The sequence below is a fragment of the Brevibacterium sp. 'Marine' genome (assembly GCF_012844365.1).
GTDB lineage: Bacteria > Actinomycetota > Actinomycetes > Actinomycetales > Brevibacteriaceae > Brevibacterium.
In genome coordinates this window covers 1,896,857-1,953,368 of record NZ_CP051626.1, presented here as the reverse complement: position 1 = coordinate 1,953,368, position 56,512 = coordinate 1,896,857, and the positions used below count along the sequence as shown (strand labels likewise).

The following is a 56,512-nucleotide window of genomic DNA, read 5'->3' as shown; positions in this document are numbered from 1 at the left end:
GGCGATATCGGTGACGTAGACGATTCCGGCGTCGGCCTGGCCGGCGCTGACCTTGCCGAGCACATCGGTGACCGAGTTCTCTTCGCTGACCGGATCGAGTGCGACGTCGTTGAGGTCGGCCCACTTCTGAGTTGCGGCCCCGCAGGGCACTTGAGGCGCGCAGACGACGAGGTCGGTCCCGGAGAAGTCCTTGGAGCTCGTGATCGCCTGCGGATTTCCCGCGGCCACGGCCAGGGTGAGCGTGTTCGAAGCGAACATTTCGGGCTCGCCGGCAAGCAGATCGTCGGAGGCGAGCGTGTCCATCGTCGTCTCATCGGCGGTGGCGATGACGTCGGCGGGGGCGCCTTCGGAGATCTGCGAGACGAGGTCGGAGGAACCGGCGAAAGAGAACTTCACGTCTGGTGCATTCGGATCGGTGGCGGTGTACTCATCGGCGATGTCGTCGAAGACTTCGGTGAGCGAAGCGGCGGCGAAGACGGTGATCTCCTCCGGTTCGTCCGCCTCGGCGTGCGGATCCGATCCCGATGAACAGGCGGTCAGGGTCAGGGCTGCGACGGTGCAGAGCCCCAGCAGGGTTTTCTTCATACCCCCATTGAACCCGCAAATACGACTCCGTGTCGACTTCAGCTCCGATTATGAGACTCTACGGTCGCGTGTGGCCACGCAAGGCCGGTCCTCACGAACTCGGAACGGTGTCGATCGACACCATCGTCGCCTTCACCGAGGCGGTCGCGAGACGGCCCGGCTCGAGCCCGAGTTCGCGGCAGGCTTCGGCCGACATCAGCGACACCACGCGGAAGGGACCGCACTGCATGCTGACCTGGGCCATCACTCCGTCGATGCTGACGTCCGTGACGAGACCGGCGAAGCGGTTGCGTGAGGAGCTGACGACTCCGCTGGGGTCCGGCAGAGCCTCGGAGGACGATTGAGCGAGAGCGGCGAGCTCACTGCCGTCGACGACCGCCCGATTCGAGGCGTCCTTGTGCTGGGACAGTCGACCGTCGGCGACCCACCGGCGCACGGTGTCATCGCTGACGCCGAGGAACCGTGCCGCTTCGCTGATCCGCAGTCGGGTCATTCGTGGGCTCCTACCCATTCGTCACTGCCATCGCTGAAGTGCTGATGCTTCCAGATCGCCACTCGAGCCTTGACCTCGTCGATGAGTTCGCAGCAGGCGAGGAAGGAGTCCTTCCGATGGGCTGAGGCGACGACTGCGGCCAGTGCCACATCGCCGATCTCGAGGTCGCCGACGCGGTGGACGACGGAGAGCCTGACCGCAGGGTGCCGGGCGGCGATGTCCGCAGCCACCTCGGCGATCTGGGTGGAGGCCAGGGGGTGGGATTCGTAGTGCAGACGAGCGACTCCCCGACCCTCGTCGTGGTCGCGGATGACTCCGGAGAAGCTGACGACGGCACCGCAGGTGTCCGTGAGGACCTGGGGTTCGAGTTCCTGGATCGAAATCGGGGACTCGATGACTCCCGTGGTCACGACTGTGCCGGTGCTCATGACTCTCGCGTCCAATCTCCGCTCTTTCCGCCGGTCTTCTCGACGACCTTGATGTCGCTGATGACGGCCTGGTTGTCGACGGCCTTGATCATGTCGAAGATCGCCAGCGCGGCCGTGGTCACAGCCGTCAGGGCTTCCATTTCGACGCCTGTCTTCGACACGGTCTTCACCGCGGCGGTGATGGCCACCGCGTCCTCGCGGAGTTCGAACTCCACGTCGATTCCCGTCAGGGGCAGCGGATGGCACAGCGGGATGAGGTCGCTGGTGCGCTTGGCGCCCATGACGGCGGCGATGCGGGCCACGGGCAGAGCATCGCCCTTGGGAAGCCCCGCCTCGGCGATGAGGTCGATGACCTCGGCACGAGTGGTGATGAGGCCGGAGGCAACGGCTCGGCGCTTCGTGACGTCCTTGTCGCCGACATCGACCATCTGGGCGGTTCCGGATGCGTCGACGTGGCTGAGTTTCATGCGATCTTCCACGTCAACAGCCTATCTCCCACAGCTGAGAACGGATCGTCTGCTCCCGCGTCCTCGGGTGAGACGAAGACGAGGTGCGTGGCTTCGGCATAGCTGTGGAGCAGGTGGGACCGGGAGTCGCCGACGAATTCGAGACCGGCGTCGGTGAGTCTGGCGCGGCGCACCTGCAGCTTTCCGGCCGGAGGGTCTTCGTCGAATCCGTGGGCCAGTCGGTGGCGGTCGGCCTCGCGGGGAGGTTCGTGCCCGGCCAGACCGAGCAGGGCGGGGCGGATGAAGAGTTCGAAGCTGATGAGTGTGCTCACCGGGTTGCCCGGCAGCGCCACCCACGCATGGTCAGCCAGGCTTCCGCAGCCCTGCGGTCCTCCGGGCTGCATGGCGATCGGTTCGAAGGTCATCGCGGAGTCCGCATCGAGGTCGGCCGCGAGTTTGACGACTTCGTGCGCTCCCTTCGAGATGCCCCCGGTGGAGATGACGAGCTCCGCATCGCTGTGGCGGACTCGGTCGAGCAGCTGCTGTGGGTCGTCGGGGACGAACGCCACCTCGGTATCGACGCCGAGGCGACGCAGCCCGGCCTTCAGCGTCACGGAATTCGCGTCGTTGATCCCGGCGGCCGCCTCGGCGGCGATCTCATCGCCCGTGCTCACGACGAGGACGCGCGGGAGACCGAGCACCGGAAGTTCATGCACTCCGCAGGCAGCGGCCACGCCGAGGTGGGCCGGTGTCAGCATGGTGCCCGCGCTCAGCACGGTCTGACCGGTGCGGACGTCGGATCCGCGGCGCCGGACGAAGGTTCCCGGGCGTGGTTCGACCGAAGGAACCAGCGTGATGGCCTCGGCTCCGAAGCGTCCCGGGGAGGTGTCCTCGATCTTGACGACCATATCGGTGCCCGCAGGCAGCGGCGCCCCGGTCATGATCTCCACTGCGGTGCCCGGCTGCACCGGCTGTCCGTGTGCACCGGCGGCGACACGCCCGTGCACGGGAATCGGGTATTCGCGCATCTCCTCCACCGTGGCGGCGGCCAGGGCGTAGCCGTCCATGCTCGAGTTGTCGAAGCCGGGCACATCGATCGGCGATTCCACATCGGCGGTCAGCCGCCTCGGCGTCTCCAGCAGGGAGCTCAGCGGCAGGCTCACGGGACCGGTCAGGGGCGCAATCATCTCGGATATCCGCTCACGGTGCATCTTCGCAGTAGTCATGGGACGATGATATCGACACGCTTTTCAAGGAGGATGACGCCATGGAGAAGATCGGCCTGCCCATGCCGGTGCTCAGAACTCCGACGGTCGACCCGGGCGAGCAGTTCACCGCCCACACCGAGGACGCGCTGCTCGACACCTTCGATCGCCGCGCTCGCGACCTCCGCATCTCCCTCACGGACTTCTGCAACCTGCGCTGCACCTATTGCATGCCGGAGGAAGGCGTCGAGTTCATGTCCCGCGATTCCGCGATGACCGGTGACGAGATCGTCCGCTTCGTCCGCATCGCGGTGGAGAAGTTCGGCGTCGACCAGGTTCGGTTCACCGGCGGCGAACCCCTGACGCGCAAGGACATCAACGAGATCATCGCCGGTGTCGCGGCCTTGGAGCCGCGACCGAACATCGCGTTGACGACGAACGCGATCGGTCTGGACAAACGTGCCGCACGGCTGAAGGACGCGGGACTCGACCGCATCAACGTCTCGCTCGACACGATCGATCCGGAGACCTTCGAGTCCATGACCCGACGTCCGTTCCTCAAACGGGTGCTCGAGGGCATCGACGGGGCGAAGGCCGCCGGACTCGAGCCCGTGAAGATCAATGCCGTGCTGCTGCCCGGTGTCAACGATGCACAGGCGCCGGATCTCCTGCAGTGGTGCCTCGAGCAGGATCTGAGTCTGCGGTTCATCGAACAGATGCCCCTGGATGCCGGACATTCCTGGGATCGGACGTCGATGATCACCGCCGCTGACATCTTCGCCCTCCTCGAGCCCCGCTTCGTCCTCACCCCGGATTCGGCGCCTCGCGGCGGTGCTCCGGCCGAGAAGTTCCTCGTCGCCGATCGACGTCGGCCCGATACGATCCTCGGCACCGTCGGAATCATCGCTTCTGTCACGCGTCCGTTCTGTGCGGACTGCACCCGCACGCGGCTGACCGCAGAGGGTCGTGTGCGCACCTGCCTGTTCTCCCGCACCGAGGTCGATCTGCTCACCGCGATGCGCGAGGGGGCCTCGGACGATTCGATTGCGAACCTGTGGAAGGGTGCGCATTGGAAGAAGCTCGCCGGTCACGGGATGGACACGGATTCGTTCGAGCAGCCACAGCGTCCCATGAGCGCCATCGGAGGATAAGTGCCCACCATCACCGTTCGGTTCTTCGCCGCAGCCCGCGAGGCCTTCGGCGCCCGCGAATCACAGATGAATGCCGAGACCGTCGATGAGCTCGTCACGACCCTCGCCGAGGCGGCCGCCCCCCAAGCCGCGACCGTGCTGTCGCGCTCGAGCTTCCTCGTCAATTCCGTGGCCGCGACCGATAAGTCGGTGCCTTTGGCCGATGGTGACACCGTCGATGTCCTCCCGCCGTTCGCCGGCGGGTGAGGTCAACCGCCTTGCTGCGAAGCCGGTTGAGAGAGATAGGCGAGGTATCCGCCGTTGACCGAGGTCACCGCGGTGCCCTGTGAACGCAGCTGTGCTGCGGTCTTCGCCGAGCGCACCCCCGACCGGCAGTACAGTGCGATCCCTGACTGCTGCATGGGATCCGACCCGACGGGCAGCCTGCCGGGGTCGGCGAGGAGCTCGTCCATCGGAATGTGAATGGCGCCGGGGACCATCCCCGAGGCGACCTCGTCGTCCTCGCGGATGTCGACGAGGACGGAGGTCTCGTCGAGCTCCGACCAGGTGACGGCGGCCGGCCCCAGAGGACTCTCTCCGGTGTTCGTGCCGGCTGCGCCATCGGTGCCGTCGTCGAGGCCGAGCGAGTCGAACGTGTGCTGGGTGTAATCGCTGCGATGCATCTCGAGGTCGGTGACCGGAGTTCGACCGGGGATCGGCTGCACCGGGACGGTCTCCCAGCCGGCATCGAGACTGCTGTGGATCGCCACGCTGTTGTACAGCGGTGTGCCGATTCCGGTGAGCACCTTGATGGCTTCCATCGCCATGGCGGAGCCGATGCTTCCGCACAGAGGTCCGAGGACTCCGGCGACCGAGCAGTCGGGCACGCTGCCGGGGGCGGGGACCTCGGGATAGAGGTCGCGCAGGGTAGCGCCGTGTTCGACGTCGAAGACGGCGACCTGTCCGTCGAAGCCGAGGATCGTCCCCCACACGAGTGGGAGTCTGAGAATCTCACAGGCATCGTTGGCAAGGTAGCGCGTGGCGAAGTTGTCGCTGCCGTCGACGACGATGTCGACGCCGTCGAAGAGGTCGAGAGCGTTGTCCACAGTGAGCAGCTGGGCAATCGTGCGGACCTCGATCGACGAGTTGATCCCGTTCATCCGCTGCCGGGCGGAATCGATCTTACGAGAGCCGACGGCCGCCTCGGTGTGGATGACCTGTCGGTGCAGATTGCTCAGCTCGACGATATCGGGATCGACCACGGTGATCGTGCCGATGCCGACGGCCGCGAGGTAGCTGAGGATCGGAGCGCCGAGCCCCCCGGCGCCGATGACGAGGACATGCGAGTCGAGCAGCGCCGCCTGCGCGCTCTCACCGAACCCGGACAGTCGAAGCTGCCGAGCATACCGGGCCCGGTCGGCGGGTGCGAGGCGTGACGTGGACATGCTTCCATCCTAATCGGCTGTGCTGTTCGCGGACTGTCTGCACCGGTGTCGGGCATCAGCACTCGAGGTAGTCGATGACCGTACCCGCGCTCAGCTGCTCAGGGCTGTGCGGGGAATCGGTGCGGCGCGGGATTCTGATGATCACATCGGCGGCGGCGAAATTCGGGAGTCTCGCCCGTTCGGCGGCACGGATCTCCCCCGATTCCGTGAAACTGCCGGGGCGGACGGTGACGGCGTCTGCGTGTGGCCTCAGGCCGGGTCCGGCGAGAATGCCCTTCCGCCATCTCTGCCGCAGGCTCTTCCTTGTCAGCACCGAGCCGACGAAGAGGTGGAACGCGACGAAGGCGCCCTGAGGTGTGCCGGGCAGATGGATGAGCGGCAGTGTGCCGAATCGCCCGCAGCCCTGCGGGGATCCGGGTCGCATGTCCAAGCGGCGGAAGGTCGAGTGGTCGGGTTCCAGAGTCTGGCGAACGACCTCGAAGGCACCTGCGCTGATCCCGCCGGTCGTCACGACGAGGTCGGCCTCAGTCCGCATCGACATAAGTCTGCGGCGCAGCTCGTCGACATCATCGCTGCTCGTGGCTTCGATGGGTTCGGCGCCGAAACCGCGGACGGCAGAGGCGAGCATCGGCAGGTTCGAGTTGAACACCGAGGCGGCGGCCGCCTCGGTGAGGGTCCCATCCGACCGATCAGCACCCTGGATTTCGTCACCAGTGACGATCAGGCCGATGCGGGGCCTGCGGACGACGCCGATCTCGGTGATGCCGAGCATCGCGAGCGTGCCGACCCCGGCCGAGGTGATCCGCTCCCCCGCGGTCAGGACGATGTCACCCCGGCTCATGTCCTCGCCGATTGCACGGATGTTCCAGCCAGGAGGCACTGACTCGGGAAGAGAATCGATCCGGATGGCCTCGGGGGCCGGACCGGCCTGCTGAGCGTCGGTGAGCTCGACGGGAACGACCGCCTCGGTGTCGGTGGGCACGGGAGCTCCCGTCATCACCCGCACCGCGCATCCCGGTTGCAAGGCGACGGCGCCGTGACCGGCGGGAATGTCGCCGACGACTCGAATGGACGTACCGTCGCGGGCGGCGTTCAGGGCAGCGCCGTCGAGGGCGAACCCATCCATCGCCGAGGCGGCGAAGCCGGGCACCGATCGCGGGGCTGTGATGTCCGTCACCGTGGTGCGTCCGGCGGCAGCCTGCACGGGCACCACCTCGGTGCGTTGCAATGGTGCCAGTTCGGCGACGAGCTCGGAGCAGATGAGCTCGGAGTAGTCCTCTGGGTCCAATGATGTCCTTCCCTCGCTCCGATCCTACTTGCGATTCGGAACGGCCAGGCCTGATGGTCCGGTGCGAGTCGACCCAGGTCATCCAGTGCGGGGCGGGCCGGGTTCGTCTACAGTGTGGAGCGTGGACACTGACCGAGCAGTAACCGTCGAGTCCTCACAGCTGAAATTGGTCAGCTGGGAGGCTGCCGCGGCTGCCCTGTTGGCAGTCTCGGCAGTTGTGCTCTTCGGTGTGGGAACGACGTTTCCGCAGGTCCGCGCCTTCGGGTACGTTCCGATGCTCGCTGCTCTGGTCACCGCGTGGAGTGTCAATCGGCGCTTCGCCAGAGACCTCAGCATCATCGCCGCCTGTCTCGCACTCATCTCGGCGATTTCGGTCGAGGCCGATATCTCCTGGACGAACATCGCCCGCATGGGTGTGGTGCTCTCCGCCGTCGTCATCGGCCCGTGGCTGGTGACCCGGTACGTCTTCCAGGACCGGACGATCCAATTCCCGCTGCGGCGCGGCCAACCCTGGTCGCGGCTGGAGTGGGCATGGCTGGTCTTCGTCGTCGTGGTCGCGTGGGCGGTGCTGCCGCAGTACTTCATGCGCACCGGGGTCTACCTCAACTGGCCGCCGCTGACGAACTGGTCGGAGATCGTCCGACTGTTCTTCGGGGTCAATGCCGTGGGCATCTGGGATGAGCTGTTCTTCATCTGCACGGTCTTCGCCCTGCTGCGCACGCACTTCTCGTTCTGGACGGCGAACGTGTTCACCACGATCATCTTCGTCTCGTTCCTCTGGGAGCTCGGCTACCGGTCGATCGGGCCGCTGCTGACGATCCCCTTCGCGCTCGTGCAGGCCTTCATCTTCACCCGCACGAAGTCACTGCCCTATACGGTCACGGTGCATCTGCTCTTCGACGCGCTCGTGTTCCTCACGATCGTCCACGCCCACCATCCCGACGCGCTGCCCATCTTCATCGGCGTCTGACATCGTCATCAGAGTCTGAGGCGAGGCGGGCAGCCACTCGATACCCGGCGTCCCTCGCCGGAACTCGCATATCCGACAGCTGGCCCCGCGCCCTCCTGCGGCAACGCGCTGAAGAGACACTTTCGGTCAGCGATGGTCGCCCGGGATGACGCAGGTCCCTCCGAGTCGGTGACTCGGAGGGACCTGCGTACGGTGGTGACTGTTCGCGCCGCAGCTGAACTCAGCGGATTCCGCGCATCAGCTTGAGCATCGGCTTCGTCAGCGTCAGCGCGAGCAGGCCGAGCACGACCGACGAGCCGCCGACTGAGAGCCAGTACGGTGCCTGGTTGGCGGTGTCGAAGTAGCCGCCGAGCACACCGGACAGTGCCGTGCCCACGCCCGAGGCGAGGAAGAACACGGCGATCATCTGCGACTGGAAGACCTTCGGCGCGACCTTCGTCGAGAACGACAGTCCCACCGGCGAGATGAGCAGCTCACCGAAGACGAACACTGCGAGGGTCAGTGCCACCCACAGCAGCGGAGTCTGGTTGGGGCCAGCCTCTGCGAAGGGCAGGAACATGAGGAAGCCGATGCCGATGAGCACGAGCGACAGGCCGGCCTTGACCGGCGTCGAGATCTGCTTCGGCCCGAGCTTCATCCACATCGTGGCGAACAGCGGGGCGAAGACGATGACGAAGAACGCGGGGATCAGCTGGATCCAGTTGATCGGCATCTCCCACCCGAAGATCGAGCGGTTGAGCTGCGTATCCGAGTAAACGGTCAGAACACCGAAGATCTGCTGGTACATCGACCAGAACACCACGACCGTGATGAAGAACGGGATATAGGCGAGGACGCGTGAGCGTTCGTCGCCATTCGTCTGCGACGAGGTGTACATGACGATGAAGTAGCAGGCGGCCGCGCCGGCAGAGATTCCGGCGATCCACCAGTCGAGGTTCTCGGGGTTGACGATCTTCGTCATCCACAGGATGACGGCGAGGAGAACGACGACCACGATGGCCACGATGAAGAGGTAGAGCTTGTTCTTCGGCAGCGGGTTGACGGCGATACGGGACTCCGGCGGCAGATTCTTTCGGCCGGTGAGGTAGATGATGAGACCGAGGGCCATGCCGACAGCGGCTGCCCCGAATCCGTAGTGGAAGCCGATTTTCGACTGCAGCAGACCGGTGATGAGCGGACCGAACAGGGCACCGATGTTCACACCCATGTAGAAGATAGTGAAGCCGGCGTCACGGCGCGGGTCCTTCTCTTCGTAGAGTTCGCCGACCAGTGCCGAGGCGTTCGCCTTGAGACCGCCGGAGCCGAGCGCGACGAGGATGAGGCCGGCCGCCACTCCCCCGAACCCGGGGATGAGCGCCAGGCAGATGTGTCCGACCATGATGATGATCGCAGAGTAGAAGAGGACTTTCTCCGCACCGGCGAGGCGATCGGCGATCCATGCGCCGAGGATGGTGGCGAGGAAGACAGCACCGCCGTAGGCGCCGACGATTCCGACGGCCGTGCCCTGCTCCATCCCCATGCCGCCATCGGTGACGCTGAAGTAGAGGTAGAGGGCGAGGATGCCGTTCATCCCGTAGTAGGAGAAGCGCTCCCACAATTCGAGGCTGAAGAGCTGCATGAGCGGCAGAGGGTGTCCGAAGAAGCGGGTATCGCTGCGGACGGCCTCGGTCGTCGAGGTGCTTGTAGACATTGTGTGCTTTCCGTAGTGGTGTGAAGGGCCACGATCGGTGGCGCAGTTCACGATGGACCAGCGGACATCCTACTCCTCGGTTTTGCCGTGGTCACACCTGGGAACGCCTGGGACACACAGTCCCAAAAAGCGGAAAGTCGGAGTGATTCAGGTCTCGTCTTCGGCGTCGGTCACGCGCTGCCGTGACGGCTTGACTGCCTTTCGGTCGCTGCGTCGTCCGATGAGCAGATTGAGCAGGCCGGCGCACAGGACGATCGCCGAGGCGGCCACGGGAACTGCCATCGCCACGGCCGTTCCCTGATCCTCGGCGAGGATGCCGTTGATCGCCGAGGACACCGATTGGCCGACGATGATCGCCGATCCCGCCATCGACATCACCGTCGCCGATCGCCCGAGCGGTGCGCGTTCGGCGGCGAGGCTGAACAGGGTGACGAGGCTCGGTCCGATTCCCGTGCCCATGAGCAGCAGCGCAAGGACGATGACCGGCATCGATTCCGTCGATGCGAGGATGACCGATCCCGTGACCAGGATGGGCGCAAAGCACAGCAGGCGTGCCCACAGCGCGAACGCCGCGGGGAAGAGCGCCACCGAGATCGCGAGCACCGCGGAGCCGATGCCCATCACCCCGTAGATGAGACCGGCTTCCTCCGGCCGCCCGATGTCGTTGGTCAGCGCGGTCAGGGCGGTCAGCGTAGAGCCGAACACCATTCCGACGCCGAATACGCCGAGGATGATGACGAAGACACCTGGGGTGAACATGTCCTTGGCCGGGGCACGCTCGCCGAGGCTGCTCGACGTCCCGGTCGGCCGCGCCCGCCCCGTCGGGTGCAGTGCGAAGGCGGAGACGAAGATCAGGGTCATCACGATCGCGCCGATGATGGGGGCGACCGGGGTGAAGAAGGTCGCCAAGAGTCCGACGAGGAAGGGCCCGAAGACGAAGATGACCTCATCGGCGGCGGATTCGTAGGCCATCGTGGCATTGAGCACTTTCGGCCGCCTCGGCGACGGCAGCACCGACATGACGATGTCGACGATGCGTGACCGCGACATCGGGGCAACCTGGGGCGAGGTGGCGCCGATCGCGAAGGCGGCGATGAAGACGACGACATCCGGCAGCGGGCTGAAGACGACCCACGCCATGAAGGTCAGTGCCGCACAGTTGAGGATGCCGGCGATGAGCAGCACGTAGCGCTGCCCCCAACGATCGGCGGCCGCCCCGATGAAGGAACCGAACAGAGCCGTGCCGAGTCCGACCATGGCGGAGTTGATTCCGCCCAGGCTCAGGGATCCGCGGCCGGCCACAACGAGGGTGAGGACACCGACGACGATCATGGCGAACGGCATGCGGGCGACGAAGGCGATCGGGAAATAGCTGCGTCCGACGGCCGAGAACAGAGTCGGAGAGGACTGCTGCACGGTCGTGTCCCGAGTCGAGGCGGGTATGTCGCTGTCTGTCATATCAATCCAGTTTCTGCTCCCGCTCGTCCGGGAGATCGTGCCGCCGTGGTGACCTGGATCAAATCACTCGGTAGGTGCACGCAGTTGGTCTGAGAAAGTCGAACCGGAAGGTTCGTCTTCAGGCTACTGCGTTTGTCCGCGCGATTCGAGCGGCAGCGGACCCCGCGGCGTTGAGTTTCATCACCATGGCACAGACCCCATTCCCATCGGCGACTCAGAAAGAACGCAGATCGGTCTGCGAGGATGACGACTATGAACTTCTTGTCTCGCGTCATCGTCAACGCATGCGCGATCTGGGTGGCCGCCTGGATTCTGCCGGGTGTGACGATCACAGGGAACCGGGTCGTCGAGGAGCAGGCCGGGGCCATTCCGGCGATGATCATCTCCTACCTTGTCATCGGCCTCATCTTCGGGTTGGCGAACGCCTTCATCAAACCGATCCTCAGCTTTGTCTCCGCCCCCATCACCTGTCTGACGCTGGGGCTGTTCTCCATCGTCATCAATGCGATCATGTTGGCGCTGACGAGTTGGCTCAGTGGGTTCACTCCTTTCGTCTTCACCATCGATTCGTTCTTCTTCTCCGCCATCCTCGCCGCGATCATCGTCTCGATCGTCTCGGCTCTGCTCGGTTGGCTGGTCCCGGAGCGAAGCGCCGAACACGACCGGAGATGAGCAAAGTCCTCTACGCGATGTAGACTGTTGCTGAGAGTCAGCTGACCACCAGAAACATCGCCGGAGGAGACCATGTCCGATATCGCCGCCCCGAAGAGAACCCGCAATTCAGCATCGTTCGCCGATGTCGTCGTCTTCGTCTTCGCCTTCGCTCTGTTCGTGTTCGGGCTCTACCTCTTCGGAGCCTCATTCTCCTCACCTGAGGGAACCGAGTTCTGGGTGTTCTGGGGTGGTCTGCTCGCGTCGTGCTTCGCATTCCTCGTGCCGATCCTCTACCGCTGGGCACGCGACTCCCGCCGCTGATCTCCAACACGGCTTGAGAAGGGCCGCTGCGCTGATGCGCAGCGGCCCTTCGTCGATTCACCGGCTTTCCCTTCGTCTTGTCACACGCCGAATCACCCGTCGATTCGCCGGTGACAGAAATCCATGATCGCCGAGGCGGCTTTCTCCGAGCGCTCATAGTGCACAAGGTGGCCCACCCCGCCCAATTCCACGAAATCGGCGTCGGGGAGCTTCTCCACAAACGCGCGGGTCGGGCCGATCGGGGCGATGGCGTCCTGGTCGCCGGCGATGACGAGCGTGGGCATACACAAGTGGTCGGCCACCTCGGTGACGGTGTGCGCGACCGACGTCGCGAAGGCCTCTGACAGAGACGTGCGGTCGGCGAACGACGAGAAGTGCCGCGCGTGCTGATCATGGATGTACGAACGCAGGCCGGGATCGCCGGTCGTGGCCATGGCCACACTCATGGCGCGGACGATCACGGGGTTGCTCAGCAGGGCGCGACCGGCGCGCTCGGGCAGCCGCGCGCCGAGGGCATAGTAGGCGCGGGTGACCGCGGTGAGGAAGCGTGCGGGTCCTTCGAGGGCGGGGCTGGTGATCGGATTGATGAGCACGAGCTCGTCGACGACGTCCTGATGGGAGGCTGCTAGATGGCTGACCAGGATCGATCCGAAGGAGTGCCCCACCAGGATCGGTGTCGCGCCCCGCTGCCTGCCCACCTCGGCGCGCAGAGCGAGGAGATGATCGACGAAGGCCGAGAGCGACGAACCCGAATCCAGCGGGGCAGTGAGACCGAACCCGGGCAGGTCGGGCACGACCACCTCGCGGTCGGTGATGCTGCCGGCGATGAGGTCCATTCCATGATGGTCCCCACGGAAGCCGTGCACCATCAGCAGCGGACGCCGACGCCGGTCACCCGGATAGAGCCACGCGGCCGTGCTGTGCGAGCCCAGCCGGATGTCCGTCCGCTGTGATTGTCGTGTCCGCACCTCAGTCGGTTTCAGCGGTTCGCGGGCGACTCACTGCCCGGCGAGGGACGACCACGACGGGGACGGGAAGCACACGCAGCAGACGGCGGGCTCGCGCACCGACCGCGACCTTTCCGCCGCGGCCCAGGCGACTCGAGCCGATGAACGCGAGGTCTCCGGGCTGCCAGTCGATGGTCTCGGCCGCCTCTTCGATGTCGGCACCGGCCTTGGTTCTCACCGTGGCTCGGCCCGAGGTCAGCATCTCTGATGCTCGATCTGCCAGCACCGCTCCCCCGTACTGTTCGGCGAATTCGGTGATCTCGGCGACCTCGTCGTCATAGAGTCCGTCGTTCTCGACCAGGGACAGCAGTCTGAGGTCGACGCCGAGGCCGACAGCCGATTCGATGGCGGCACCGATGAGTGCCGAGGCCCCGGGGCGAGCACCGTAGAGTGCGGTCACTCGCGAGATCGGTCCGATATCCGACCGCCCCGACGGGGCGAGCACGACGGGCACCGGTGACGAGTGCAGAAGAGACGAGGCGACCGTGCCGATGCGCAGCTGTCGCATCAAGGTGGTGGCACGCGCACCGATGACGATGCCCACTGCGCCTTCCTTCTCTGCGACCTCTATGAGGCCCTTGGACTCGTTCGAAGCGATGTGGATGCAGCCCCTGGCGCGGACGTCGTCGGGAATGAGGGCCAGGGCTTCGTCAAGCCAGTCGTCGATCTGCTGGGCTACGATCCCTGCGCCGTCCTTCGGCACTGCGCTGCCGGCGAGAATCGTCGATGATTCGGGACGGATGATCGTGACCACGAGCTCGACGTCGATGGACCGCGCGATCGAAATGGCCAGCGAGATCGCATCCCGGCCCCGATCCGTGGCGATGTATCCGACGACCAGACGTCTGGTGGTGGCGGTCTCTGACATCCTCAACTCCTCAAGCTGCGTGTCCGACTGATGCACGTCAACTCTGATTCTACGTCGGCCCGAACAGCGCTTCGACCGGCCGATTTGGGAGAGTCGACTTTCACGCCCGAAGAGACGACGTGAAAATATCTGCGAAAATAATGAACAAAACTCCCACGGGCAATGAAAGCTGTGCTAAATTCGACAATGCAATTACGGATTCGCAGACACCCCTTGATTGCATCTTGACAATTGCGGACGTTGACGCCGTCCTCACGAGATCCACGACCATGAAAGGAGAGCAGTGACGATGATGAATTTTCTTGCAGGCCCTGACCTTCGAACGCCTTGGCATGAATATGCTGCCTGCCCGATTGGCGGACAAGGACTCGTCGGCTGACACAGCCGTCTCTCACGTCTTTTCCACCGGTTGGCTTCCGGCCACCGTTGTCCTCTGAGCCACCGGTTGCCTGATACCCGGCATTCTTCACGTCTGGCACGTGTCCAGATCATTCCAGCATGCTCTTCGGCGCTGTAGCGCCGCCAGCAGCCAGTCCTGATCCGGTCACATCACGCCGACATCTTTGAGCTCGGTCGCTGACCGCGGTCATCGCGTCCGCGCACGGTTCGATCGTGTGCCTTCTGCCTGACCTCCGGCCATACCGGCTTCAAAGCTCTTCCGGATTCCGTTGCCGTTTCAATGAGTCAGTCATCTCATTGGCCCATTGCGACAATGGCAATTATCCGCCTTTGCTAATTGCACCCTTTTTCGGGTGATTCATTGCCATTAGACGGCATTTTCGGAATCTGTTTATCTCACCGTCATTCCGGGATACCTCCTGCCCTTTTGCGGATATCCCCTGCCCGAAAACCACGAGGAAGAATTGTGTCGACCACGTTCCCATTCACCTATCCACGCCGCTGGGCCCTGACCACCGGGATGAAGCTCATCCGGTGGGCTCGCCGCCCGGCCCCGACCGCGGAAACCCGTCGCCTCAAGGCAGCCCGTCGCCAACAGGCTCGCCTGCGCGAACACGCTCGCGAACAGCGTGTGCGCGAACTGCGCGAACGGGACATCGTGCGCTACCTCAGCCAGGTCCGGCCGTTCATCTGAGCCGCCGTGGAGAATCCTCCTCGAGCAGTCGACTCGTCACGGCCGGGGTTCACGGGACTCGGGTCGTGGAGCGACCATTGGCGGGGGTGTAGCGACCCTAGATGAGCACTTCACCAACAGATTTTCAGCAGCGTCATGCCATGTGGCGAGCGTCACTCTCCGCCGATTTGGTCTCCCGCCCGCACCTGGGTAGTATTGTTCAGGCAAGCGGGGGTATGGCGCAGTTGGTAGCGCGTCTCCATGGCATGGAGAAGGTCAGGGGTTCGAATCCCCTTACCTCCACCGCAGAAGGGCCGGGAATCCGAAAAGGTTCCCGGCCCTTCCTCTTCCCCAATTGCTACCTGACGGGGGCCCAGCAACCTCGCGCTGGAGTGGTCCCCGAAAGTTGGACTGTGATCAACACAAACCAACTTGAAGGGACCATTCCATGCGTCAGGACTGTCTGATCACCAACGACCAAGCCAAGGCCGCGATCGAACTCTTCGACCAAGGGCACGGCTACGCCGCGGCAGCCACGAAGCTCGATGTCCACAAACCCACACTCAAACTTCTCCACGACCGGTGGCTGGTGCGTGGAACAATGTCGGTCATGGAACCGCACCAGCGCCGCCGTATACCAGCAGAGCAGAAGATCGCGACTGCGAAGCGATACCTCGACGGCGAACACAAAGTCGAACTCGCCAAGGAACTCGGCCTGGCATCGTCGCGTCCGATCCTCGACTGGGTCAAGGAATACCGGGACAAGGGCGATCAGGCATTCACCTCGCCCCCGGCATCAGGCAAGGGCACAACAGCCCGGATGCGCGCCATTGACAGCGGTCAGGACCCGGATGCTGATCCGGCCCCGTCTAAGCCGGACCTGATGGCGAAGAAGACCCGTGCCGAGGACATTAGTCTGGCGGAGTATCGGCAGCTGCAAGACCGGCTGTTGCGGGCGGAAGCGGAGAACGCGTACTTAAAAAAACTGAAGGCCTTGAGGCAGAACGGGCAGCTGTAAAAGCACGCATAGTTGCCAGTCTCAAGGCGAACTACCCACTGTCACTGCTGCTGAGCATTGCGGGCCTGGCACGGTCGACGTTTTTCTATCACCAGAAACGCTTCGATCAGAAACCTGACCCATACGAGCAGGTCAGGCCCCGGATCCGGGAGATCTTCACCGACAGCCGCGAATGCTACGGGCACCGCAAGATCTGGGCAGTCTTGGTCAAAGAAGGCATCACGATCGCGAAGAAGACAGTGCTGCGGTTGATGCAGGACATGAACATCAAGACCAAGGTGCGCAGGAAGCGGTATAACTCCCACCGTGGCACGATCGGCCGTGTTGCCGGCAACGTCCTCAACCGGGAGTTCACCGCTGAGGAACCAAATGAGAAATGGGTCTCTGACGTCACCGAATTCGCTGTGGCGGATCAGAAACTGTATCTGTCACCGGTCATCGATCTCTTCGATACCAGTGTGGTGTCGTACTCGATGTCGACGTCACCGAACACGGCGTTGACGAACAAGTCACTGACGAATGCGTGTCAGGGGCTTCGGCCCGGTCAGAAACCATTGGTGCACACGGACCAGGGGTTTCAGTACCAGCACGTGTCGTGGGCGGCGATCCTGACCAAACACGGTGCCACACCGTCGATGTCGCGGAAGGGAAACTGCTGGGATAACGCGATGGCGGAGAACTTCTTCGGGCAGTTGAAAACCGAGATGTTCTATCTGCAGAAATTCAACACGGTCGAGGACCTCGAGAAAGCGATCGATGAGTACATTCATTGGTATAACTTTGAGAGGATCTCGATGCGACTCGGCGGTCTTGCCCCGATGGAGTATCGGACCAAGACCGCCACAGCCGGACAGCCGGCAACTGCTTTATGCTGACCTCACAGCAGTCCAACTATTGGGGACCACTCCAGCGCGAGGTTGCTGGGCCGCCGTCAGGTAGTAATTAGAGGGAGTTTTCTAGGGTGAGCAGGTGTCGCTTGCTGGCCTCGCCCCAGGCGTAGCCGGTCATGGAGCCGTCCGCGCCGATGACACGGTGACAGGGGACGATGATGCTGATCGGATTCTTGCCGTTCGCCGCGCCCACTGCTCGCGCAGCGCCGGGTCGGCCCAGCATTTCGGCGAGTTCTCCGTAGCCGGCGGTGCTGCCATAGGGGATCTGAGTCAGTGCCTGCCACACCTGCCGCTGGAATTCGGTGCCCTTTGCCGCCAACGGCAGATCGAACCGGGTGCGCTCACCGGCGAGGTACTCCCCCAGCTGGGCCTTCGTGCGCTCGAAGATTTCGAGGTCGTCGGCCGGTGTCGGATCGACGCCGAACGTCTTGTGCAGGCGCGCATCGATCGCCTCGGAGACGTCGAGGTAGAGACCGGTGAGGTGGGTTCCGTCCGAGTTGAGGAGGACCGGTTCGATCTCCGTGTCGATGATGGTCGAATACACCGGCGCCGAGGCGACCGGCAGTCCGATGGTTCCGCTCGGTTCCGTTGTCGGATCAGTGTGAGACGAGGTGTTCGTCGAGGTGGTCATATCAGGGTGTCCTTTCGACACGGCGGGCGTGATGGGCCCACAGCAGATGGGTGAGGTACGAACGCCACGGGCTGGAGTTCTTCGAGAGCTCTTTCCAGTCCCCGATGAAAGCTGAGGTCTCATTGAGTTCGGCGATCGCCTTCTTGACGCCGAGGTCGGAGTCCACGAAGACATCGGGGTCGCCAAGTGCGCGCATCCGGATATAGCCGTTGCTCCAGGGGCCGATCCCCGGCAGTGCCAACAGATTCCGGCTTGCTTCATCCCGGTCGGCCCCAGCCCCCAAGTCCACGCTTCCATCTGCCAAAGCCGACGACAGAGCTGCAATTGTGCGGATCCTGCTCTCTGGCAGAGCCCAGTCCGATGCGGGGACAGCAGCGATCGCCTCGGCGGTGGGGAACAGTCTGTCCACGCCGTTGACTACAAGTTCCGGCGGCAGCGGTTCTCCGGCTCCTGCTACGAGTCGCCCCAAGTGAGTACTCGCCGCGGCCAACGAAATCTGCTGCCCGAGTACGGTGCGCAGGGCCAGTTCGACAGGGTCGCTGTGCCCTGGCGAACGGATTCCGGGCCAGTCGTCGACGAGGCGGGCCAAGCCTGCGGATCGCAGAGTCTCTGCCACCGCCGCGGGGTCGGCATCGAGGTCGAAGGTTCGGCGAGTCCGGGCTACGGCGCTGCCGAGGTCTCTGGTATCGGCCAGGCGGAGGCGACAATCGACGAAATCTCCGGCTCCTTGTCGCACGGTGATCACTGCCGGGCCATGGGGCAGTCGCAGCGAACGGGTGTACGCCCCGTCCGCGACCGCTTCGATCCCGGGCACGGCTCGGACAGCGAAGTACTCGAGCAGATGTGAGAAGTCGGACGGCGGACGATAGGCCAGTCTCAGGTTGAGCTCATCGGCCACGGGTTGGTCGGTTCCGGGGCTGCGCAGCTGACGGGGACTGATCGAGTACATTTCGCGGAAAGTGTCGTTGAACTGTCGGATGCTGGAGAATCCGGCGGCGAAGGCGATGTCGCTCATCGGCATCGATGTGACTTCGATAAGTGTTCGGGCAGTCCGAACGCGTTCAGTGCGGGCCAAAGCCAAAGGCCCTGCGCCGAGTTCGGCATGGATGAGGCGTCCGAGCTGACGTGTGCTGTATCCGAGTTCGGCGGCCAGTGTTTCGACTCCCCCTCGGTCGACGGCACCGTCACGGATGAGCCTTACGGCCCGAGCCACAATGTCACCTCGAGTGTCCCACTGTGGAGAATTCGGGCTGGCGTCCGGGCGGCACCGCCGGCAGGCTCGGAATCCGGCATCGGTGGCCGCAGCTGCTGTGACGAAGAAGTCGACGTTCTCCCGCTTCGGTGTCTTCGCCGGGCACGAGGGACGGCAGAAGATCCCGGTGGTGCGCACCGCGGTGAAGAACATGCCATCGAACCGGCGGTCACGCGAGGTGACTGCCTGATAGCACTGGTCGGACGTGAACATAGTCCCATTCTCCGCCGTGAAGCGCAGGAATACTAGCGGTTTTCGGACACGGCAGTCGCGGGAACCAGCCGAGGCAGAATGCGGACAAGGATGAGCAGAACGATCAGTTCCATGAGGGTCTGGGTCACGACTGCGGCGGGGCCGCTCCTCTCTCCGGTGATCGCCCGAACGAGGGGAAGCATGACGAGTGAATTGCGAGTCACCCCGGACAGGATCACGGCTCGGGATTGGTCTGCAGCCATCTGCGTCGCGCGTGTGAGGATCCACCCGGCGACCGCCATCACGACCGCGAAGACTGCGAAGACCAACGCCGCAGTGCCCAAATGCCCAGCAGAACCAGCGATCACCGGAATGACCGAGGCAGTGATGACTAGCAGAGTCAGGGCCATCACCGGGTCCATCAGCTTTGCGGCCGATTCGACGACGCGATCCACCCGGGGCTGTCTGCGGGCTAGGGTGCGAACCAGGACGGCGGCGATGAGCGGAATGACGATGAACAGCAGCAGCGCTTCGCCCAGGGGCCGAATCGGCAGATCGATGCTCGTTCGCCCGCCGGTGATCGCCCACAGCAGGACCGGCAGCAACAGCAGCTGAGCGATCATCAGCATCGGGGTGAGCATCAGCAGCTGGTCGGCGGCACCTCCGGCAGCTCGCGTGAACGCAATGACGTAGTCGATGCACGGGCACAGCAGAACGATGAGCACTGCGGGCACGATCGGATCAGCAATGTCGAAGACCGCGATGAGACCAGCGACGACCGCGGGAACGACGACGAAGTTCATCCCGGCCACAAGTGCGAGGAAACGACGATCACGAAGAGCACGCAGACCCGAGTCGAACGGAAGCTCCAAGAACGTGAGGAAGAGCAGTGCGATGAGGCACGGGGTCAGTGCCGCTTCGGCGAGGCCGGCGAAGCCAGCGATCCCAACACCGAGGATGCCTCCGAGCACCGCTCCGCCGAACCACACCAGCACCTGCAGGGTCGAACTGTGCACTTATCGGCCCCTGAGAGTCAGTGTGTGTCGGGCCAGTAGTAGGAATCCGGCAGGGAGCGCTTGCCGAAGATCGCTTGGCCGACGCGCACACAGTTCGCGCCCTCTTCGATGGCGACTTCGAAGTCACCGGACATGCCCATCGACAGACGCCCGGGGCCCAGCAGCTCAGCATCGGTGTCGCGGACCTGGTCACGCAGTGTGCGCAGCGTCTGAAAACAGGGCCGGACGCGGTCGATGTCGGCTGAGAAGATCGCCAGGGTCATCAGACCCTGCACCTTGAGCGTCTCGAAGGCCTGGACCTCTTTGAGGAATGCGGGCAGCTCTTCCGGCGGCATTCCGAATTTCGAGTCCTCGGCAGAGGTGTTGACCTGCACGTACACGTCGAGGCTGCGTCCTTCGGCTTCGAGTCTGCGGTCGAGTGCTCTGGCGACCTTGAGCCGGTCGAGGGCTTGGAATTCGCTGGCGAACTGCGCCACGAACTTGGCTTTGTTCGACTGCAGGTGGCCGATCACTGCCCAGTCGATGTCGAGATCGGCCATCTCCTCGGATTTGCGGTGGGCTTCCTGCACTTTGTTCTCGCCCAACTTCGCACATCCGGCGGCAACAGCCAGGCGGATGCGCTCCTGGGGCACGGTCTTGCTCACGGGCAGCAGCTCGATGTCGGTTCGGTCCCGGCCGGCACGCTCGGCGGCAGCGGCGATCCGGCGCTCCACCTCGGCGATATCGGCTCGGAACTCCTCGACGGTCGTCGCCGTCGAGTACTGGTCATCATGACTGAGTTCGCTGTCGTCTCCCATAGTGTCATCGTACTCAGGTTCTCGGCCCGTACCGGGGGGGTGTTCACGCCACGATGCGAGCCCGGCTCGTCGGTCTCCGTCCGGTCATCGTCTTGGCCTCTTCCCACGCAGCGGCCAATCGCGGCCCGACCTGTTCCAATTCGGTCTCGGGCACCGTGTAGGGCAGGCGCATCCATCGATCGAGTCCACCGGCCGGGGCGAAGTTCGGTCCGGCGACGAGGCGGAGACCATGGTTCCGGGCAGCGATCGAGAGCGCCGCGGATCGAGCCTCCGGAAGTTCGGCCCACAGCGCCATTCCACCGGACGGGACGATGAGCTTCCAATCCGGCACCCATGACCTCACCTGAGCGGCAAGCAGGTCGCGGGCGGACCGCAGCCGGGAACGGGAGTCGGCGACGACGGCATCATGGCTGTCCATGAGTTCGACGGTGACGAGCTGTTCGAGCACCGGAGCTCCCAGATCGAGTCCGAGTCGGGAGGAGGCGAAATGATCCACTCGGTGGCGGGGAATGCGCATCCATCCGATGCGCAGCCCTCCCCAATAGATCTTGCTCACGCTGCCCACCGTCACCGAGTCGGGGATCAGCGCGGACATCGGAGTGGGCATTCGGCCTCCCTCCAGTCCCAGTTCGACGAGGGATTCGTCGAAGACCGGAACGACGCGATGCCGGCGCAGAGCGTCCGCGAGATCGCGGCGCTGGGCCTCACCCATCAGGGCGCCGGTCGGGTTGTGGAAGTCGGGGATGAGATAGGCGCTGCGCGGACGCATCTGCCCCATGAGCTGATCCATGGCGTCGGTGTCCCAATAGTGTCCCTGAGTTCCGAATTCGAGGGGGTAGGTCACGAGAGCGGCGCCTGCACCCTCGAGCGTGGCGATCGCGTTGGGATAGGTGGGGCTTTCGACGAGGACTCGCGAGGTCGACCGTGCCCCGCCGAGGCGCGTGGTCTCATCCGGTTCGACGTTGAGGAGGGCGCGGACGGCGATGGCCGCACCGCCGAACGCCCCGGAGGTGATGAGGATCTGGTCGGGATCGGTCGGTGCGCCGCGGCGGGTATAGCGGTCGGCGATGATCTCCCGCAGTACCGGCAGCCCGGACGGATAGTATCCGGTGCCGGGAAGATAGGCACCCAAACGAGACAGCGCCCTGTCGTAGGCGCGAGGGATGTCAGGGGCCGCGACCGGTGCGGTGCAGGTCAGGTCGATCTCCGTCTCATCCGCGCCGGCAGGTGAGAGCAGGTGGTCGATGCGGCCGCCGGGGACCCTCGGCAGCTGCACGATGCTGCCGGAGCCGCGGCGGGTGCGGATGTACTCCTGTTCCCGCAGTTGGGCATAGGCGCGACCCGTCGTTGTCCGGGACAGACCGATCGCGGCAGCAAGCTCCCGTTCGCTCGGCAGTCGTGCTCCGACAGGAAGCCGCCCGTCGGTGATCGCCGCGGCCACCGCGGCGGCCAGCGATTCGAAGGCAGGCGCCTTCCACGGACCATCGCCGATAATGCCGACGAGTCGTTTGGCTCCCAGGACCGGTGTGCTCATGGTTGAGACCTCATGGGACCACTTTCCGGCAAGTGGCTATTTCGCGCAAGACCAATTTCGGCCATGATAGAGCTGTCCCAGTGATCGCACACCAGAGAAAGCCATCGGATGACCACGATGAGAGCACCGAAACGTCAGCTGGCCAATGTCGGTCCCATCACACAGCTGCGCGGCGGACGGCTGTGGCGGCGCCTGCCCCAACTCGTCCTCGGCCTCTATCTCTTCGGCGCCTCGATGGCGATGATGGTCAACGCCGGTTTGGGCATGATGCCCTGGGACGTCCTGCACTCCGGCATCCAGAACCACGTGCCGCTGACCTTCGGCACCATCATCACCATTCTCGCGTTTCTCGTGCTCCTCATCTGGATCCCGCTGCGTCAACAGCCCGGCATCGGCACGATCCTCAACGCCCTCCTCGTCGGCCCCGCACTCGATCTCACCCGCCTGTTCCTTCCCCGCCCCGAGGAACTGGGGTGGAACATCGCACTCATGGTCACCGGCGTCGTCCTCAACGGCGCCGCCTCGGCGATGTACATCGGCTCCCAGTTCGGGCCGGGTCCGCGCGATGGACTGATGACGGGGCTGTCCCGAGTGACCGGACGGTCGATCCGGCTGGTGCGCACCCTCATCGAGGTCAGCGTCGTCGCCGTCGGTTGGCTGCTCGGCGGGGTCGTCGGCGTCGGCACGGTCCTCTATGCGCTGGGCATCGGCCCGATCACCCAGGCCCTGCTTCCCGCTTTCACCGTCGAGCTCCGCCCCCGGCCGACGCCTGAGACCGGCGCCGAGGATGTCCCCGAGGACTGACTTGCCGTCACCTCCGCATAGTCCTCGGAGAGGGACGGACCACACGTCCGACGCGTGAGCTCACTCCATCGAATCGAGGATGTCGGTGAGATCGTCGAACGTCGTCAGCGGATTGACGATGGCGAACCTGGCATTCGGTCGCCCCTGGTGCGAGCTCGGCACCACGAAGGCCCGCTGATCCTCGAGCAGGCGATCCGACCACGCGTCATAGTCCGACCTCTGCCAACCGTCACGTTCGAACACGACGACAGAGAGTTCGGGTTCGCGCACGAGTCGCAGATGCTCTCGGTGCTTGATCTCCGTGGCGATCTCGCGCGCAAGATCGATCGAATGGCCGATCGCCTCCCGATAGGTTTCGGCACCATAGCTGGCCAGCGAATACCACAGAGGCAGCCCGCGGGGCCGGCGCGTGAGCTGGATGGCGAAGTCCGAGGGACTCCAGTCCTGGGCGTCGGTGAGCGTATCGAGATACTCGGCCTTCTGCGTATGCGCTCGCCGCCCCGAATTCGGGTCCCGGTATAGGAGCGCACACGCGTCGAAGGGAGCGAAGAGCCATTTGTGGGGGTCGACGATGAGCGAATCGGCCCGCTCCACCCCGGCGAACTTGTGGCGTGCCCGCGGTGAGAGCATCGCGGCCAGACCGTAGGCACCGTCGATATGGAGCCAGAAGTCGAATTCGTCCTTGAGCGCGGCGATGCCGGCGATATCGTCGATCGTGCCGAAGTTCGTCGTCCCCGAGGTGGCCACCACCGCAATGACGGCATCCCCGTGCTCGGTCAGGGCCTCGCGCACTCCGTCGGGCCGCAGGATCCCATCCTCGCCGGTGGCCACCGGGGCGATGTCGACATCCATGACTTCGGCCGCGGAGGCGACCGACGAATGAGCCTCGGCGCTGCACACGATCACCCAACGTCCCGGCCGAGCCTCGCCGAGCTTCTCCTTCTGGGTGTTGCGGGCAGCGACGAGCGCGGAGAGGTTGCCGATCGTGCCGCCCTGGACGAACACTCCGCCGGCGCCCGCCGGCAGACCGAACTCGCCGGCCAGCCACCGCAGGACTTCATTCTCGGCGTGGACGACTCCGGCGCCTTCGAGCCATGACCCGCCGTAGAGGGCACTGGCGGAGACGACGAGGTCGAAGGCCACCGCGGCCTTCGTCGGTGCGCTGGGGATGAACGACAGATACTTCGGATGATCGGTGGAGATGCAGGCGGGGGCGAAGATGTGCTCGAAGATCGCCAACGCCCGAGCTGACCCCAGACCTTCCTCGGTGACGGTGGGTCCGGCCAGTCGACGCAGCTCGGCCTCCGATGTCGGATGGTCGAGCGGGGTGTCCTCGGCCAGAGTCCGACGGCGCGAGTACTCGAGTACGAGGTTCACGAGGTTTCGGGTCTCATCGGAGACGACGTGCATGCGGGAATGAAGACTGTCGGTCATGGGCGCTCCTCGGCGGACTCGGTCATGATGGGGATCTCCCACTGTGTACGACATTAATGGCATACGCGCGACTGTGGGTGAAACCACAGCCTGATCGCAAGTTTTGATTTTCAGTCATCTGATCTTGCGATCCGCTGTCCGACTGGGGTAGGTTCGCCCCATGAGCGGTGATCAGCTTCCCGAGGCGACTGCGGACCGGGCACGCCGAGCCATCGGCCGCAGCGGCCTGTCCCAGAGGCGGGTTGCCGAGTCCATCGGCATCGACGAGACGAAGCTGTCCAAAGCTCTGTCCGGTCGTCGCCGGTTCACCGCCGAGGAGCTCCTCGGCTTGGCCACGGCCACCGGGGTGACCGTTCGGTGGATCCTCGGTGACGAGTCACAGGTGTCCGCGCTGCCGCCGAAGCAGACGAGACACGCCGCCGCCGCGTCCGAGGAGGAGACGCCGAAGCGCACCATCGTCGAGGCTGCGTGGACGCTGTTCGGCCGTCGCGGCTTCGATGCGGTGCGCATTGCCGACGTCGCCGCGGCCTGCGAGGTCTCGACCGCGAGCGTTCACTACTACTTTGCGAACAAATCCGACCTCTTCGATGCCGCCCTCGACTACTCGGTCAAGCTCGCCTTCGACCGGCAGATCGCCTGGCTCGACGATATCGACGATCCGGCGCTGCGACTCGACCGGCTGCTCGAGCTGCAGTCCCCGCTGGGACGCACCGAACGCGGCGAATGGTCGATCTGGCTGCAGACCTGGGCTCGACTGTCCCTCGAGGATTCGACGTTGTCGAACTATCCGCTCAGCTATGAACGCTGGTCGAAGACCGTGCAGACGACGATCGAGGACGGGCAGCGCACCGGCCGCTTCCGCTCCGGCGACCCGCGGGCCATGGCCGATGAACTCACCTCTCTGCTCGACGGCCTCGGCATCAAGGTGCTCACCGGAGTGATGGACACGGACACCTTCGCACAGCGACTGCGCACCTACCTCGACCGCTCGATCAGGCATCCGTCGCCTGCACCGGCCACACCGACCACAACAGCCCTATCGACCACCCCAGAACGACCGACCGAGACCACCTCGATGCCAGCCACCAACACCGATCGATCCAAGGAGTCATCATGAACCGCAAGGTCATCCTCACCTGCGCCGTCACCGGTGCCGGAGACACCACCGGCAAGAGCGAGCACGTTCCCGTCACACCCGAAGAGATCGCCGACGACGCGATCGCAGCAGCCCGCGCCGGCGCCTCGGTCGTCCACATCCATGTCCGCGATCTCGAGACCAGACAGGGCTCACGCGAGGTCGCCTACTACCGCGAGGTCGTCCGCCGCATCCGCGCCTCCGACGTCGACCCCGTCATCAACCTCACCGCCGGAATGGGCGGCGACCTCGTCATCGACCCGCAGGACCCCCTGACCACGATGCCGGGCACCGACCTCATCAACGCCCTCGACCGACTCCCTCATGTCGAGGAGCTGCTGCCCGAGATCTGCACGATCGACTGCGGCAGCCTCAACTTCGGCGAAGGATCGAACCTCTACGTCTCGACCCCTGACATGCTGCGCGAAGGGTCGAAGCGGATCCAGACGTTGGGCGTGCGTCCGGAGATGGAGATCTTCGACACCGGCAATCTGTGGTTCGCCAACGTCCTCGTCGAGGAGGGCCTCATCGACGCCCCGCCGCTGTACCAGCTGTGCATGGGCATCCCCTACGGCGCTCCCGCCGATCCGGGCCTGCTGGCGGCGATGGTGAATATGCTGCCCAAGGGCGCCCAATTCACGTCGTTCGCCATCGGCGCCAATCAGCTGCCGTGGGTCGCCCACTCCGTGCTCGCCGGCGGGCACGCTCGCGTCGGACTCGAGGACAACCTCTACATGTCCAAGGGCGTCAAGGCCACGAACGCCGACCTCACCGCGCGCGCCGTCGACATCATCGAAAGCCTCGGGGCGGCCGTGGCCACCCCGGACGAGGCCCGCGAGATCCTCGACCTGCGCGTGCAGACCCCGACCGTCACCGGAGGTGACCTGTGACCGATTCCACCCCCGCAGACCCCATTCCCGACTCGCCTGCATTCCCCGATGTCGCCGCGATCGACACCGTCACCTGCGTCGGCGCGGGAACCATCGGAGGCGGTTGGGCCGCGTACTTCCTCGCTCAGGGCTTCCGGGTGAAGATCTGGGACCCGGCCCCGGACGCCGGCGACAAGTTCACACGGCTCCTCGACGCGGCATGGCCGGCCATGGCCGAGCTCGACATGGTCGAGGGAGCCGACCGGACCGCGTGGTCGATCCACACCGATCTCGCCGAGGCGATCACCGGCACCGGTTTCGTCCAGGAGTCTGCTCCCGAAGATCTCGCGCTCAAGCGCGGGCTGCTGGCCCAGATCGATGGACTCTGCCCGCCGAATATCGTCATCAGCTCCTCGACCTCGGGCTATTCCATGACCGAAATGGCCACCGAGGCGGCCCACCCCGAGCGACTCGTCGTCGGCCACCCGTTCAACCCGCCCTACCTCATCCCCTTGGTCGAGGTCGTCGGTGGCCAGTCCACCTCCGCGGCGGCCGTCGACTGGGCCGCTGACTTCTTCACCCACATCGGCAAGTCCGTCATCCGCATGGACCGAGAAGTCCCCGGCTTCATCGCCAACCGTCTGCAGGAGGCGCAGTGGCGGGAGGCCCTGCACATGGTCGCCCAGGGTGAGGCCACGGTCGAACAGATCGACCGCTCGATCACCGACGGCCCCGGACTGCGGTGGCCGTTCCAGGGACCGATGCTCACGTTCCACCTCGCCGGCGGCGAGGGCGGAATGGCTCATATGCTCGACCACTTCGGACCCTCGCTGAAGTCTCCGTGGACCCGGCTGAGCGCACCCGAGCTCAGCCAGCAGCTGCGCGACGATGTTGTGGCCGGCTGCGATATCGAAGCCGGTGAGCGTTCGATCGCCGACCTCGTGGCCCATCGGGACGCCGGGATCATCGCGCTGCGCCGACTGACCACGCAGTTGGCCGCCACCGCAGTGCCTGCTCGCCCGCAGTCCGCATCGACGCCGACGACCGTCTCGGAATCGCAGCTGAACACCTACAGCACCGAGGCCGCACCCGAGTGGATCGACTACAACGGGCACATGTCCGAGGCGTACTACGTCCTCGTCTTCGGCTTCGCCACCGATCAGGTGATGGATCAGCTCGGACTCGACGCCGGCTACCGGGAATCGCAGAAGGCATCCCTGTACACGGTCGAATCCCATATCCGCTATCTCGACGAGGCGGCGCTCGGCGATCGACTCACCGTCGTTCCGCATCTCGTCAGTGCCGGAGACAAGAAGCTGCACTTCGCCTATGAGATGTTTGTCGGGGACAGACTCGTGTCCACCGAGGAGATCATGGCCCTCCACGTCGACCAGACGACGGACCGAGTCGTGCCCTTCCCGGACACCGTGGCCGACCGGATCTCACAGATCACCACGGAGCGACCGGATTGGGTCGGTCGCTCGATCGGCTGAACCGTCGCCGACGGCTGCGAAGACAACCGGTGTGTCAGAGGCCCGGACGGACCGGCAGGAACGAGAACTGCCGGTCCGTCGTGTTCCCGAGGCGGACGAACTCATCAGGAATCGAGAAGTCAGCCCAGCCTCGGGCGGCTATTGTGAAAGTCATCGCTTCAATCGAATTCGAGTGTCCGGACCCGACCACCCGTCCCATGATCCCATGAGGAGTCATCATGACCACCACGACTGCCGACGTCACGTTCACTGCGACCACCGAGGTGCTGGGCGACCGCCCGATTCTGCGCCTGCCCCAGGATGCCAGCGATCGACTGCCCTCCCGCGGACAGGTCGCCGTCAACGGCACCCTCGACGGCATCGAGTTCAGCACTGTCATCGAACCCGACGGTCGACGCGGCCATTGGATCAGTCTCGATGAGGACCAGTGGGATACGCTCGGGGCGACGGAAGGTGCCGAGGTCGAAGTCGGCGTGACCCCGACGAAGAACTGGCCGGAGGTGACGGTGCCCGCGGACCTCCGCTCTGCCCTCGATGCCGCCGGCGATCTCGACGATGTCTGGGCGGACCTGACACCGATGGCCCGATGGGAATGGGTGCGGTGGATCAAGTCGACGAAGAACGCCGATACGCGTGCACGCCGAGTCGACGTCGCGATCTCGAAACTCGAAACAGGCAAACGACGTCCCTGCTGCTTCGACCTGTCATCCTGCACGGATCCGGAGCTGTCGAAGAGCGGAAAGCTTCTCGGTCTGTCCTGACCACACATCCGACCGAATGTGCGGAAGTCTCTCAGCCCGACTGCGGAGCTCGCAGCACCGCACGTGAGGGATGCACCGTCAGCGTGAGAACTGCCCCGAGCACGGAGACGACTGCCGCCGCGGCGAACAGCAGCCAGAATCCGCCGACCAAAGCAACGAGTCCGGCCCCCAGGAGCGGGCCGATCAGCTGTCCGAGATTCGCGGAGCTGTTGACGAGACTGAGATCGCGGGCGTGGTCATCCGGGTCGAGCAGCAGGTCCGTGGCCAGTGCGAGGCTGACCGCCATATAGGCACCGTATCCGGCGCCCATGACACCGGCCGCCACTGCCGTCGTGGTGAAATCGGGACTGATGAGGATGATGATTCCCGAACAGGCTTGGACGAGTGCGGCGACGACTGTCCAGACGCGTCGGCTGCCTCGTCTGTCCGTGACCATGCCGACGAGCACCGAGGCGGCCACCACGAAGACGGTGTAGATGACGATGAGGACGAGCAGGCTGTTCTCTGCGTCGCCGGCCGGGATCATGATTCCGTAGAGCAGGAAGAACAGCAGCAGCGACGTGCCGAAGGCATTGCCGACATTGACGATGAATCGGCTGATGAGCAGCCGGGTGAAGCTCGGGTCGACGAGTGAGGACACCCGCGGCCGGATGAGTTCACGACGGGCATGGAACTCGAGCACGGCTGTGTGCGGCAGAGGCGGATCGGGCAGCAGCACCGCGGTGACCGTGCCGATGACGAGGATGAATCCGGCCAGCACCGCGTACGATGCGCCGGTGCTCAGACCCAGCAGCACGATCGCGGCGACGCCGACGACGACTCCGACGGCTTGAGCCGAGCTGGCCGCCGCCGACGCCGCACCGCGCTGGTCATCGAGCTGATCGGCGATGAGCGCGGTCAGTGCCGACGATGTCACGGACACACCGACCGAGGTGACCACCCAGGCGGCGCCGACCAGCAGCGGTCCCTCGGCGATGCCGGTGAGCACGAGGCCGAACGCGGCCAGCAGCGATCCTCCGATCGCCCAGGGGCGCCTCCTGCCGAAGCGGGATCGGGTGCGGTCGGAGAGCCGTCCGGCCACAGGCGCTGCGATGATTCCGGCCAGGCCTCCGGCTGAGAGCACGAGCCCGGACCAGATGACCCCGTCGATCCAGTGTCCGCTCTGAGTGTCGAGCTGCAGGGGCAGGAGAAGCTGGATCGGTGTCAGCTGCACCGTCCAGATCGCCAGCCAGGCGAGGGTGAACCACACCATCCACCACGGTGAGACGCGTGCACGAGAGGCAGAGCCGCCTCGGTGAGGTGGTGGGCTGAGGGTGCTCATGACCGGGCCGCGGAGATGAGATCCCGATACCAGCGGTAGGAGGCCTTCGGCGTTCGCGTTCCGGTGTGCATATCGACGTGGACGAGGCCGAATCGCTGGCTCCATCCGTCGGCCCATTCGAAATTGTCCAGCAGCGACCAGACGGTGTACCCGTCGATGCGCACGCCCGCGGCCTTCGCGTCGATCACTGCACCGAGGTGGCCGCGCAGATAGTCGATCCGCTCTGCATCGCTGATCTCCGTTTCGGTGGTGCCCGGTTCGGGAAATGACGCCCCGTTCTCGGTGATGATGATCGGCGGGAGCGCGGATTCGTAGCGGCGGTCCATGTCGATGAGGAAGTCGCGCATCGTATCCGGGCGGATCGGCCACATGGGACCGAACCCGGTCACGGGTGCTCCGGGGGTCGGCACCATCTCGAATGGAATCGGTCCGGCACAGGCACGGACGGTAGTCGGGTTGTAGTAGTTGAAGCAGTAGACCTCATTCGGTGCTGAGATGAGTTCCATATCGCCGTCCGCCACGGGCAGCTCGACGCCGAAGGCACTGAGGTCGGGATAGGTGCCCAGGAGCAGCGGGTCGGCGAAGAGCCGGTTGAGGATTCCGTCGAGCAAGCCGGCCGCAGCCTGGTCGTCGGCTGCTCGGGAAGCAGGTAGAACGAGACTGTGGTTGAGCGTCGGTGCGACCTGAACTGCGCCGTGTTCTCGCAGGATGGGCGCGGCGATCCCGTGTGCCAGCAGTTGGTGGTGGACGGTGGGCAGGGAATCGAAGAGCAGAGTGCGCCCGGGTGCCAACTCCCCCAGCGCATAGCCCTGCAGCGATGTCGATGCGGGTTCATTGATCGTGTACCAGTGACGGACTCGATCACCGAGGCGACCGGCCACCACCTCCGCATAGTCGCCGAAACGGGAGGCCGTGTCTCGGTTGAGCCACCCGCCGTCTGTCTCGAGTGCGACCGGCAGGTCCCAATGGTAGAGCGTCGGTTCCGGGGTGATCCCGGCAGTGAGCAGTCCGTCGACGAGCCGATCGTAGTAGTCGAGTCCGGCCGGGTTCACCGAGACATCCGTGCCGGCGTTCGGGATGACCCGGGTCCACGAGATGGAGAAGCGGTACCGGTCGACGCCGAGGCCGACCAGCAGACCGATGTCGTCGTCGACGCGGTGGTAGCTGTCGGGGCCGGGTTCGGCAGTGCTGCCGTCGATGACATTGCCGGGTGCATCGACGAAGTCATCCCAGATGCTGCGACCGCGACCGTCTGCGGTGCGTGCGCCTTCGATCTGAAAAGCGGCCGTGGCCGCGGAGAAGTGCATTCCGGCCAAAGCACGGATGTCGATCGGGAATCTCTCCACCATGAATCGAATATGTCACGGTTGGTGAGGGCCTGCAACAGATGACCCGAAGCCCGGCCGGTACGGGTTCGCGCTACGACGTGGTCCGGCACGCAGGGAGCGGCTGCAGAGGATTCAGTCGGTGTCAGCGGCAATCGCGGCCGCAGCCCACACCAGCGGGATCTGCAGCGGCAGCCTCGCACAGGCGATTGCTCGGCCCTTCGGGTTGTCCCAGTGTCTGACCACTGTGTAGATATTGGCGGGGAAGACGCCGACCATGAGCGCGGCAGATGCGGCACCGCCGAGGCGCCGGGTGGCCGTGTTGGCCAACAGTCCTGCACAGCCGAGCTCAGCGATGCCGCTGGCGTAGGTCCAGAATCGCGGGTTGCCCAAACGAGGCGGCACGATGGAGTCGAAGAGATCGGGCCGGGAGAAGTGGGCAACGCCGGCAAGGCCGAGGATGCCGGTCATGATCGCCGTCTTCGTCTTCATTCCACGTCCGTCCTCACTCTGCTCACTTCGACGCGTCTCGTGCCGCAGAGCCTGGTCCCGATGGCATGAGAACCTCAACGCCGGATTCGGCGTCCGACGAGGCACCCGAGCGATGTGTGGAGCTAAGGGGAATCGAACCCCTGACCTTCTCATTGCGAACGAGACGCTCTACCAACTGAGCTATAGCCCCTGACCATTGTCAGCTTACGCCTGCACCCGGCTGCAGACCAAAAACGCGCGACCGCGGTCATCTCTCGATCGGCACAGCTGTCACCTGGAGCGGATCCGGTGGAGCCTGGTGAACTCTGCGAGTACAGTCGACAGAGAGTCCCCTCTACGAAAGGACCGACAATGGCAGACGAATTCGGAACAGTCGTCATCGGCGCAGGCCTCGCAGGAGGCACCGTGGTCGAATCCCTGCGCGACGCCGGCTACACGGCGCAGATCGCGCTCGTCGGCGCCGATCCTGCGGCGCCGTACTATCGGCCGGACCTGTCGAAGAAGGTGATGCTCGAAGGGTCGGATCCTGCCGATTCGGCACTCCGCGGCGAAGACTGGTACTCCGCTCACGATGTCTCGACGTTCTTCGGCGCCTCGGTGGCCTCCATCGACACAGACGCTCAGTCGGTCACCCTCGATGACGGACGGGAACTGGCGTATGGTCAGGCGATCCTCGCAACCGGATCGGTGCCCCGCACACTCGATGTTCCCGGTGCTCAGCTGGGCAATGTCCACACTCTCCGCGATGCCGGAGATGCCGTGGCCATCCGTTCCCAGTTCGGCGACGGCAAGAAGGTCGCTGTCATCGGCGGCGGTTGGATCGGCCTCGAGGTCGCGGCGGCGGCGAAGTCCCACGGCTGCGATGTCACGGTGATCCTCCATACCGACGCTCCCCCACTCTCGTCCGTCCTCGGCCCGGTCCTCGGCGAGCACTTCGAGGACCTGCACCGAAAGAACGGAGTGAATTTCGTCAAGAACGCGGAGACGACCGCGTTCACCGGTGACTCCGCGGTCGAGGGCGTCGAGACGACCGCCGGGAGTGTTGCCGCCGATCTCGTCGTCGTCGGAATCGGTGCCGATCCTGCCATCGATCTCGCCTCCTCGGCGGGATTGGCCACCGACAACGGCGTCATCGTCGACGAACAGATGCGCACCTCCGACGGCAGTATCCTCGCCATCGGCGATATCGCGAATGCACAGAACGTTCTGCGCGGTGAACGTCTGCGCGTCGAACACTGGGACAACGCGGTCCGCCAGGCCGAGGTAGCGGCCTCGACGATCAGCGGCGGGACAAAGTCCTACGACTGGCAGCCGTACTTCTACACCGACCAGTTCGACCTCGGAATGGAATACGTCGGACGCGGAGACCCCGCGGACGACGTCATCATCCGCGGTGACGAGTCCAGCGGCGAATTCATCGTCTTCTGGCATCGCGACGGCACGGTCACCGCGGCCATGAACGTCAATGTCTGGGACTACGGCGACGAGCTGCGCGCGCTCATCGGCAAGGAAGTCAGCGCCGATCGGCTGGCCGACGAACAGGTGCCGGTCGGCGAACTCTGAGTCCGAAGGGCTCGGGGACTCGCCGATCGTGTCTCCTCGGGTCTCGCGATCATTCTCGATCCCGCTCTGGCATCCTGGTAGACATGGATTCGCTCTTCGCCGATGAGGCTTTCGACCGCCGACCGGCAGTCGTCGCACCCGGTGCGGTCTGGGTTCCGGGCTTCCTCACCGCCGAGGCACAGCAGTGGATCATCGCCCGCTACGCCGAATGGCAGTCCGGTCCGGTTCCTCCCCACGCGACGACGATTGCAGGGCATCCGATGAGTGTCACGACGATCGGGCTGGGCTGGCATTGGCAGCCCGGGCGCTACGACCGCCGCGCCGTCGACGTCAACGACAAGGTGGTGCTGCCGTTCCCCGATTGGATGACCCGCCTGGGCCGTCAGGTTCTGCAGACGGCGGTCACGGTCGTCGAGGACTCCGGGGAATTCGCTGCAGGAACGGCCGCCGCGTGGGGCTTCGACCCTGCCGACTACCACCCGGATGTAGCTCTCGTGAACTACTACGACGAGCACGCGAAGATGGGCATGCATCAGGACAAGGACGAATTCGACCCTGCGCCGGTCGTCTCCCTGTCATTGGGCGATACATGCCTCTTCCGGTTCGGGAACACGGAGACCCGCAATCGTCCCTTCGAGGATCTGCGCTTGGCCTCGGGTGACGCCTTCGTCTTCGGCGGCCCTGCTCGCTTCGCCTACCACGGGGTCAGGTCGATCCAGCCGAGAACCGCACCGGACGCGGGAGGGCTGGACCACCTCGGCGGGGGCAGGATCAACATCACGATGCGCACGACCGGACGGGACTGAGCCCACGCGTTCGGTCGCTCGGCAGACCCAACTGATCCGGCAGACCCAACTGATTGAGTCGGATCAGGAGTCCTTCGCCTCGGGGTCGATGTCGACAACCCCTTCTGGCGGTGCTGCCAGCCGATTGGGCGAGGTCTTGCGGAACACAGGCTGTCCCGACAGCACCGTCGACCTGGCCAACGTGTTGCTCGCGACCGAGGACACGATGATCAGGCACAGCACCGCGATGACGGCCATGATCAGCGAGAACCAGGAGAACCCGGACGAATAGAGGTCGAAGATGAAGGCCGCAACGACGATGAAGGGCATACCGAGACCCGTGGCAGGAGAGAACACGTTGATCCGCGACAGGGCGTCGCGCACCCGGAACATCGCCAGCGAGGAGCCGAGCAGCAGCAGGGATCCGGTGATGCCGAAGATCCCGACGAGGGTCGTGGCCAGTGCTTCGTTCATCAGCGGTGCCCCCTCGTGAGGATGCGCGACAGTGCGATCGTGGCAAGGATCCCCACCATGGAGGACAGGAAGACCACGTCGAGGACGATCGACGAGGACACCATGATGCCGAGCATCGTGACGATCGCGATGGCCGAGAAGTAGATGAGGTCCGAGACCACCGCACGTGAGCCCTGATCGCGGGCCGTGAGCACCCGGATGAGGCCGATGATGATAGCGACGGCGAGGATGACCGAGCAGATGCCCGCGATGACGATCATGGATGTCCTCCCTGCAGATCCGTGTGTGGTCCCGGCGCGCGTCCACGGGTCATGGACAGCAGACGCGACTCCATATCGATGAGTCCGTCGAGAGCGGATGCCTCCGACTCTTCGAACAGGGCGTGGACGAAGACCACCGGCGGGGTCGTCGACGTGCCGGCGGCGATCGCTGCGACCAGAGTGCCGGGTGTGATGGTGATCGACGACGCGAAGACAGTGACTTCGAGGTCGGTGGCGCAGCGCATCGGCAGTTCGACGATCATCGGCTCGGCGTAGTCGCTGCGGAAGAGTCGGGCGATGACGGTCGCCGACCCCGTGATGATCGCACGGACGATGAAGCCGACGTAGGAGATGCCGTGGATGAGACGCATCACGGTGCCATCACCGCCTCGATGTAGTCGCTGTGATCGAGCAGCCCCTCGGCTCCCCGGTGTGTGAGGTCGAGCAGGGGCTCCGGGAAGCAGAAGAGCGCAACGGAGAGACCGATCATGATCGTCGCCGGCACCAGCAGACGGGCGGGGATGCGCACGCTGCGCATGATCGGTTCGGCCGGGGCACGCCCGGTCTCTGCCGAGTCCGGACGGTACGTCTGCATCGGCGGTCCCCAGAAGGTGTTGCGCCAGGTGCGCTGAAGCGCCAACAGGCTGATCACTGCGCCCGCGACGATGGCTGAGACCAGGACCCATCCGAAGCCGCCGCCGGTGTCCGTGGAGGCCCGGATGAGTCCGACCTTGCCCCACAGCCCCGAGGTCGGCGGAAGACCGACCAGGGAGAAGAGTCCGAGGATCATGAGGATCGTCGCCCATCGCTCGCGGGAGGCGAGCCCGGACAGCTTGCGGAAGGATCCGGTGCCGTAGATCTGTTCGACCGCGCCCATGATGAGCAGCAGGCCGGCCATCGTGATCATATGGTGCATCATGTAGAACGCACCGGCGCCGAGGGCTGCCGAGGTCAGCAGAGTGACGCCGACGAGGATGTGGCCGACGCCGGCAGTCATCTGGAATCCGAGCACATTACGCACCCGCACCTGTCCGAAGCCGGAGACCGCACCGATGAGGATGCTCGCCACCGCGACGATGAGCAGGACCGTCGCCCATGGTGCGGGGTCTCCGTAGACAGTGGTGTAGATGCGGTAGATCGCGTAGAGCCCGACCTTCGAATGCAGCCCGGAGAACAGCGACATCATGCCCGCCGAGGTGTTCGGATAGCTGCGGACGAGCCAGCCGTGGAAGGGCGCGCCGCCGGCCTTGATGAACAGCGACAGCAGCACCACGCCCAGCGCGATCCCGGCCTGGCCGGTCGGCTGTCCCTGACCTGCCAGAACGGCGAGGTTGACCGTGCCGGTGGCGCCGTAGACGAATCCGACGCCGATGAGCAGCATCGTCGAGGTCAGCAAGTTGACCATCACGTAGAGTCGTCCGATGCCGAGCCTGCGCCAGGTGCCGGTGACGGCGATGAGCGCGTATGCGGGCAGCATCATCACTTCGACGAAGACGAAGAGGTTGAACAGATCACCGGTCAGCAGCGCACCATAGACTCCGGTGAGCATCATCATGATGAGCGCCGGAACGAACCGGTACTGATCCTCTCCGGTGGAGATGAGGAACAGGCTGCTGACGAACGCGACGAGCGAGGTGAGCACCAGCATCAGTGCGGTGAACGTGTCCGAGACGAACACGATCGCCAGACCGGGCACGTAGTCGCCGACGGAATGGGCGATCACCGGGGTCGAACCGTGCAGCCCGAGGAGTCCGATTCCGCTGCCGCCGACGAACACGGGAACAGCGAGAAGGAGCAGTCGGTCGAAGGTGCGTGAGGTGATGAGCACGCTCAGGGCGGAGGCCAGGAGCGGGACGGCGACGAGCAGGAGGAGCAGGGCTGAGTTCATGAGTCGCGCTCCTCCCCCGTCTCCGGGTTGCGTTTCTGGTCGTCGTCATGGCCGAGCACGGCCAGAGCGAGCATGAAGATCGTCACTGCCAAGGTGATGACGATGGCGGTGAGCACGAATGCCTGAGGCAGCGGGTCGGCCGCGTTGGCAAGGGAACCGCGCCCGGCCAGCGGTTCGCCTCTCCAGGCGCCGACCCCCGCCGAGAGCAGGATGAAGTTCGCGGCGTGGGAGATGAGGGTGAGTCCGAAGACTCCCCGAACCATGGAGCGCTGCATCATGAGGTAGACGCCTCCGGCGGTGAGGACGCCGATCGTCAGTGCCAGGATCATGCTTCCTCCCCATCTCCGCCGGCCGGTGAGTCCCCGCGGAGGATATGCGTCGAGTTCGCCCGCACCTTCGCTTCCTCGGAATCCTCAGCGCCGCGGCGGCGGCTGCGTTCGGGGCGTTCCCCGCGGATCGCCTCCATCGGACCGCTCAACTCCCCGTAGAGCAGCTCATCGGCACGTTCGCGGGTGCGTTCGACGTCGCGTCGGATGATGCCGTTGGTGAGCACATCGTCACCGGCCGGAGTCGCCGCGGAGTCCGAGACGCCGAGGAGGTTGAACGAGAGCAGCATGAGTCCGAGCACCGCCAGGTAGACGCCGACATCGAAGAGCATCGACGTCGTCCAATGCTGACCGGCGAACTCGGCGTGCATCGGGTGGAGGAACGAACCGGCGAACAGGAGACCGATGATGCCGGTGACCACTGCCGTGGCCACGCCGGAGCCGATGAGGTACAGGGGTGCCCGCGGCGGACCGATCGCACGATCCTTCGGCGTCGACAGGTAGGCCAAGCCGATGACGGCTGAACCGACGAGCGCGGCGATGAATCCGCCGCCCGGGGAATTGTGACCACGCCAGAAGATCAGCAGTGAGCTCACCGCCAGCAGCGGACCGAGGACCTTCAGCGTCAGCTGCAGCGGGATGACGTTCGGCCACGCCTCGTGGACGCCGCGGTACGCAGTGGTGCCCTTGGGGCGGATGGACACCCACGGAGGCCGCGGCGGTTCCGGGATGTTCTCGGCCGGCGGGTCGATGAACTTGTCCTTGACCGTCGACATCACAGCGACGATCGCGATTCCGGCCATGCCGAGGACGGTCAGCTCACCAAGGGTATCGAGGGCACGGAATTCGACGAGGATCGTGTTGACGATGTTGTCTCCGCCGCTGATCTCCGGAGCCTTGTCGAGATAGTACAGACCGAGGTCGGAACGTTCCCGCCGGCCGTTGAGCACCAGGGTGAGTCCGGCCGCGCTGGCACCGACGATGACCGCAAAGAGAAGGCGCGGAGTCTGTTTGCGCTTCGGGTACTTCCAGAACGAACGGGGAAGTTTCTGGAGCACGAGCATGATGACGATGATCGTCATCGCTTCGACGAGCAGCTGCGTCAGGGTGACGTCGGGGGCGCCGAGAGCCAGGATCTGCACGGTGGCGAGGATGCCGATGGCAGACAGCGCCACAACGGTCGTCAGACGCGAATGCGAGGTGCACAGGACGAGGACTGCCACGGTGATGAGGACGAGCAGGATGACGTCCACCGGACGGCTGAGATTCTGCTGCAGCGGCGGCAAGTCGGCGAAGACGACGGGAATCGAGCCGATGGCGAGCACGCTCAGCCCGCCCAACGACATCGCCAGATAGGGTCCGGAGTTCATCGGGCGGACGAAGGCGGCAAGACCGTGTCCCAGACGTTCGAGGCCCGTCGTCAGCGAGTCGATGACATCGGATCCGTCGAACGGCAGCGTGGCCTTGTGGAAGAAGACGAAGACGCGTGAGCGACGCAGGATGAGGACGACGCCGATGGCGATGATGAGTCCAGAGGCGAGCAGTTCGATGTTGAATCCGTGCCACAGCGCCAGATGGACGTGTTCGGTGGCGTTCGGCACAGCCGCGCGCACCACGTGGTCGAGCGGAGTGTCGAGGAGGAAGAGGACGAAGCTCAGCGGAAACGAGGCCAGGATCGGCAGGGCCGCCGCGATGAGCATGACGGGAGAACCGCGGTGGATGTCACCCGTCTCGGGTTCGCGCCCGTCGATGAAGCTGCCCCAGACGGTCTTCGCACAATAGGCGAAGGTGAGCACGGAGGCACCGACCGCGACGAGCAGAGCCACCCACCCGGCCCAGGGACCGCCCGGCGTCTCTCCCAGGGCCGTGAGCAGGGCTTCCTTCGACACGAAGCCCAACAGCGGCGGAATCCCAGCCATGGACGCACAGCCGATGATCATCACCGTGAACGCCGCCGGAGCGGACCGCATGAGTTTCGGGATCCGTGCGAGGTCGCGGGTGCCGGCGAGGTGGTCGACGACTCCGACCATCATGAACAGGCCGGACTTGAACAGAGCGTGAGCGATGACGTGGAGAGTGGCGGCAGCGATGGCCGCCTCGGTGCCGACGCCGATGACGGCGGTGATGAGGCCCAGCTGGGACACCGTCGAATAGGCCATGAGCTTCTTCACGTCATGTTGGTTGAGTGCGAACCAGCCGCCCAGACACGCAGTGAGAAGTCCCGCCGTCACGAGCAGAACGTTCCAGGCCGGCGTGGCGTGGAAGGTCGGTGAGAACCGCAGCATGAGGAAGATGCCGGCTTTGACGACGGCAGCGGCATGCAGATAGGCCGAGACCGGGGTGGCAGCGGCCATCGCATCGGGCAGCCACGGGTGGAAGGGGAACTGCGCGGACTTCGTCATGGCGGCGACGCCGACGAGCAGAGCCACCAGCGTCGTGACCTCGGGCTGGCCCGTCCACACCGGGGAGCTGATCGCCTCGGCGAGGTTCGTCGTCCCGGTCACCGCGATGATCACACCGGTGGCCACCAGCAGGCTGAGGCCTCCGATGAAGGTGAAGAACATCGTCCGCAGGGCCGGTGCCTGTCCGGGTGATCCGGACCGGGCGATGAGGAAGAAGGACGCCAGCGACGTCAGCTCCCAGCACACGAACAGCACGAGCACATCGTTGGTGAGCACGAGCGCGACCATGGAGAACGTGAAGATCACCATCAGCCAGTAGAAGCTCGTGTTCCGGCCCGGGCTGAGGTAGCGGGTCGAATAGATGAACACGACTGCCCCGATGATCAGGGCGATATAGGTGAAGACGACGCCGATGCCGTCGGCTCGCAGAGCCAGGTCGACGCCGAGACTGGGAATCCACCGATAGGACGTCTCGGGATTGTTCCCGGCCATCACCTCGGCGGCAGTGGGGGTGAACAGCGCAGCCACGCCCAGGTAGGCGGCGGCGAGCGGCCAGCCGCTCTCCCGGCCGGCGAAACGAGTGAGGACCGGGGTGAGCACGACCAGTCCCGCCAGAGCGATCAGCGTTAGGATCATGAACGGGCCTCAACGGCCGCGGGCACAGGTGATGATTCCTTCACTCACTGATCCTTCGTCGCAGAATACGCATTCGGACAGACACAGACTTTCGAAGAATCAGACTATCGACTCGGAGTTCCATGAGCAAAAACACACAGAGCCGTCAACCCTCTTCGAGGCTGTCGGTCTTCTTCGACGCGCGCTTCACCCGCACCGATCACCACGACGGGATCTCCCGGTACGGTTCGTGTCTGCTCTCGGCCCTGCTCAGGGCCGTCGAGGACACGGAGATCGACGTCACCGTCATCATCAGCGACCCGGCCCAGCTGGCGCTGCTGCCCGATTGCGCATGGGTCGAGTTGTCAGACCCCACCTCCCCCGCTGAGGTGGCCATCGCCGGGAAGCTCAATGCCCTGGGAGCCGATGTCGTGTTCTCCACGATGCAGACGATGGGCTCCTTCGGTCGCCGGTACGGGCTCATTCTGACCATCCACGACCTCATCTACTACTCCCACCCCAAGCCGCCCGGCGATCTGCCGTTGCCGGTCCGGCTGCTGTGGCGGGCGTACCATCTGAGTTTCTTCCCGCAGCGGCTGCTCCTCAATCGAGCCGACGCGGTGGCGGCAGTGTCCGAGACGACGAAGGATCTCATCGCCGCTCATCACCTGACTCGCAGGCCGGTGCAGGTGGTGTCCAATGCCGCCGAGGTGGCCGCCACCTCCACGCGGACGGTGAACCGACACGATGCGAAGACACTCCTGTACATGGGCGCGTTCCTGCCGTACAAGAACGTCGAGGCCCTCATCCGCGCCCTCGAGTACCTGCCCGGGTGGACCTTGCACATCGCCAGCCGCATCGACGGACGTCGGGAAGCTCAGCTGCGTGCCCTCATCCCCGACCGCGCGAAGGTCGTCTTCCACCGAGGAGTCAGCGAAGAGGAGTACGCGCGCCTGCTCGACGAGTCGACAGCTCTGGTCACGGCCTCGCGCGAAGAGGGATTCGGGCTGCCCGTGATCGAGGCGATGGCTCAGGGCGTGCCCGTGGCCGTCTCGGACATTCCGATCTTTCGGGAGATCGCCGCCGAGGCGGCCGAATACTTCGACCCCGAGGACCCGCAGTCGATCGCCGAGGCGATCACCCGGCTCACGGACGCCGAAAGATGGGCGGGGAAGTCCGCGGCCGGACAGGTGCAGGCACTGGCCTTCGATTGGGCGAGGTCGGCGGACTCGCTGGTCGAGCTCATCAGATCCGTCGCACCGGCCCGGACGGCCGACAGCTGAGTCCGGCGCGGCCCGGACGGCGGAGAACCGAACCGGCAGCGCCGCTGACCCTCGCCTCAGCGGGAGAACGCGCCCCAGCTGCGCAGCACCCAGCTGTCGCCGGTGAATCCGAACTCTCCGTGACCGCAGTTGCCGAGGACGCCGAGCCGACCGGTCCCGTTCATCTCCAACAGGATTTCGGCGGCTGCCCGCAGGACCGCACCGTGAGCGACGATGGCGATCGGCTCGGCGTCGGTCGACCGTACGATCTCGGAGATGGCAGCTGCGACGCGGTGACCGGACTGGGAACGGGACTCGCCCCCGGGCGGATTGACATCGGCACCGGAGGCCCATTCGGCGAGTTCGTTCGGCCAGATCTCGGCCACCTCGGCGCGCGTGCGCCCTTCCCACTCACCGAATGCGGTCTCGCGCAGACGCTCGTCGCGCAGGGGTTCGCGACCGACGAGCGTCGCCAGGCTGTCGGAGGTCGCCGCTGCACGGGAGAGGTCGGAGGAGACGATGAGTTCCGGATCGAACTCGGCGAGGAGTCGAGCGGTTTCTTCGGCCTGAGCTCGGCCCGTGTCGTTGAGGGGGACGTCGGACTGTCCCTGGAAGCGACCGGCGACGTTGAAGTCCGTCTGTCCGTGACGCCAGAACAGCACCGTCTTCGTCATTCGTCCGAGCCGGGTTCGGGCAGCTGCAGGTCGATAGCCGGTACGTCTTTCCACAGCCGTTCGAGCGCATAGTACTCGCGCTGCTCGGCAGAGAAGACATGGACGACGATCTCTCCGAAGTCGAGCAGCACCCAGTCCCCTCCCCGACCCTCGCGGCGCAGCGGGGTGAGGTCGTGCACGAGCTGCAGCTCTTGTTCGATCGCGTCGATGATCGCACCGATCTGGCGTTCGTTGTCGGCCGAGACGATGAGGAACGCGTCGGTGATGTAGAGCGTGGAGCTCACATCGAGGCCGATGATGTCGGTTCCGAGCTTCTCGTCCGCCGCTTTGGCGGCGGTTCGAAGCAGCTGGGTGGATTCGGCGATCTCGCTCACAAGATCCTTTCGCATGGATGCGGTGGTGGAGGTGGTGTGTCCCCGTGTGATGTTCAGAGGAACATGACGAGGGCGATGACGATGAGGGCCAAGGCGAAGAACGCGGCGACGCCGAGGACGATATAGGGCATCTTCGAGGGCTCTTCGCCCATGAGGATCTGACCGTCCTGCCCGGTGACCGAGCTGGCTCGGATGCGTGAGCCGGGAGGGTTCTCGGTCTCTTCGTCTTCGTAGTCGGCATTCGGCAGCGACCAGGCTTCGGGCACTGCGTCCATCGGACGGGTCTCCGGGTTGGCGGCCAAGGCACGTGCCGCGTCATCGGAGCCGGCGTCACCCGGCGACTGATCTGCAGCGTCGGTACCCGTGCCGGTCTGCGACTCTTCGCCGCGGACAGAGTCCGGGGTCTGCTGTCGCTGAGTTTCGCTCCCGCGCGTCTCGTCGACCTCGGGGATCTGTGCCGATGCGGCGGTGACGACGCGCACTCCGGACGTCGAGGGAGGCTGCACGATCGGCATCCGCCGCGAACGGGACGCGGACTCGGGCTCGCTTGCGGCATCTGCCTCGGGCGTCGCAGCCGGCTCGTCCGCGGAAGCAGGTTCGTCCGCGGAAGCAGGTTCGTCCGCGGGAGCGGGAACGGCACCAGCGACAGCATCCGAGTCTGTCGTGTCGGCCGAGCCGTTCTGATCCGCCGATTCGGTCTGGTCCGCGGCGTCTGCCGGCTTCTCGTTCTCGGACTCGTCTCCGAGCGCCGGAGCATCTGCGTCGAGGGCCGAGTACGGCATCGACAGCGCGTCGTAGGGCTCGCTGTCAACGGTCGCCGGGCGCGGTGCCGAGTCAGCAGTGACGGGGGCCTCGAAATCACGGGCGGCGACCTCGTCGGAGCCTCCCCCGAAACCGGCGGTGTCATAGGATTCGTGCTCGGTGCTCGCGGCATCCGCATCCGGGCTCGACACGGACGAGGCATCTGCAGGGTCGGCTGCGGCATCCGCGTCGGCTGTGTCTGACTCGAGGCCTTGCGAACCGGTAGCTGCCGACTGTGCGGCGTCCGATTCCGGGACCTCCGGGATCGGACCGGTCAAGCGGCCCTCGGCAGCGGCCTGGCGTTCGGCCAGTTCCTGCTCGTCGGCCACGACCGGCATCGCGCCGGTGGACAGATCGCCGTTCAGCGAGAGTCCGTGTTCGCGCAGGTACCGCTTCTTCTCTGCTCGGGTCTGGAAGTGCGGCAGCGGAGTCCGAGTCGGGTCGAGACGGTCCTCGGCATGGACCGGGGGCCGCGACTCCTGCGGGTGGTCAGATGCCAGGGCACCGCGTTCGTGGCTGGTCCGTGGCGAAGGATAGGGGTCGATACGTGAGGCGGTGTCATCGCTGGTCTCGGCAGCGGGTTTCGCATCGGGCTTCTTCGGCGGCAGCGGATTGAGGAGCCCCGCGCGAGAGTTCGGAGCCTCCTTCGGCTGCTCAGGAACCTCTCGTGCTTCGAACGCCTGTTCCGCCGCCAGCCTCTCGGCTTCCCGCCGTGCTCGACGTGACGTGAACTGCTCCTCAGCCATTCTCACTCCTGTACAACTCGTACTTCGCGATGTACTGCACTACGCCGTCCGGCACGAGGTACCAGACAGGTGCACCATCCATCACCCGTTGTCTGCAATCCGTGGACGATATCGCCAGTGCAGGGATCTGCACGAGACTCAGCCGATCGACCGGCAGTCCTTCACCATGGAGTTCGTGCCCGGGCCGACTGACGCCGACGAAGTGGGCCAGGGAAAACAGCTCATCCACATTCTTCCACGTCAGGATCTGAGCCAAAGCGTCCGCGCCGGTGATGAAGAACAACTCGGTATCGGGACCATAGCTGCGGGCGAGGTCCCGCAGCGTATCGATCGTATACGTCGGGCCCGGTCGGTCGACATCGGCTCGAGAGACGGTGAACCGGGGATTCGATGCCGTCGCGATGACCGTCATCAGATACCGGTGCTCGGCGCTGCTGACCTCTTCGACGTCCTTCTGATACGGCCGTCCCGTGGGGACGAAGACCACCTCGTCGAGGTCGAAGGTCGCCTGAACCTCACTGGCCGCAACGAGGTGGCCGTTGTGGACGGGGTCGAAGGTGCCGCCCATGACACCGACTCTGCGTCTGTGCTCTGCCATATCAGTGGCGGTGCGAGATGCCCTTCCACGACCGAGACACCAGGCCCATCGTGATGAAGATCGCCAGGGTGATGAGTCCGTACCAGATCGGATCCATCGGCAGCTCGACGTGGGCGGCGTGCTCCCCACCTTCGGCTGCGGCGGCCATAATGGCTGCGTTCACGTCTTTTCTCCTTACTCAGTGTCCGACGCGCACAAGCGCGTCGGCGTCATTACCTTCTCAGTTTCTCATGAACGACCCAGGAATCCGGCATCGACATGACATCTTCCTCTTCCGACGGCTCCCCCGATCGGGGGTCCCCAACCGATCGGGCGGGTGTCGGAATCGCCGGCGGCTCAGGAACGGACCTGTCCGTTGCCCATCATCACCCACTTCGTCGTCGTCAGCTGCTCGAGTCCCATGGGACCGCGTGCATGCAGCTTCTGCGTGGAAATTCCCACTTCTGCGCCGAAGCCCAGCTCTCCCCCGTCGGTGAATCGGGTGGAGACGTTGACCCCCACCGCTGCGGCATCGATGGCTGTGACGAAGGTGTCGGCGTTGTCGAGGTCCTTCGTCACGATCACTTCGGTGTGGCCGGAGCTGTAGGCGCGGATGTGGTCGATGGCCTCTTCGATTCCGGAGACGAGTTTGATGGCGATCTCCAGCCCCAGATACTCCTTGGCCCAGTCACGTCGTGACACCCGGCGAATCTTCATCCCCGCAGGTGCCAGTGCTGAAACGTCCGAGTCGGCGTGGACGATGACTCCAGCGCCGTCGAGCCGTTCGAGGATCTTCGGCAGCACACGCTTCGCGGCTTTCTCGTGGACGAGGAGGGTCTCCAACGAGTTGCACACGCTGGGACGATGCGTCTTCGAATTCAGCACGAGATCGACGGAGGTCTTCACGGTGGCGGTGGAGTCGATGAACATGTGCACATTGCCCACCCCGGTTTCGATGACGGGCACGATCGATTCCTGCACGACCATGTTGATCAGATCGGCGCCGCCTCGGGGAATGAGCAGATCGACGTAGTCGCGGGCGTTCATGAGCACGTGCGCACCCTCGCGTCCGTACTGGTCGATGCCGCTGATCGAGTCGGCCGGAAGTCCCGCCGATTCGACTGCGCGGCGGAGGATGGAGATGATCTCCGTGTTCGAGTTCTGGGCCGCCGACCCGCCGCGCAGGACCGAGGCATTGCCGGACTTGAGGGCGAGGACGGCGATGTCGACGGTGACGTTCGGACGGGCTTCGTAGATCGCGCCGATGACACCCATGGGCACGCGATTCTGGGTCAGCCGGATGCCGTTGGGCAGAGTCCGGCCGACGACGACATCGCCGACGGGGTCAGCCAGGTCGATGACGTCCTCGACGGAATCGGCGATCGCGGCGATGCGATCGGCGTCGAGGCGCAGACGATCGAGAAGAGCGTCGCTCATCCCGTTCCCGGTGCCGGCTGCGATATCGGCATCGTTGGCCTTGACGATGCGGTCGGTGCTGCTGCGCAGAGCGTCGGCGATGGCGCCGAGCGCTGCATTCTTCTCCGCGGTCGAGGTCGTCGCCAACAGACTCGACGCGGCCTTGGCATTGCGGACGATGCGGGTGACTCCGCGCACGGTCTTCGGGTGGATCTCGGCTGCTGCTGTCATGGGCTATCTCCCCCCGCTCACGTGTGTGAGAACGAGATCGTTTCGATGGATGACCTCTTTACGGTAGTCACTTCCCAGACGGGTGCCAAGTTCCTCGGTCGTGGACCGGAACATCAGCGGCAGCTCCGCCGAGGAGAAGTTCGACATACCGCGAGCGATGACGTCACCGGCAGGGTTGCGGATCTCGACCGGATCACCGGCCTCGAACTCTCCGCTGCACGCGGTGACACCGGCCGCGAGCAGGGAGGTTCCACGGGAGAGAACAGCGGCCTCGGCTCCGTGGTCGATCGTGATCGAGCCGAAGGTGCGAGCGAGATGGCGCAGCCACAGAAGACGGGTGCCCCGACGTTTGTGTGTGACCGTGAAATACGTGCCGACATTCTCGCCGGCCAGCGCCGAGGCGGCCTGCGGTGCCGAGGTCAGCACGGCCGGAATACCGGAATCGGCGACCATGATGGCGGCCTCGACCTTCGTGGCCATTCCTCCGGTGCCCGTGCCGGCGGTCCCGACGCCGCCGATGGCGAGTTCGTCGAGGTCACGTGGACCGTGGACGCGGTCGATCAGCCGAGAGCCGGGCTGATCCGGAGGACCAGAGTAGAGCGCGTCGACATCCGACAGCAGCACCAGCGCATCGGCGTGGGCGAGGTGGGCGACCAGCGCGGCCAGGCGGTCGTTGTCGCCGAAGCGGATCTCTTCGGTCGCCACAGCGTCGTTCTCATTGACGATGGGCAGCGTACCCAGGGCCAGGAGTTTGTCGATCGCACGCTGGGCGTTCTTGTACTGGGTGCGGCGGATGAGGTCGTCGGCGCTCAGCAGCACCTGACCGGGAACGAGGTCGTAGCGCCCCAGAGCCCGCGCATAGGCGGCCATGAGCAGTCCCTGGCCGACTCCGGCGGCCGCCTGCTGGCTGGCCAGATCCCTCGGGCGCTTCCTCAGTCCCATGGGTTCCAGCCCAGCAGCGATCGCACCGGAGGAGACGAGGATGACTTCGTGACCGGCCGACCGGTGGGCACCGATCACATCTGTCAGGGCGATGAGTTTGGCTTCGTCGAGTCCGCCGTCGATGGTCGTCAGCGAGGAGGAGCCGACCTTGACGACGACACGACGGGCACGCGCGATATCTTCACGGACGGACGCTGCGGAGGAGTCCGACTGAACTGTGGCGCTCACTCTTCGCCGGCTCCCTCGGCAGACTCCGTCGCAGGTGCACCGTCAGCGCTCTCACGGTGTGCACGTTCGGCCAGGCGCTCCTGTTCGAACTCCGCCCGAGTCGCGGCCTTCGCATCCATCTTCTCGTGATAGGCGGCTTTCCGCTCCTTGCGAGTGGCGCGCGATTCCTCGTCGAGCCGGGCGTCCGATCCACGCGAGCCCAGCAGCTCGGCACCGCCGACGGTCGTGGGATCCCAGTCGAAGACGACTCCATCGTCTCCGCCGACGACGATTGTGTCACCAGGTTTGGCACCGGCTTTGAACAGGGCCTCTTCGACACCGAGGTGCTCGAGCCGGTCGGCGAGGTAGCCGACGGCCTCGTCGTTGCCGAAGTCCGTCTGCTGCACCCATCGCCGAGGCTTGTCGCCGAGGACACGGAACAGCGGACCGTCGGCACTGCGTTCGGAACGGACTTCGAATCCGCGATCGTCGACGGCTTTCGGACGGATGACGACGCGCTGCGGTGTCGCTTCCAGCTCGGCGCGGCGCTCCCGCTCGGCGAGCACGAGTTCGGCCATGGCGAACGAGAGTTCCCGCAGGCCGGCATGGCTGACAGCGGAGATCTCGAAGACCCGGTAGCCGGCAGCCTCGAGGTCGGGTCGGACGATATCGGCGAGGTCACGTCCGTCGGGGATGTCGACCTTGTTCAGTGCCACGAGCTTCGGTCGCTCGGACAGCGGGAGGAGTCCGCTGCCGTCGTCGAGGTCGACGGCATAGGCGGCGAGTTCGGATTCGATGATCGTGAGGTCGGAGACGGGATCGCGTCCGGGCTCCCACGTGGCCATGTCGATGACATGGACGAGTCCCGCGCAGCGTTCGACGTGGCGGAGGAACTCGAGGCCGAGTCCCTTGCCCTCCGATGCTCCGGGGATGAGCCCCGGAACGTCGGCGACCGTGTAACGCGTCTCGCCGGCCTGAACGACCCCGAGGTTGGGCACGAGCGTGGTGAACGGGTAGTCGGCGATCTTCGGCTTCGCGGCCGAGAGAGCGGCGATGAGGCTCGACTTGCCCGCCGATGGGTAGCCCACAAGGGCGATATCGGCGATCGTCTTGAGTTCGAGCACCAGGCTCAGCGTCTGTCCGGGCTCGCCGAGGAGCGCGAAGCCGGGGGCCTTGCGCTTCGTCGATGCCAGTGCCGCATTGCCCAGACCGCCGCGGCCTCCGGCGGCAGCGGTGAACTCGGTTCCGTCATCGACGAGGTCGGCGATGACATCGCCGTTGGTGTTCTTCACGACCGTGCCTTCGGGAACGTCGACGATGAGGTCTCTTCCGTCGGCGCCGTGTCTCAGGTCGCCCTTGCCGATCCCGCCGTCATCGGCACGCACGTGCGGACGGTGGTGGAGGGGAAGCAGGGTCGTGGTCTGGCGGTCGACACGGAAGATGATGTTCCCGCCGTTGCCGCCGTCGGCGCCGTCGGGTCCGCCGAGCGGTTTGAACTTCTCACGCCTGATCGAGGCACACCCGTTCCCACCTGCGCCTGCGGCGAGATGAACGGTGACACGGTCTACGAACTCGGTGGCCATAATGTCCTTATATCAGATGAAGGGTGAGTCGTTCGACTCACCCTTCATGCTCCCTTGACTCAGGGAGAGATCATATTGACGACGGAACGGATCCGGGGAGGATCAGGCTCCGACGATGTTGACGATCTTGCGACCGTTGCGGGTGCCGAATTCCACGGCTCCGGCTGTCAGAGCGAAGAGGGTATCGTCTCCTCCACGGCCGACATTGGCTCCGGGGTGGAACTTGGTTCCGCGCTGGCGGACGATGATCTCGCCGGCCTTGACGGCCTGGCCGCCGAAGCGCTTCACGCCGAGGTACTGTGGGTTCGAGTCGCGACCGTTGCGGGTCGAGCTGACTCCCTTTTTGCTTGCCATGTGAGAAGTCTCCTCTTACTTGATGTTCGTGATCTTCAGACGGGTGAGGTCCTGGCGGTGGCCCTGACGCTTCTTGTACCCGGTCTTGTTCTTGTACTTCTGGATCACAATCTTGGGACCGCGGAGTTCACCGGCGACCTCAGCGCTGACCGAGACCTTCGCCAGAGCGTCGGGATCGGTCGTGACCGTCTCACCGTCGACAAGAAGTACGGCATCGAGTTCGACGCTGTCTCCAGCCTTCGCCTTCATGCGGTTGACTGTGATGATATCGCCGACGCTCACCTTTTCCTGGTGGCCCCCGGCACGGACGATGGCATAGACCATGCTCGAACCCTCTTTCTGCTAAAACACAAACGAACGGCGGTTGTCCCTTGGCTGCCGCGGGCCGAACCCGCAGACATCCCATTGAGAGGAATCACCAGCCGTGGCGCGTCACGCGCACCGACGGTCAAGTCTAATCGAGAGCACACAGCATCGGCAAACCCACGCCCCATCGGCAGGCGGACGATCTGCGTATTGTGAGTCATCTCTCGTCCATCCGCAGAAAGGGCGTGATCCTCGCATCTGCGACTCAGCTCTCGCGCGACTCCGCAATGCGTTCGTGCCGACGGATGACCTCGGCGACGATGAAGGCCAGGAACTTCTCCGCGAACTCGGGATCCAGGTGGGACTCCTCGGCGAGCTCTCGCAGCCGGGCGACCTGCCTGGCCTCCCGGGACTCGTCGGCCGGAGGCAGACCGTGGTCGGCCTTGAGTTCGCCGACGCGCTCTGTGAGCTTGAAGCGCTCGGCGAGGAGATGGACGAGGGAGGCATCGATATTGTCGATGCTGCCCCGCAGCTCCTGCAGCCGTTCGACTGCGCGTGTTCTGTCGTCTCTGTTCTCATCCACGCGCCCATTCTATCGACGGCCCGGCATGCCTGTGCGCCGCGTCCGAATGGGCGCGGCGCACAGGCATCCTTGATCGAGGCGGTCTCTTCCGGTCGAGGACCCCGTCCGGTTGAGGTGGCTCAGATTCAGGCGGGCTGGTCGACCGGGACCGCGTCGACCGTGTCCGGGTCGTTCAACGTTCCGGCCCTGCGATCGGCGAGGTACTTCTTCATCTCCTTCTTGACCACCGGCATGAGCATGTAGAGGCCGAGGATGTTGATGAAGGCACACATGAAGAGTGCGGCATCCGCGAACTCGACGACCTTCGAGAAGGTCGCCACACAGCCGACGACGACGAAGAGGCAGACCAGTGTGCGGAAGACGGTGACGCTGGCCTTCGCATTGCCGAACAGGTAGCTCCATGCCTGCTCTCCGTAGTACGCCCAGGTGATGAGGGTCGAGAAGGCGAACAGCGCGACAGCGATGGCCAGCAGGATCGGGTACCACGAGGCCACGGTGGAGAAGGCGTCCGAGGTCAGGGCCACTCCCCCGATCTCACCGGCACCGAGGTCCTCTCGGTAGGAGGCCTGATTGGCGACGATGATGGTCAGCGCCGTCATGGTGCAGACGACGACCGTATCGATGAAGGGCTCGAGGAGTGCAACGAATCCCTCGGAGATCGGACGGCGGGTCTTGACCGCCGAATGGGCGATCGGTGCCGAGCCGATGCCGGCCTCGTTGGAGAACGCCGACCGCTGGAAGCCGATGATCATGACTCCGACGATGCCGCCGGCCACACCCTGCGGGTTGAACGCCCCGGCGAAGATCTCACCGATGGCGCTCGGGATGTTCGTGAAGTTGAGCCCGAGCACGAGGAGGCATGAGATGACGTAGAAGATCGCCATCCCGGGGACGAGCTTGTCAGTGACCTTCGCGATCGAACGGATGCCGCCGAGGATGACCAGGGCGACGAGCGCCGCGAAGATGATTCCGAAGATCAGCGAGGCGAAGGGCCCGGCGAGGAACCCGTCGTCGCCGCCCGTGGCCGTGCGGACCTGGGCAAAGGTCTGATTGGCCTGGAACATGCCGCCGCCGACGACGCCGAAGATGAGGATTGCGATGGCGAACAGTCCGGTGAGCACCGTTGCCACCGGCTTGGAGAAGCGGCGGAAGGCCACAGGGAGGTACTTGAATGGTCCGCCGTGGACCACGCCGTTCTCGTCGATCTCACGGTATTTCACTCCGAGGGTGCACTCGACGAACTTCGTGCACATGCCCAAGAGACCGGCGATGATCATCCAGAAGGTCGCTCCTGGACCTCCGAGGGCGATGGCGACACCGACACCGGCGATATTGCCGAGACCGACGGTTCCCGACAGTGCAGAGGCGAGGGCTTGGAAGTGGGTGACCTCACCAGGGTCGGACTTCGAGGAGAATTTCCCGCGGATGATCTCGAGCGACAGCTTCGCCCCTCGAGCTTGGATGAAACCGAAGTAGACAGTGAAGACCCCGGCCGCGAAGATCAGCCACAGGACGACGAAGGGAAACGAGATCGATCCGATGGTGATCGGAAAGAAGATGACGCTGCCGAACCACGTCGCGATCGGATCGAACCATGAGTTGATGGCATCGTCGACCGGAGAGACCGGCGCTGCTGAGATATGAAGATTGTTCATAGTGTGACAACTTACTGAGACTTGCGTCACATTCAAGCGTTCCACCTTATGGAACGCTTTCAGTTATCGAACCGTTACGAAACAGGGGGCTCTGCGGCCATCTGAGATTCGCGTCTCATCAACTGGCCTAAACTGGGAACATGACTCAGAACCCTCAGCAACCAGGTCAGCGGCCGCCTCGAACCCCCAACTCATCCGCCGATCGAGGCCCGATTCCCAGCGGAGATCCGAGCACTCACATCCAATCCGGCCACGGTCAGCCTTCGGCATACCCCGGTGCGGAGGCAGTGACGAACCCCAACGGGCACTATGGGTCCCAGGGCGCTCAGTCCGGGTCGATCGGAGGTTCGGAGTCGACGGCACAGTATGGTCCGCCCGCTGGAGCTCAAGCGAACACCGGTGCCCCGCCGCACCACGGTGAAGGCTCACCTCTGCCGCCGGCACCGGCCCGCGGGCCCCGACGCTCACCTGTGCAGGCGCCGGACTCCGGTCGGCCTCCCTCAGGGCCAGGACAGCCCAACTCGGCCCCCACGCGCATCGTCTCCCCCGACGGTGAACGCGTGCGCGAGAAGCCGGCCGGCGGGGTCTCGGGCTATTTCGCTATCGTCGGTGCCATCGCCCTGCTCCTCGCCGCTGTGCTCATGGGCATCATCGGCTTCGTCATGAGCTTCGCCCAGGTCGCCGTCGGCGTCGTCCTCTTCATCGTCGCCGTGCTGTGCTTCATCGCCTCGATGTTCCTGTTCAGAGGATGCACCTCGGTGGCGCCCGGACATGCCGTCGTCCTCCAGCTCTACGGCAAGTACGTCGGCACGGTCAGACAATCGGGACTGCGATTCGTCAATCCCTTCTATACGAAGGACCAGATCTCGACGCGCATCCGCAATCATGAGACCTCGACTCTGAAGGTCAACGATCTCGACGGCAATCCCATCGAGATCGGCGCCGTCGTCGTCTGGCAGGTCAGGGACACCGCGCAGGCGATGTTCGAGGTCGATGACTTCGAGGAGTTCGTCGCCATCCAGGCGGAGACCGCCGTTCGGCACATCGCGAACTCCTACGCCTACGATTCCTCGGATCCACGCCGCATGTCTCTGCGCGACAACGCCGACGAGATCACCTCGCGACTCTCCGATGAGGTCGCCGCCAGAGTCATGGCCGCCGGCGTCACCGTCATCGAATCGCGCATCACCCAATTGGCCTATGCTCCGGAGATCGCGCGTGCCATGCTCCAGCGCCAGCAGGCCACAGCCGTTGTTGCCGCTCGTCAGCTCATCGTCGAAGGCGCGGTCGGCATGGTGGAGACAGCGATCGAAGAGATCGAAGGACGTCAGATCGTCAGGCTCGGGCAGTCCGAACGCAGCGATCTCGTGTCCAATCTGATGATCGTTCTCTGCGGTGATCAGGCGGCGCAGCCGACGATCAGCACCACCCGCAATCAGCAGTCGGCAGGCTGACCGGTCCGAGCCGCGCCTGCCGAACACGACAGCGCCCCGTCGACGGATGTCGACGGGGCGTTTGCCGTTTCAGCGAAGGACAGGTGTCAGTCCTGACCGATGATGACGAACGAGGTCGGCAGCTGTTCCTGCTTGGGGGCAGGAGACTTCTTCACCGATTCGCTCTTCTTCGCCGGAGCGGCCTTGACCGGTGCGGCGGCAGCGACCTTCGTCTCACTGTCCGCGCCGATCATCAGCGGCAGGTCCTGCGGCTCTTCGGCGGCCGGTTTCGTATCGGGCGCAGGCTTCCGTTCGGCAGCCGGCGCCTGTTCGTCGCTGCTCGACTTATCTGCGTTCGACTTCTCGTCGGTCTTCTCCGACTGTGAATCGTCGTTGCGGTCCGAACGGGACCGGCGGCGACCGTTGCGTGAACGCGAGCGGGATTTGCCGGTCTCGTCGCTGCTCGACGAGTCGGCAGACTGAGAAGAAGCGTCGGACGTCGTCGACTCGGCCGATTCGGTGTCGTCCTTCTTCAGCGTGGCTTTCGCGATCGCGGCGACGGCCGACCGGGACGCATCCGATGACACGGTCTCCTCGGTCGACTCGGACTCGTTGTGCTTGGCCTTCGATCCGGAGTCACTCCGACGCTTACGGTCACGGCGGTTGTCGTGATTGGACCGGTTGCCGCGGTGAGCCTTCGAACCGTCTTCTTCCGATCCGGGCAGCAGCAGTCCTCGCCCGGTGAGGTCCTCACCGGCGCTGACCAGGGATTCGGCGAGTCCGGTGCCGATGCGTTTGCGCGTCATCTGTACGAGACCCAGCGACGTCACCTCGGCGACCTGATGCTTCGTCCGGTCTCGACCGAGACACTCGACGAGGCGGCGCACCACGAGATCCCGGTTGGATTCGAGCACCATGTCGATGAAGTCGACGACGATGATGCCGCCGATGTCACGCAGACGGATCTGCCGAATGACCTCCTCGGCGGCTTCGAGGTTGTTGCGGGTCACCGTCTCTTCGAGATTGCCTCCGGAACCGGTGAATTTGCCGGTGTTGACGTCGACGACCGTCATCGCTTCTGTGCGGTCGATGACGAGGGACCCTCCCGAGGGCAGACTCACCGTCCGCTGGAGCGCCTTCTGGATCTGCTCTTCGATCCGGTAGTGGTCGAAGATGTCCTCGTCCTCGTTGTAGCTGTGGACGCGTTCGAGCAGGTCCGGGGCCACCGATTCGACGTACTCGTGGATCGTGTCCCATGCACTGTCGCCGTCGATGACGAGCGAACTGAAGTCCTCGTTGAAGACGTCTCGGATGATGCGCACGATCATGTCGGGCTCACTGTAGAGCAGCTGCGGCGCCAGCACCTTCGTCGACTTCGACTTCTTCTCGATCGTCTCCCACCGCTTGGCGAGACGTTCGACGTCACGCGAGAGATCGGAGTCGGTGGCGCCTTCGGCGGCGGTGCGCACGATGACGCCGTTCGAATCGCCGACGAGCTGTTTGAGCAGCTTCTTCAGGCGTGCCCGCTCATTGTCGGGCAGCTTCCGTGAGATTCCGGTCATCGAGTTGCCGGGCACGTAGACGAGGAAGCGCCCGGGCAGTGAGATCTGACCGGTCAGCCGGGCACCCTTGTGCCCGATCGGATCCTTCGTCACCTGCACGAGCACGGCATCACCGGGACTCAGCGCGGTTTCGATGCGGCGCGCCTTGCCGTCCATGCCGAGTGCGTCCCAGTTGACTTCACCGGCATAGAGCACGGCGTTGCGGCCCTTGCCGATGTCGATGAACGCCGCTTCCATGCTCGGCAGCACGTTCTGGACCTTGCCCAGGTAGACGTTGCCGATCAGCGATGACTGCTGACGGTTCTCCTTGAGGTAGTGCTCGACTGCGATCCCGTCCTCGACGACGACGAGCTGTGTCTGGTCGCCGCTCTCCCGCACCAGCATGGTGCGGTCGACGGACTCACGCCGGGCGAGGAACTCGGCCTCGGTGATGATGGGACGACGACGTCCGGCCTCGCGCCCCTCCTTGCGCCGCTGGCGCTTGGCCTCGAGCCGGGTCGATCCCTTGAGCGAGGTGACCTCGTCGCGATCGGTGCTGCGAGTGCGGGAACGACGGCGGCGACGCCGGCGCGAACCGGAGTCGGAGTCATCGTCGTCTTCGTCCGAATGGGAATCGTCGGAGTCCTTGTGGTCGGAGTCCTTATGATCCGACTTCGACTGCGAGTCATCGCCGTCCGCATCGGAGCTCTGCTTCGAACCGCGTCTGTTCGACCGTGATCCTCGCTTCGACGACTTCGAACTCTGCCCTTCGGCGGCATCCGAGGTCTCGTCCTCGGAATCCTTCGAATCATCGGCGGAGTCCGCGGAATCGTCGTGTGAGTCATCGCGATTGCGCGAACGACGCCCGCGGCCGCCCCGGCGCCGGCGCGGACCGCCTGCGGACTCATCCTCATCGTTGTCGTTCTGCCTGTTCTCCTGTGGGGACGAGGAGTCGTCATCGGAGTCGCGGGAATCGTCCCAGTCGGCGTCGGAGTCGTCCTCGATCGTGACGACCTCGGCATGTTCGGCCTTCGGCACCTGGAAGATCAGGCCGCCGTCATAGGGCACCGCAGGGGCAGTGCGGGGTTCGGGGGCGGCAACCGGCGGGGCAGGTGCCGCGAAGGGATTGCGCGGGTCGAAGCTCGGCGAAGCCTGAGCCGTCTCCGGCGCGCGACCGGAGTCCCCGTCGTCAGAGTCCCGGTCATCAGAGTCCCCGCTGCCATCGGAATCGTCGTCGCTGTCGTCAGACGAGTCACTTCGGACGAACTCCTCGAAGACGAGCCCGCGATTGGCCACGGCTTCACGTGCTGACTTCGGCCCGCCTCGGCGAGGGGCGGGTTCGTCCGCATCGCCGTCGTCATCGGCATCGCCGATGCGCAACGATTCGGCTGCCTCGGCGATGTCATCGAGACGTGCACGCACGGTGTCGTCGACATCATCGTGTTCGGCGTTCTTGGCACTGACCGTCTGCTGCAGATTCGCGAGGTCCG

56 protein-coding genes and 2 tRNA genes (2 of these 58 cut by a window edge) are annotated in these 56,512 nt (G+C 64.9%); 18 read left to right on the top strand and 40 right to left on the bottom strand.

Features of this window, described 5'->3' with window-relative positions:
* From modA to HF684_RS08765, 5 genes are all read right to left on the bottom strand, one after another.
* Positions 1-585, bottom strand: the 5' portion of a protein-coding gene (modA, locus tag HF684_RS08785) for a molybdate ABC transporter substrate-binding protein (protein WP_211168097.1). Its footprint begins 180 nt before the window's first position; only the first 585 of its 765 coding nucleotides appear in the window; its start codon is at positions 583-585; its stop codon lies off the left edge, out of view.
* A 91-nt stretch (positions 586-676) separates the two neighbouring features.
* On the bottom strand, positions 677-1,078 hold the full coding sequence (locus tag HF684_RS08780; RefSeq protein WP_101554004.1) for a helix-turn-helix transcriptional regulator: 402 nt from the start codon (positions 1,076-1,078) through the stop codon (positions 677-679).
* Positions 1,075-1,506, bottom strand: a complete 432-nt coding sequence (locus HF684_RS08775) for a molybdenum cofactor biosynthesis protein MoaE (protein ID WP_169252180.1) — start codon at positions 1,504-1,506, stop codon at positions 1,075-1,077. The genes HF684_RS08780 and HF684_RS08775 overlap by 4 nt, the downstream gene beginning before the upstream one ends.
* A complete protein-coding gene (moaC, locus tag HF684_RS08770) occupies positions 1,503-1,973 on the bottom strand; it encodes a cyclic pyranopterin monophosphate synthase MoaC (protein WP_101554002.1) in 471 nt (156 codons plus the stop codon). Before moaC ends, HF684_RS08775 begins: the two co-directional genes overlap by 4 nt.
* The gene (locus HF684_RS08765) at positions 1,970-3,178 is read right to left on the bottom strand and encodes a molybdopterin molybdotransferase MoeA (protein WP_248279182.1); all 1,209 of its coding nucleotides are present in this window, start codon (positions 3,176-3,178) and stop codon (positions 1,970-1,972) included. The genes moaC and HF684_RS08765 overlap by 4 nt, the downstream gene beginning before the upstream one ends.
* Positions 3,179-3,219: 41 nt before the next feature.
* On the opposite strand from HF684_RS08765, the gene moaA reads away from it, so the two are divergent.
* Entirely contained in the window at positions 3,220-4,308 is a 1,089-nt protein-coding gene (moaA, locus tag HF684_RS08760; RefSeq protein WP_169252179.1) for a GTP 3',8-cyclase MoaA, read from the top strand.
* Positions 4,309-4,554 (top strand): MoaD/ThiS family protein, encoded by a 246-nt coding sequence (locus HF684_RS08755; RefSeq protein ID WP_169252178.1) that lies wholly within the window; start codon positions 4,309-4,311, stop codon positions 4,552-4,554. It begins immediately after the preceding gene.
* Between the two features lie 2 nt (positions 4,555-4,556).
* Here the strand turns inward: HF684_RS08755 and HF684_RS08750 are convergent, their stop codons facing one another.
* Both HF684_RS08750 and HF684_RS08745 read right to left on the bottom strand, forming a co-directional pair.
* Positions 4,557-5,732 carry a ThiF family adenylyltransferase gene (locus HF684_RS08750; RefSeq protein WP_169252177.1) on the bottom strand — a complete coding sequence of 392 codons (1,176 nt, stop codon included), beginning with the start codon at positions 5,730-5,732 and terminating at the stop codon, positions 4,557-4,559.
* A gap of 55 nt (positions 5,733-5,787) precedes the next feature.
* Entirely contained in the window at positions 5,788-7,020 is a 1,233-nt protein-coding gene (locus HF684_RS08745) for a molybdopterin molybdotransferase MoeA (protein WP_169252176.1), read from the bottom strand.
* A gap of 121 nt (positions 7,021-7,141) precedes the next feature.
* On the opposite strand from HF684_RS08745, the gene HF684_RS08740 reads away from it, so the two are divergent.
* A complete protein-coding gene (locus HF684_RS08740) occupies positions 7,142-7,990 on the top strand; it encodes a CPBP family intramembrane glutamic endopeptidase (protein ID WP_240811980.1) in 849 nt (282 codons plus the stop codon).
* A 220-nt stretch (positions 7,991-8,210) separates the two neighbouring features.
* Here the strand turns inward: HF684_RS08740 and HF684_RS08735 are convergent, their stop codons facing one another.
* Entirely contained in the window at positions 8,211-9,680 is a 1,470-nt protein-coding gene (locus HF684_RS08735; protein WP_169252175.1) for an oligopeptide:H+ symporter, read from the bottom strand.
* A 147-nt stretch (positions 9,681-9,827) separates the two neighbouring features.
* Entirely contained in the window at positions 9,828-11,138 is a 1,311-nt protein-coding gene (locus tag HF684_RS08730) for an MFS transporter (protein WP_169252174.1), read from the bottom strand.
* 252 nt (positions 11,139-11,390) lie between these two features.
* On the opposite strand from HF684_RS08730, the gene HF684_RS08725 reads away from it, so the two are divergent.
* Together HF684_RS08725 and HF684_RS08720 are read left to right on the top strand one after the other, a co-directional pair.
* Positions 11,391-11,810, top strand: coding sequence for a phage holin family protein (locus HF684_RS08725; protein ID WP_169252173.1), 420 nt, complete (start codon positions 11,391-11,393; stop codon positions 11,808-11,810).
* A gap of 72 nt (positions 11,811-11,882) precedes the next feature.
* Positions 11,883-12,113: a hypothetical protein gene (locus HF684_RS08720; RefSeq protein WP_169252172.1), complete on the top strand. Its 231-nt coding sequence runs from the start codon at positions 11,883-11,885 to the stop codon at positions 12,111-12,113.
* A gap of 92 nt (positions 12,114-12,205) precedes the next feature.
* On the opposite strand, the gene HF684_RS08715 is transcribed toward HF684_RS08720, so the two are convergent.
* Entirely contained in the window at positions 12,206-13,081 is an 876-nt protein-coding gene (locus HF684_RS08715; protein WP_282433927.1) for an alpha/beta hydrolase, read from the bottom strand.
* Position 13,082: 1 nt separating this feature from the next.
* Positions 13,083-13,988: a universal stress protein gene (locus tag HF684_RS08710; protein ID WP_101553992.1), complete on the bottom strand. Its 906-nt coding sequence runs from the start codon at positions 13,986-13,988 to the stop codon at positions 13,083-13,085.
* An 865-nt stretch (positions 13,989-14,853) separates the two neighbouring features.
* On the opposite strand from HF684_RS08710, the gene HF684_RS08705 reads away from it, so the two are divergent.
* The 4 genes from HF684_RS08705 to HF684_RS08690 all read left to right on the top strand — a co-directional run bounded on the left by HF684_RS08705 (position 14,854) and on the right by HF684_RS08690 (position 16,953).
* Entirely contained in the window at positions 14,854-15,081 is a 228-nt protein-coding gene (locus HF684_RS08705) for a hypothetical protein (RefSeq protein ID WP_101553991.1), read from the top strand.
* Positions 15,082-15,290: 209 nt separating this feature from the next.
* Positions 15,291-15,363 (top strand) — tRNA-Ala (locus tag HF684_RS08700).
* Between the two features lie 145 nt (positions 15,364-15,508).
* Positions 15,509-16,078, top strand: coding sequence for a transposase (locus HF684_RS08695; RefSeq protein ID WP_169252171.1), 570 nt, complete (start codon positions 15,509-15,511; stop codon positions 16,076-16,078).
* Positions 16,079-16,086: 8 nt separating this feature from the next.
* Complete coding sequence (locus HF684_RS08690; RefSeq protein WP_248279204.1) at positions 16,087-16,953, top strand: IS3 family transposase; 867 nt, start codon at positions 16,087-16,089, stop codon at positions 16,951-16,953.
* A gap of 67 nt (positions 16,954-17,020) precedes the next feature.
* Here HF684_RS08690 and HF684_RS08685 read toward each other — a convergent pair whose 3' ends face one another.
* Genes HF684_RS08685 through HF684_RS08665 form a run of 5 tightly spaced genes read right to left on the bottom strand, consistent with a single transcriptional unit; the run spans position 17,021 to position 22,390 of the window.
* Entirely contained in the window at positions 17,021-17,599 is a 579-nt protein-coding gene (locus tag HF684_RS08685; RefSeq protein WP_169252170.1) for a methylated-DNA--[protein]-cysteine S-methyltransferase, read from the bottom strand.
* 1 nt (position 17,600) lies between these two features.
* On the bottom strand, positions 17,601-19,064 hold the full coding sequence (locus HF684_RS08680; RefSeq protein WP_169252169.1) for an AlkA N-terminal domain-containing protein: 1,464 nt from the start codon (positions 19,062-19,064) through the stop codon (positions 17,601-17,603).
* 32 nt (positions 19,065-19,096) lie between these two features.
* A complete protein-coding gene (locus HF684_RS08675) occupies positions 19,097-20,059 on the bottom strand; it encodes a bile acid:sodium symporter (protein ID WP_101553988.1) in 963 nt (320 codons plus the stop codon).
* Between the two features lie 17 nt (positions 20,060-20,076).
* Positions 20,077-20,856, bottom strand: coding sequence for a YggS family pyridoxal phosphate-dependent enzyme (locus HF684_RS08670; protein WP_169252168.1), 780 nt, complete (start codon positions 20,854-20,856; stop codon positions 20,077-20,079).
* Between the two features lie 43 nt (positions 20,857-20,899).
* Positions 20,900-22,390, bottom strand: coding sequence for a PLP-dependent aminotransferase family protein (locus HF684_RS08665; protein WP_169252167.1), 1,491 nt, complete (start codon positions 22,388-22,390; stop codon positions 20,900-20,902).
* Between the two features lie 117 nt (positions 22,391-22,507).
* On the opposite strand from HF684_RS08665, the gene HF684_RS08660 reads away from it, so the two are divergent.
* A complete protein-coding gene (locus tag HF684_RS08660) occupies positions 22,508-23,194 on the top strand; it encodes a hypothetical protein (RefSeq protein ID WP_348981445.1) in 687 nt (228 codons plus the stop codon).
* Positions 23,195-23,254: 60 nt separating this feature from the next.
* On the opposite strand, the gene HF684_RS08655 is transcribed toward HF684_RS08660, so the two are convergent.
* A complete protein-coding gene (locus HF684_RS08655; RefSeq protein ID WP_169252165.1) occupies positions 23,255-24,628 on the bottom strand; it encodes an aminotransferase class V-fold PLP-dependent enzyme in 1,374 nt (457 codons plus the stop codon).
* Positions 24,629-24,788: 160 nt separating this feature from the next.
* Between HF684_RS08655 and HF684_RS08650 the strand changes: the two genes are divergently transcribed.
* The 4 genes from HF684_RS08650 (at position 24,789) to HF684_RS08635 (ending at position 28,886) form a co-directional block, all read left to right on the top strand.
* The gene (locus HF684_RS08650) at positions 24,789-25,745 is read left to right on the top strand and encodes a TetR family transcriptional regulator C-terminal domain-containing protein (RefSeq protein WP_169252164.1); all 957 of its coding nucleotides are present in this window, start codon (positions 24,789-24,791) and stop codon (positions 25,743-25,745) included.
* A complete protein-coding gene (locus HF684_RS08645) occupies positions 25,742-26,653 on the top strand; it encodes a 3-keto-5-aminohexanoate cleavage protein (protein WP_169252163.1) in 912 nt (303 codons plus the stop codon). The genes HF684_RS08650 and HF684_RS08645 overlap by 4 nt, the downstream gene beginning before the upstream one ends.
* Positions 26,650-28,125, top strand: coding sequence for a 3-hydroxyacyl-CoA dehydrogenase NAD-binding domain-containing protein (locus tag HF684_RS08640; protein ID WP_248279180.1), 1,476 nt, complete (start codon positions 26,650-26,652; stop codon positions 28,123-28,125). The genes HF684_RS08645 and HF684_RS08640 overlap by 4 nt, the downstream gene beginning before the upstream one ends.
* A 218-nt stretch (positions 28,126-28,343) precedes the next feature.
* Positions 28,344-28,886: a YdeI/OmpD-associated family protein gene (locus HF684_RS08635; protein ID WP_169252162.1), complete on the top strand. Its 543-nt coding sequence runs from the start codon at positions 28,344-28,346 to the stop codon at positions 28,884-28,886.
* A 31-nt stretch (positions 28,887-28,917) separates the two neighbouring features.
* On the opposite strand, the gene HF684_RS08630 is transcribed toward HF684_RS08635, so the two are convergent.
* From HF684_RS08630 to HF684_RS08615, 4 genes are all read right to left on the bottom strand, one after another.
* Positions 28,918-30,207, bottom strand: coding sequence for an MFS transporter (locus tag HF684_RS08630; RefSeq protein WP_248279179.1), 1,290 nt, complete (start codon positions 30,205-30,207; stop codon positions 28,918-28,920).
* The gene (locus tag HF684_RS08625; protein WP_211168096.1) at positions 30,204-31,556 is read right to left on the bottom strand and encodes a GH1 family beta-glucosidase; all 1,353 of its coding nucleotides are present in this window, start codon (positions 31,554-31,556) and stop codon (positions 30,204-30,206) included. The genes HF684_RS08630 and HF684_RS08625 overlap by 4 nt, the downstream gene beginning before the upstream one ends.
* Before the next feature lie 111 nt (positions 31,557-31,667).
* The gene (locus HF684_RS08620) at positions 31,668-32,024 is read right to left on the bottom strand and encodes a hypothetical protein (protein WP_169252161.1); all 357 of its coding nucleotides are present in this window, start codon (positions 32,022-32,024) and stop codon (positions 31,668-31,670) included.
* 117 nt (positions 32,025-32,141) lie between these two features.
* Positions 32,142-32,214 (bottom strand) — tRNA-Ala (locus HF684_RS08615).
* Between the two features lie 161 nt (positions 32,215-32,375).
* Here HF684_RS08615 and HF684_RS08610 point away from each other — a divergent pair.
* Both HF684_RS08610 and HF684_RS08605 read left to right on the top strand, forming a co-directional pair.
* Positions 32,376-33,587 carry an FAD-dependent oxidoreductase gene (locus HF684_RS08610; protein ID WP_169252160.1) on the top strand — a complete coding sequence of 404 codons (1,212 nt, stop codon included), beginning with the start codon at positions 32,376-32,378 and terminating at the stop codon, positions 33,585-33,587.
* 83 nt (positions 33,588-33,670) lie between these two features.
* Complete coding sequence (locus HF684_RS08605; protein ID WP_169252159.1) at positions 33,671-34,393, top strand: alpha-ketoglutarate-dependent dioxygenase AlkB; 723 nt, start codon at positions 33,671-33,673, stop codon at positions 34,391-34,393.
* A 63-nt stretch (positions 34,394-34,456) separates the two neighbouring features.
* On the opposite strand, the gene HF684_RS08600 is transcribed toward HF684_RS08605, so the two are convergent.
* From HF684_RS08600 to HF684_RS08575, 6 genes are read right to left on the bottom strand one after another with little or no spacing between them, the layout of a single operon-like run.
* Complete coding sequence (locus HF684_RS08600) at positions 34,457-34,846, bottom strand: monovalent cation/H(+) antiporter subunit G (protein WP_169252158.1); 390 nt, start codon at positions 34,844-34,846, stop codon at positions 34,457-34,459.
* Positions 34,846-35,106 (bottom strand): monovalent cation/H+ antiporter complex subunit F, encoded by a 261-nt coding sequence (locus HF684_RS08595; RefSeq protein WP_169252157.1) that lies wholly within the window; start codon positions 35,104-35,106, stop codon positions 34,846-34,848. The genes HF684_RS08600 and HF684_RS08595 overlap by 1 nt, the downstream gene beginning before the upstream one ends.
* Entirely contained in the window at positions 35,103-35,477 is a 375-nt protein-coding gene (locus HF684_RS08590; protein WP_169252156.1) for a Na+/H+ antiporter subunit E, read from the bottom strand. Before HF684_RS08590 ends, HF684_RS08595 begins: the two co-directional genes overlap by 4 nt.
* The gene (locus HF684_RS08585) at positions 35,477-36,994 is read right to left on the bottom strand and encodes a monovalent cation/H+ antiporter subunit D family protein (RefSeq protein ID WP_169252155.1); all 1,518 of its coding nucleotides are present in this window, start codon (positions 36,992-36,994) and stop codon (positions 35,477-35,479) included. Before HF684_RS08585 ends, HF684_RS08590 begins: the two co-directional genes overlap by 1 nt.
* The gene (locus tag HF684_RS08580) at positions 36,991-37,323 is read right to left on the bottom strand and encodes a cation:proton antiporter subunit C (protein ID WP_169252154.1); all 333 of its coding nucleotides are present in this window, start codon (positions 37,321-37,323) and stop codon (positions 36,991-36,993) included. The genes HF684_RS08585 and HF684_RS08580 overlap by 4 nt, the downstream gene beginning before the upstream one ends.
* Entirely contained in the window at positions 37,320-40,358 is a 3,039-nt protein-coding gene (locus tag HF684_RS08575) for a DUF4040 family protein (protein WP_169252153.1), read from the bottom strand. Before HF684_RS08575 ends, HF684_RS08580 begins: the two co-directional genes overlap by 4 nt.
* Positions 40,359-40,480: 122 nt before the next feature.
* Between HF684_RS08575 and HF684_RS08570 the strand changes: the two genes are divergently transcribed.
* Complete coding sequence (locus HF684_RS08570; RefSeq protein ID WP_211168095.1) at positions 40,481-41,620, top strand: glycosyltransferase family 1 protein; 1,140 nt, start codon at positions 40,481-40,483, stop codon at positions 41,618-41,620.
* Between the two features lie 56 nt (positions 41,621-41,676).
* Here the strand turns inward: HF684_RS08570 and HF684_RS08565 are convergent, their stop codons facing one another.
* The 12 genes from HF684_RS08565 to HF684_RS08510 all read right to left on the bottom strand — a co-directional run bounded on the left by HF684_RS08565 (position 41,677) and on the right by HF684_RS08510 (position 52,048).
* Positions 41,677-42,273, bottom strand: coding sequence for a histidine phosphatase family protein (locus HF684_RS08565; protein ID WP_101553974.1), 597 nt, complete (start codon positions 42,271-42,273; stop codon positions 41,677-41,679).
* Positions 42,270-42,647, bottom strand: coding sequence for a ribosome silencing factor (gene rsfS / locus HF684_RS08560; protein ID WP_025776782.1), 378 nt, complete (start codon positions 42,645-42,647; stop codon positions 42,270-42,272). The genes HF684_RS08565 and rsfS overlap by 4 nt, the downstream gene beginning before the upstream one ends.
* A 53-nt stretch (positions 42,648-42,700) precedes the next feature.
* Positions 42,701-44,194 (bottom strand): hypothetical protein, encoded by a 1,494-nt coding sequence (locus HF684_RS08555; RefSeq protein ID WP_169252152.1) that lies wholly within the window; start codon positions 44,192-44,194, stop codon positions 42,701-42,703.
* Positions 44,187-44,792 carry a nicotinate-nucleotide adenylyltransferase gene (gene nadD / locus HF684_RS08550; RefSeq protein WP_035319614.1) on the bottom strand — a complete coding sequence of 202 codons (606 nt, stop codon included), beginning with the start codon at positions 44,790-44,792 and terminating at the stop codon, positions 44,187-44,189. Before nadD ends, HF684_RS08555 begins: the two co-directional genes overlap by 8 nt.
* A gap of 1 nt (position 44,793) precedes the next feature.
* The gene (locus HF684_RS08545) at positions 44,794-44,955 is read right to left on the bottom strand and encodes a hypothetical protein (RefSeq protein WP_155807341.1); all 162 of its coding nucleotides are present in this window, start codon (positions 44,953-44,955) and stop codon (positions 44,794-44,796) included.
* A gap of 173 nt (positions 44,956-45,128) precedes the next feature.
* Positions 45,129-46,418, bottom strand: coding sequence for a glutamate-5-semialdehyde dehydrogenase (locus HF684_RS08540; protein WP_101593614.1), 1,290 nt, complete (start codon positions 46,416-46,418; stop codon positions 45,129-45,131).
* A 3-nt stretch (positions 46,419-46,421) separates the two neighbouring features.
* The gene (gene proB / locus HF684_RS08535) at positions 46,422-47,588 is read right to left on the bottom strand and encodes a glutamate 5-kinase (protein WP_169252151.1); all 1,167 of its coding nucleotides are present in this window, start codon (positions 47,586-47,588) and stop codon (positions 46,422-46,424) included.
* Positions 47,585-49,150, bottom strand: a complete 1,566-nt coding sequence (obgE, locus tag HF684_RS08530) for a GTPase ObgE (RefSeq protein WP_169252150.1) — start codon at positions 49,148-49,150, stop codon at positions 47,585-47,587. Before obgE ends, proB begins: the two co-directional genes overlap by 4 nt.
* Before the next feature lie 102 nt (positions 49,151-49,252).
* Positions 49,253-49,504, bottom strand: coding sequence for a 50S ribosomal protein L27 (gene rpmA / locus HF684_RS08525; RefSeq protein ID WP_025776788.1), 252 nt, complete (start codon positions 49,502-49,504; stop codon positions 49,253-49,255).
* Positions 49,505-49,519: 15 nt separating this feature from the next.
* Entirely contained in the window at positions 49,520-49,828 is a 309-nt protein-coding gene (rplU, locus tag HF684_RS08520; protein WP_025776790.1) for a 50S ribosomal protein L21, read from the bottom strand.
* 247 nt (positions 49,829-50,075) lie between these two features.
* Complete coding sequence (locus HF684_RS08515; protein ID WP_167195869.1) at positions 50,076-50,393, bottom strand: chorismate mutase; 318 nt, start codon at positions 50,391-50,393, stop codon at positions 50,076-50,078.
* Positions 50,394-50,518: 125 nt separating this feature from the next.
* Positions 50,519-52,048, bottom strand: coding sequence for an alanine/glycine:cation symporter family protein (locus tag HF684_RS08510; protein ID WP_169252149.1), 1,530 nt, complete (start codon positions 52,046-52,048; stop codon positions 50,519-50,521).
* A 287-nt stretch (positions 52,049-52,335) separates the two neighbouring features.
* Here HF684_RS08510 and HF684_RS08505 point away from each other — a divergent pair, with 287 nt between their 5' ends.
* Positions 52,336-53,502 (top strand): SPFH domain-containing protein, encoded by a 1,167-nt coding sequence (locus HF684_RS08505; protein WP_248279178.1) that lies wholly within the window; start codon positions 52,336-52,338, stop codon positions 53,500-53,502.
* An 86-nt stretch (positions 53,503-53,588) separates the two neighbouring features.
* Here HF684_RS08505 and HF684_RS08500 read toward each other — a convergent pair whose 3' ends face one another.
* Positions 53,589-56,512: the 3' portion of an Rne/Rng family ribonuclease gene (locus HF684_RS08500; protein ID WP_248279177.1), read on the bottom strand. Its footprint extends 58 nt past the window's final position; the window shows 2,924 of its 2,982 coding nt (coding positions 59-2,982); its start codon lies beyond the right edge, outside the window; it ends in the stop codon at positions 53,589-53,591.

What these genes read in the sequence shown, in the direction of transcription:
- HF684_RS08510 (WP_169252149.1), bottom strand. Translation starts at nt 52,048, where the DNA reads ATGAACAATCTTCATATCTCAGCAGCGCCGGTCTCTCCGGTCGACGAT.
- HF684_RS08685 (WP_169252170.1), bottom strand. Translation starts at nt 17,599, where the DNA reads ATGACCACCTCGACGAACACCTCGTCTCACACTGATCCGACAACGGAA.
- HF684_RS08735 (WP_169252175.1), bottom strand. Translation starts at nt 9,680, where the DNA reads ATGTCTACAAGCACCTCGACGACCGAGGCCGTCCGCAGCGATACCCGC.
- HF684_RS08670 (WP_169252168.1), bottom strand. Translation starts at nt 20,856, where the DNA reads ATGGGAGACGACAGCGAACTCAGTCATGATGACCAGTACTCGACGGCG.
- rpmA (WP_025776788.1), bottom strand. Translation starts at nt 49,504, where the DNA reads ATGGCAAGCAAAAAGGGAGTCAGCTCGACCCGCAACGGTCGCGACTCG.
- HF684_RS08695 (WP_169252171.1), top strand. Translation starts at nt 15,509, where the DNA reads ATGCGTCAGGACTGTCTGATCACCAACGACCAAGCCAAGGCCGCGATC.
- HF684_RS08780 (WP_101554004.1), bottom strand. Translation starts at nt 1,078, where the DNA reads ATGACCCGACTGCGGATCAGCGAAGCGGCACGGTTCCTCGGCGTCAGC.
- HF684_RS08600 (WP_169252158.1), bottom strand. Translation starts at nt 34,846, where the DNA reads ATGAACGAAGCACTGGCCACGACCCTCGTCGGGATCTTCGGCATCACC.
- HF684_RS08595 (WP_169252157.1), bottom strand. Translation starts at nt 35,106, where the DNA reads ATGATCGTCATCGCGGGCATCTGCTCGGTCATCCTCGCCGTCGCTATC.
- moaA (WP_169252179.1), top strand. Translation starts at nt 3,220, where the DNA reads ATGGAGAAGATCGGCCTGCCCATGCCGGTGCTCAGAACTCCGACGGTC.
- HF684_RS08555 (WP_169252152.1), bottom strand. Translation starts at nt 44,194, where the DNA reads ATGGCTGAGGAGCAGTTCACGTCACGTCGAGCACGGCGGGAAGCCGAG.
- HF684_RS08540 (WP_101593614.1), bottom strand. Translation starts at nt 46,418, where the DNA reads ATGACAGCAGCAGCCGAGATCCACCCGAAGACCGTGCGCGGAGTCACC.
- HF684_RS08610 (WP_169252160.1), top strand. Translation starts at nt 32,376, where the DNA reads ATGGCAGACGAATTCGGAACAGTCGTCATCGGCGCAGGCCTCGCAGGA.
- HF684_RS08585 (WP_169252155.1), bottom strand. Translation starts at nt 36,994, where the DNA reads ATGAACTCAGCCCTGCTCCTCCTGCTCGTCGCCGTCCCGCTCCTGGCC.
- HF684_RS08575 (WP_169252153.1), bottom strand. Translation starts at nt 40,358, where the DNA reads ATGATCCTAACGCTGATCGCTCTGGCGGGACTGGTCGTGCTCACCCCG.
- HF684_RS08645 (WP_169252163.1), top strand. Translation starts at nt 25,742, where the DNA reads ATGAACCGCAAGGTCATCCTCACCTGCGCCGTCACCGGTGCCGGAGAC.
- HF684_RS08565 (WP_101553974.1), bottom strand. Translation starts at nt 42,273, where the DNA reads ATGACGAAGACGGTGCTGTTCTGGCGTCACGGACAGACGGACTTCAAC.
- moaC (WP_101554002.1), bottom strand. Translation starts at nt 1,973, where the DNA reads ATGAAACTCAGCCACGTCGACGCATCCGGAACCGCCCAGATGGTCGAT.
- obgE (WP_169252150.1), bottom strand. Translation starts at nt 49,150, where the DNA reads ATGGCCACCGAGTTCGTAGACCGTGTCACCGTTCATCTCGCCGCAGGC.
- HF684_RS08660 (WP_348981445.1), top strand. Translation starts at nt 22,508, where the DNA reads ATGAGAGCACCGAAACGTCAGCTGGCCAATGTCGGTCCCATCACACAG.
- HF684_RS08620 (WP_169252161.1), bottom strand. Translation starts at nt 32,024, where the DNA reads ATGAAGACGAAGACGGCGATCATGACCGGCATCCTCGGCCTTGCCGGC.
- HF684_RS08655 (WP_169252165.1), bottom strand. Translation starts at nt 24,628, where the DNA reads ATGACCGACAGTCTTCATTCCCGCATGCACGTCGTCTCCGATGAGACC.
- HF684_RS08720 (WP_169252172.1), top strand. Translation starts at nt 11,883, where the DNA reads ATGTCCGATATCGCCGCCCCGAAGAGAACCCGCAATTCAGCATCGTTC.
- nadD (WP_035319614.1), bottom strand. Translation starts at nt 44,792, where the DNA reads ATGGCAGAGCACAGACGCAGAGTCGGTGTCATGGGCGGCACCTTCGAC.
- HF684_RS08580 (WP_169252154.1), bottom strand. Translation starts at nt 37,323, where the DNA reads ATGATCCTGGCACTGACGATCGGCGTCCTCACCGCCGGAGGCGTCTAC.
- HF684_RS08625 (WP_211168096.1), bottom strand. Translation starts at nt 31,556, where the DNA reads ATGGTGGAGAGATTCCCGATCGACATCCGTGCTTTGGCCGGAATGCAC.
- HF684_RS08775 (WP_169252180.1), bottom strand. Translation starts at nt 1,506, where the DNA reads ATGAGCACCGGCACAGTCGTGACCACGGGAGTCATCGAGTCCCCGATT.
- HF684_RS08710 (WP_101553992.1), bottom strand. Translation starts at nt 13,988, where the DNA reads ATGTCAGAGACCGCCACCACCAGACGTCTGGTCGTCGGATACATCGCC.
- HF684_RS08765 (WP_248279182.1), bottom strand. Translation starts at nt 3,178, where the DNA reads ATGACTACTGCGAAGATGCACCGTGAGCGGATATCCGAGATGATTGCG.
- HF684_RS08650 (WP_169252164.1), top strand. Translation starts at nt 24,789, where the DNA reads ATGAGCGGTGATCAGCTTCCCGAGGCGACTGCGGACCGGGCACGCCGA.
- HF684_RS08630 (WP_248279179.1), bottom strand. Translation starts at nt 30,207, where the DNA reads ATGAGCACCCTCAGCCCACCACCTCACCGAGGCGGCTCTGCCTCTCGT.
- HF684_RS08605 (WP_169252159.1), top strand. Translation starts at nt 33,671, where the DNA reads ATGGATTCGCTCTTCGCCGATGAGGCTTTCGACCGCCGACCGGCAGTC.
- HF684_RS08750 (WP_169252177.1), bottom strand. Translation starts at nt 5,732, where the DNA reads ATGTCCACGTCACGCCTCGCACCCGCCGACCGGGCCCGGTATGCTCGG.
- HF684_RS08730 (WP_169252174.1), bottom strand. Translation starts at nt 11,138, where the DNA reads ATGACAGACAGCGACATACCCGCCTCGACTCGGGACACGACCGTGCAG.
- HF684_RS08635 (WP_169252162.1), top strand. Translation starts at nt 28,344, where the DNA reads ATGACCACCACGACTGCCGACGTCACGTTCACTGCGACCACCGAGGTG.
- HF684_RS08590 (WP_169252156.1), bottom strand. Translation starts at nt 35,477, where the DNA reads ATGCGTCTCATCCACGGCATCTCCTACGTCGGCTTCATCGTCCGTGCG.
- HF684_RS08680 (WP_169252169.1), bottom strand. Translation starts at nt 19,064, where the DNA reads ATGTTCACGTCCGACCAGTGCTATCAGGCAGTCACCTCGCGTGACCGC.
- rplU (WP_025776790.1), bottom strand. Translation starts at nt 49,828, where the DNA reads ATGGTCTATGCCATCGTCCGTGCCGGGGGCCACCAGGAAAAGGTGAGC.
- HF684_RS08665 (WP_169252167.1), bottom strand. Translation starts at nt 22,390, where the DNA reads ATGAGCACACCGGTCCTGGGAGCCAAACGACTCGTCGGCATTATCGGC.
- HF684_RS08570 (WP_211168095.1), top strand. Translation starts at nt 40,481, where the DNA reads ATGAGCAAAAACACACAGAGCCGTCAACCCTCTTCGAGGCTGTCGGTC.
- HF684_RS08725 (WP_169252173.1), top strand. Translation starts at nt 11,391, where the DNA reads ATGAACTTCTTGTCTCGCGTCATCGTCAACGCATGCGCGATCTGGGTG.